Genomic DNA, 46,578 nt, shown 5'->3' with positions numbered 1-46,578 from the left:
GTTTTTGCGGAAGCGCAGCGTTGCCGCCGCTCCAACGGTCGCTGAGATGCAAAAACCGTGCCAGTTCCGGGGCCTGTGAGTACCGTGCGCCGGGTTTTGGCGGGGTTTTTCAAAGGTCTCGCGCACCGCAGCCGCCGAGGTGATCGTCCATGCGTCGAAGCCTGACAATCCTCTTTCTGCTGCTGACCGTCGCCGTGGCGACGGCCGTCAACTGGTACTCCCTCTACCTGAACGGTGAGAAGATCGGCTACTCCTACTCCAACAGCGTGCCGATCACCACGGGGGAGAACGCCGGCGGAGTATGGATCGAGAGTTACTCGACGATGCAGTTGATGCGCGACGGGCGCTCGATGCTGACCAGTTCCCGCCGCCGCGAGCTCTACAATGCAGCGGGCGAGTTGTTGAAGGCTTCGGACCACCAGCTGTCGGGTACGGAGACCACGATCATCACCGCCGCGCTGGAGGGCGGTGTGCTGGCGGTGAGCAGCACCCGGGGGGTCATCCAGGGCAAGGACTACCTCGAGGGCGGTCTGCCCGGCTCCCTGGGGACCCACTTCGTCACCGGCGGTGCGGGCCCCGGCGAGAGCGTCGACTATCGCTGTTACGCCAGCGACTACTCACGGATCATCGAGGGCACTCTGAGTCGGGGCGTGTTGGAGATCCTCGAGATCGACGGGGACAGCTTTACAGGCTACCACAACATCAACCTCCTCGACGGCGTACCCCGGGACATCTATCTGACGGCGGCGGGGGAGCTGGTGCTGATCGAGCTGCCCGGCGGGATGCGCATCCGCCCGGCGGCCGACGAGACCGCGGCGAAGGCCGACGTCGGTTGGGTCGACCCGACGGCCAGCGCAGCGATCTTCCCGACGGGCGTCATCGAGGATCCCCGCCGAACCCGGCGGCTGGTGCTCGAGGTCGAGGGCGGTCGGCGCCCGCCTGAGGGGCCTTTCCAGGTCGTGGCGGATCTCGATGACGGCCGCTGGCGGGTGACGGTGACCAACTACGCCCTCGAGGCGCCGCCGCCGGCGATCGAACCCGAGCGGCCGGAGTTCGACCGCGCCCTGGACAACCTGGCCGCCTCGCTGACCTCGGACGATCCCTACGACACCCTGGCCGATATCGCCGACTGGGTCGGCGACAACCTGGCCGAGCTGCCCGTCGGTGTCGAGCTGACGGCGCCGGAGATCTACGCCCGCCGCCGGGGCGACTGCTCGGAGCACGCCGCCCTGGTGACGGACCTGGCCCGGCGCGCCGGTTTGCACTGCCGCACCGTCGTCGGCCTGCTGTACCTGGAGGGCGCCTTCTACTACCACGCCTGGAACGAGGCCTGGGCCGACGGTCAATGGCGCAGCCTGGACGCCTATCTGAACCAACTGCCCGCCGACGCCGCCCGGCTCGGTCTGGCCTACGATCCCCGAGCCGACGAGCGCCGGTCCTTCTTCGCCGCCGTCGACGGCCTGGTCGTACGGGAGGCGGAGTGAGCCCCCGGCTGCGGGCCCTGCTCGCCTGCGCGGGGATCGCCGCGGCGGCCCTGGTTTCCGGACCCTGGCCCGTGGGCGGGTTGACCCTGGCCGCCCTGGTTCTGCTCGTCGGAAGCTCCGGCTGGCGCGCCGTGCCCCGGGCGCTGGGACTCGGGCTGTGGCTGGTGCTGCTGACCGGCGGGCTGCGCCTGGTCGCGGCGGCCCTGGCCGGCCCCTTGACGGCGACGGACTACCTGGAGGCGGGATTGTCGGCGGCTCGTCTGCTGGCCGTCTTCCTCTGCGCCGGGGTGCTGGCCGCGGCCGGCCCGGACGGGATCGCCGGCCTGGTGCCCGGACGTCCGGGACGGCTCCTGCGGCGTCGACTGGCCGAGACTTTCGCCGGTTACCAGGCGACGCTGGAGCGCGGCCGCGCACTGCTGCACGACGGCTGGCGGGTCCACGCCCGCCGGGGTCGACTGACGGCCTTCGCCCGCCGCCTGCTGGCCGCCGGTGACGAAGCGGCCCGCCGCCGGGCCGAGCTGCGAGCCGCCGCCGGGGAGCCGGGGCGATGAGCCGTCGCGTCGCCGTTCTGGCCTACCACGGCGCGGGCTTCGCCGGTTTCCAGCGCCAACCCGCCGGACGTACGGTACAGGGAGTCTTCGAGGAAGCCCTGGGACGCTTCTACGCCGAGCCGGTCGACCTCGTCGCCGCCGGACGTACCGACGCCGGCGTCCACGCCCTGGGTCAGGTCGCGGCTTGGGATCCGCCGCGCGAGTACCCCGACGAGGTGCTGGAGCGCGCCTTGGCGACCCTGCTGCCCGACGACCTGCGCCTGGTGAGCTGCCGCGTCGTTCCCGCCGGCTTCCATCCCCGCTACGACGCCCTGCGGCGCGAGTACCGCTACCTGCTGCGCGAGGGCGACGCCCTGCTGTGGCGCGACCGGGCTCTGATCCTCGACGAGACCCCGGACTGGGAGTTGATGGAGCGGGCGGCCACCCGCTTCGTCGGCACCCGGGACTTCGGCTCCTTCGGCGGCCCCGTCGGCGGTCGCGGCGGCACGGTTCGCACCGTCGACGAGTGCGGCCTCGTCCATCGTCCGCCGCTGCACTGGCTGCGCATCGGCGCCGAAGCCTTCCTCTACCGCATGGTCCGCCGGATCGTCGGCACCCTGCTGCGCCTCGGGCGGCGCCGCTGGGACGGCGAGCTGCTGGCGCGCCTGCTGGCCGGAGAAGACCCCGACCGCGCCCCCGCCGCCCCGGCCCACGGCCTCTACCTCTACCGCGTCTCCTACCCGGAGTTCGCCTACCGACCCGACCCCGGCCCGCTTGCGCAGCCCGGACCGTTGACGTAGAATCGGCGCGTCGAGACCTTACCGGGAGCAACCCATCAGGCAGCGATGCAGCCAGGCCGCCGTGGCGTTGACCTGCGCCCTCCTCGCCGGTTCCTGCGGGGCGGACGAGGAGGCCGTCGTCCCGGAACCGGACACCGAAGCCGCGCTCTTCACCACGGGGCTGGACGCCCTCCTCGCCGCCGATTGCGCCACGCTGGCCGGTCGACGGATCGGCCTGGTCGTCAACAACGCCGCCCGCAACGCCGCCGGCGAACCGGCCTGGGGGTTGCTGGCCGCCGCGGAGAACGTCGAGCTGGTGCGCCTGTATTCACCGGAACACGGCCTGGGCGCCGACCGCTCCGGCGCTGTCGGCGACACCGTCGAGCCCGCCACCGGCCTCGAGATCGTCAGCCTCTACGGCGAGCGCCGCGCACCGGACCCCGCCGGACTGGCCGATCTCGACGCCCTGGTTTACGACCTGCCCGACGTCGGCGTCCGCTTCTACACCTACACCAGTACGCTCTACCTCTGCCTGGAGGCCTGCCGGGAGGCCGGTATCCCCCTGGTGGTCCTCGACCGACCCAATCCCCTGGGCAACACCGTCAGCGGTCCCCTGCCCCCCGGCGTCGCCGACAGCTTCGTCGGCAAGCTGCCGCTGCCGGTGCGCTACGGGCTGACGCCCGGAGAGACGGCGCGCTGGATCGCCGGCGAGCTGCTGCCCGGGGCCGAGGTCGAAGTCGCACCCCTGACCGGCTACGATCCCGCGACCTATCTCGACGCACAAACCCCCGCCCCGCCCTGGCGCCCGACCTCACCCAACCTGCCCCGCCTCGCGGGCGTCGTCTGCTACCCGGGAACGGGCCTGTTCGAGCCGACCAATCTCAGCGTCGGTCGGGGGACGGAGCGGCCCTTCGAAGTCCTCGGCGCCCCCTGGCTCGACGCCGTCGGCCTGCGCGACGTCTGGACGGAGAACTGCCCCGGCGCCGACTACCGCGTCGTCGCATTCACCCCGCGGGCCCCCAGCGACGGCAAGCACACCGCGGCGACCTGTCGCGGCGTCGAGATCAGCCTCAACGATCGGGACGCCTTCGATCCTCTGCGGCTGGCCGCCTACGGCTACGCCTACCTCGGCCGCCGCCACCCCGACCGGACCCGCCCGCAAACCACCTTCCTGCGGGCCATGCTGGGCGACGACGCCTTGGGGCGTGTCTTCGCCGGCGAGCTCGAGCCGGCAGTCCTGCTGGACACCTGGGCCGCCGACGCCGCCGCCTTCGCCGAGCAGCGCCGACCCTACCTGCTCTACACCGAGACGCCATGAGCCTCGATCAGACCCTGCTGGAAAGCAACGTCCGCCGCGTCCTCGCCCACATCGAGGCCGCCCGCGGACGCTCCGCCAACGCCGCCGACCACGTCCGCCTCGTCGCCGTCACCAAGTACGTCGGCCCCGAGGTGCTGCCCCAACTGGCCGCCGCCGGCGTCGAGACCATCGGCGAGAACCGCCTGCAGCCCGCCGCCGAGAAACACGCCGCCCTCGACGGCCCCGCCGGGCTCGACTGGCACTTCATCGGCACCATCCAGTCCAACAAGGTCAACGACATCCTGGCGATCTTCTCCACCATCCACTCCATCGATTCGCTCAAGCACGCCCGCGACGTCGACAAGCGCGTCGCCGGGCAGCGACGGGTTCCCGTGATGTTCGAGGTCAACGTCGCCGGCGAGGCTTCCAAACACGGCTTCACGCCGCAGCAGCTCAAGAACGACTTTCCCGCCCTGCTGCGCCTGGAACAACTCAGACCCCGGGGCCTGATGACCATGGCCCCCCTCCTCGAGGACGTCGAGCTGACCCGGCCCGTCTTCGCCGCCCTGCGCGAGCTGCGCGACGAGCTGGCCGTCGAGCACGCCCTCGACGACTTCACCGAGCTGTCGATGGGCATGACCAACGACTACGAAATCGCCGTCGAAGAGGGCGCCACCCTGGTCCGCGTCGGCTCGGCCCTCTACGAGGGACTGCTCTAGAACTCCCGGCCCCGTAGACGGCGGGAACACTCCGCAACAGCGCCGGAACACCGCCGCCGTCAGCCCCGGAACCGGCACGGTTTTTGCGGAGGCGCACCGCCGACGGCCGCCTCGAGGGTCGCCGAGATGCAAAAACCGTGCCGGTTCCGGGGCGGGAAAGCCCGCGTCGGCTGAGCGCCGTCTCCGGGGCCGGGCGGGTCTCGGCGCTCGGAGCGAGCGACGGCGATTGCGATCATTAGTTGAGAATATCTACCACTGACAAGCAAGCCACAGGCTAGAGGGGGTAAGGCCGTGACATTCCCGTTCGCCGAGGTTTTCAGCCACATGTTCGGCGCCGCGGAAACGGCGACGCTGACCTGGGAACACTACATCATCGCCGTGATCTACTGCCTGGCGATCCTGGTTTTGGGCTTCATCGTCGCTCGGATCGTCCGCGCGGTGCTGCATCGAGTATCCCGCCACCTGGAGGCGCGTACCCGGACCAACCTGGACGAGTACGTCCTGGACTCGCTCAACAAACCGGTCTACCGGGGGCTGCTACTGGGCACCCTCTACACCGCCTGGGCCCTCTACCCCTATAGCCACTTCGGCATCGACGGTGTCGTCTATGGCGTACTCTTCGTCCTGGCGGCCCTGGTGGGTATCCGCATGGTGCTCAATCCCTTGCTGGCGATCATCCGCTGGTACGGCGAGGAGGCCGAGACCCGCTCCGGGATGCCGATCTCGACGGACTTCATCCCCCTGATCCGCAAACTGCTGACGGTCGCCGTCTACACCATCGGGGCGATCATCGTCCTCGAGCACTTCGGCGTCGACATCGTCGCCCTGGTGACCACCCTGGGTGTGGCCTCCCTGGCCGTGGCCATGGCGGCCCAGGAGACGCTGTCCAACATGATCTCGGGCTTCGTGCTGATGACTGACCGCCCCTTCCGCAAGGGCGACCGGGTCAAGATCGGCGACATCTACGGCGACGTCACCCGCATCGGTATGCGCTCCACCGACGTCAAGACCCTGGGCAACACCGTCATCGTGCTGCCCAACTCCAAGGTGGCCGCCGAGTACATCGAGAACTATTCCTACCCCGACACCACCTACCGCATCAAACTCGATCTGGGTCTGGCTTACGGCACCGATCCCAACAAGGCCCTCGAAGTGATGGTCCAGACGGCCCGAGCGACCAAGGGCGTCCTGAACAACCCCGAGCCGGCGGCCTTCTTCCTCGAATTCGGCGACTCCTCGCTGAACTTCGTCCTGCTGGCCTGGTGCGAGACCTACAGCGTCAGCTGGGTCGTTCAGAACGACCTGATGCTCAACCTCCACGCGGCCTTCGCCGAGCACGGCATGGAAATCCCCTTCCCGACGCAGACCCTGCACATCGCCCGCGACAACGGGGCCTAGGCCTCCACGGCGAAGGACGCTGGAACGACTTCCCTTTACCCTTGCCAGCGCTTGATTTATCAAGCATACTTGTAGTAGTTTGGTGGATAATTCACCATTCCCTCGTAGACCGATCCAGGCTGGAGCCGTGTGCCGCTGATTCGCGGCGTCGTCCGCAAATAAACAAGCGATGAGTCGAACGCCGGCCAACGACAACCCCTCCAAACAGGGCGAGGAGCAGATCCCCCTGCGGCTGCGCGCCGAGCTGCTGCGCTACCGCAATCTGCTCCACGACCGCCTGACCGGTTTGCCGACGCTGCCGATGGCCCTCGATGAGCTGCGGGGTATGCTCGAGGATGAAACCAGCACCGTCGGGGTGATCTGCATCGACCTGTCACGAACCCTCGGTCTGGAGAACTCCTTCGGCTGGCAGTCCACCGACGAACTGATCAAGAACCTCTCCCGGGTGTTGGAGCTGTTCAACAGCCAGGTGATGAACAGCCGGCTGTCTCTCTACGAAGAGGCCATCCGCACCGGCAGCTTCTTCTTCTTCTACCGGCGCGACGAGCTGACCGCCGAACGCCTGAAAGAAATCTCCGGCCTCGTCGAGGAGTTCATCTCCCTCTCCTCGGTCGGCCGGGAGCTGGCCGACGCCGGACTGGAGGTCAAGATCGGCTACTCGCTGATCGTCAACGACCCCCTGATCCGCTTCGAGCGTCTGGTCTACCAGGCCGTGCGCGAGGCCAAGGAGATGGCCACCGACGCCGAAAAACGCGAGGAGATGCTCCAGGACCGCGAGCTGGCCCACATCATCGCCGGAGAGCGCATCCGTACCCGCTTCCAGCCCATCCACTTCATCAGCGACCTCTCCGTACTCGGCTACGAGGCCCTCAGCGTCGGTCCCCCGGACACCGTCTTCGACGACGCCGAACGCCTGTTCAGCTTCGCCGCCCGCTCCGGCTTCTCCCACACCCTGGACCGCATCTGCCTGCGCCACGCCGTGCTGACCGCCGACAAGCAAATCGACAACGGCGCCCTGCTGTTCCTCAACACACTGCCCCACAACTTCGCCGATCCAAGCTTCCGCAGCAGCTTCGAATCCGGACTGGGCGTCGATAAGGACCACATCGTCCTCGAACTGACCGAACGCTCGGCCATCGGCGACCTGGACCGCTTCTGCAAGAACCTCGAAGTCTTCAAGCGCGAGGGCTTCAAGATCGCTATCGACGACGCCGGCGCCGGATACTCCTCCCTGAACACCATCGTCCAGCTCCAGCCCGACTTTCTCAAGTTCGACCGGGTGATGGTCACCGGCATCCAGGACAACAAAATCAAGCAGGAACTCCTGGAAACCCTGCTCGAGCTCGCCGTGCGCACCGGCAGCCGGGTCATCGCCGAGGGCATCGAAACCGCCGAGGAGCTGGAGGTCCTACGCCGCATGGGCGTAGAGTTGGGCCAGGGATACCACCTCTCCAAACCCTCCCAGCCCTACTAGAGCAGCAATCCATGAAGCGAGCCGAACCAGCCGCAGCCACCGACGACAAACTGATCCTCGTCGCCGACGACGAACCCGACATCGTCAACATCGTCGAGCTGATCCTGCGCACCCAAGGCTACCAGGTACTCAAGGCCACCGGCGGCTTCGAGGCCCTCGAACTCGCCGAGCAGCACCAGCCCGATCTGATCCTCCTCGACATCATGATGCCCGAGATGGACGGCTGGGAGGTCCTGCGACTGCTGCAAGTCGATTCCCGCACCGCCGGGATCCCCGTGGCGATGATCTCCGCCAAGGAAGACAGCCGGGCCAAGATCATCTCCATGCAGGAAGGCGCGGTCGATTACCTGACCAAACCCTTCGACAGCCGGGAGCTGCTGGAAAAGGTCGCCGCCATCCTGCGGGGCGACGAAACCGAATCGACGTAGCCGCGGCGCCCGGCGCCCCCCAAAACACCAACCTCGACGGCTACAACTAACACGCCCCGGAGTTGGCACGGTTTTTGCGAAACCGACCCGGCCCGGACGACGGCGATCGCAGGGGTTGCAAAAACCGTGCCAACTCCGGGGCGTGCCGGCGGGTGTGTCGGTCTCCGGGGCGACGGGCGCCGCCGGTTTGGAACAGTTGTATAACGCGAGGAGCAGTCGCTTTGCCTACCACCGACAGCAAGCGCAGCCGCTTTCTGGCCCGTCTGGGTCGTTTCGCCGCCCGGCGCCGCTGGTGGATCATCGGCGGGGCGGTGTTGCTGACCGTCGGCGCCGGCTACCTGGCGGATAAGCTGACCTTCCAGACCCACATGTCGGACGTGCTGCCGGCGGACAATCCCAAGGTCGAGGCCTTCGAGCGCATCATCGAGGAATACGATTCGGCCAACTTCATCACCGTCGTCGTCGAGGGCGAAGACAAGGAGTTGATGAAGGCTTTCGCCGAGGACCTGGCCCCGCGGCTGGAGTCGATGGAGGAGTACGTCCGCTGGGTCAACTACCGCACCGACGACGAGTTCATCGCCAACCACGGCTTGATGATGCTCGGGGAATCCGACCTGGTGCGCCTGGAGGGTTTTTTCGACGATCCGGACCTCGTGACCCATCTGACGGCGCTCAACGATTCGCTGGAGTCGAGTTATATCGGCGAGGGGGTGGCCGATCGTGAGCGGGAGAGCGAGGCCCTGCTGCGCATCGATGGGATGTACAACTTCGCCTGGCTGACGGCGGACTACCTCCTGGGAGAGGAAGACGACCCGGCCGGGGAGGTCGCCGCGGAGGCCGTGCGCGACATGTTCCTCGGCGAGCCCTACATCTTCAGTCCGGATTACCAGTTCCTGCTGCTGTGGATCCAGCCGACCTTCAACGTCGGCGACGTCGACTATCTCTACCGGGCCGTCAATGATATCGAAGCCGCCGTCAAGGCGGCGGCGGACACCGAGCCCTACGCGGGGAAGCTCGAGGTCGGCCTGGCCGGCTCTCTGGCCCTGCAGCGCGACGAGATGGACGCCGGGATCGGCGACATGAAGATCTCCAGCATCGTCGCCCTGGCCCTGGTGCTGCTGACGCTGATGTTCTTCTTCCGCATGCTGACGGCGCCGCTGATGGCCGCCGTGCCTTTGGTCTTCGCCATCAGTTGGACGGCGGGCGCGGTCTTTCTCTACTCCGGCAACCTGAACATGATGTCGATGTTCTTCTCCCTGTTCATCATCGGTCTGGGCATCGATTACGCCATCCACATCATCGCCGGGGTCAACGAGGCCCGCTCCGAGGGATTGGACGTCGGCGAGGCCCTGGCCGAGGGTCTGCAGCGTTCGGGAACCGGGATCATCACCGGGGCGCTGACCACGGCGGCGGCCTTCTTCGCCCTGTTGGTCGGCGACATGCAGGGCGTCCAGGACATGGGTTTCGTCAGCGGCGTGGCGATAATCTTCGCCCTGCTGGCCATGCTGCTGCTGCTGCCGGCGCTACTGGCCGTCCGGGAGAGAATCCGGGAGAAACGGGGCAAGAAGCCCAAGCTGGGCGGCTCCGCCGTGGAGTTCCGTGTGCTGGGGCGCCTGGGCCGGGCGATCAACCGGCGTTCCTGGATCTTCGTCGCCGTGGGCGGGGCCCTGTGCGGCTTCCTGCTGTTCGCGGCCCTGAGCTGGAGCGAGTTCGACTGGAACTTCTACAACCTGGAGCCCAAAGGCCTCAAGTCCATCGAGCTGGCGCACATGATCGAAGAGAAATTCGACCTGTCGCCCGACTATTCCCTGGTGGTGACCGACACCGTCGATGAATCGCGCCGGGTTTACGACCAGCTCAAGGACAAGGGTTACGTCGGTGATGTTGACTGCATCGCCCGCTTCATCCCCACCAGCGCCGAGTACGAACGCCGCTCCGCCGTGCTGCGCGACTACAATGAACGCATCCGGAGCTGGGAGACGCCGCCGTCCCTGCCGCCGGATTCGCCGGCGCCCGCCCGGCTGGCCGCCGAGCTGGAGCGCCTGCACCTCAACCTGCTGGAGATGCGGACCCTGGCCGAACTGGGCGGCCAATCCAAGCTGCAGACCCGCTGCGCCGACTACACCGACTACGGCGCCGCGGATGGAGGGCCCTTGGAGCTGCTGGCCGCCGAGCTGCGCGACGCATCACCCGCGGTAATCGAGCGCTACAACGAACTCAGCGAGCCCTACTACCGGGAGCAGCGGGCCTGGATGCTGGGCTCCGGTCCCGAGGCCGGCTTCGCCAACCCGGGCCCGGTGGCCCTGGACGACCTGACTCCGGACATGCTGGCCCGTTACCAGGGACACAGCCGCAAGGAATTCCTGGTCACCATCTTCCCCCGCTTCGACCTCTGGAAGTCCCAGGAGAACCTCAACACCTTCGTCGAGGGCGTGGAGCAGATCGAGCCCGGCGCCGTCGGCGTCGGCCCCCTGTTCCACACCATGATGGACCAGTTCACCGAGGACGGCGTTCAGGTTTCCCTCTACGCCCTGGGGGCCATTTTCCTGCTGCTGCTCATCGACTTCCGTAAGTTGCACACCGTCATCCTGGCCCTGCTGCCCCTGGCCCTGGGTGGGGTGATCCTCTTCGGCACGATGGCCCTGTTCGGTATCAAGATCAACTTCATGAACTACTTCGCCCTGCCGTTGATCCTGGGCATCGGCATCGACGACGGGGTGCACATCATCCACCGCTACCGACGGGAGCGCGATCTGGCCGCCGCCGGCCGGGCCGTCGGCGAGGGCTCACCGATGGAGCGCACCCTGTCGCGCACCGGCCGGGCGGTGATGCTGACCAGCATCACTACGGGGATCGGTTTCGCCTCGATGCTCTTCGCCCGGATGCAGGGCTTCGCCAGCATGGGACTGTCGCTGACCATCGGCGTCGTCGCCTGCTTCCTGACCAGCACTCTGCTGCTGCCGGCGCTGATCAAGGTCCTCGAGCGCCTGGGCCTGAAGGTCTAGCCGGTTGCCGCGTTGCGCCGCCATCGACGATCCCGCCGGGGGTGAGGCGATCTTGCTTCTCGGCGGCCCCACGGCAGCGGGCAAGGGCGCCGTGTCCCGGGCTTTGGCCGATCTCGTCGACGCCGAGCTGGTGCTGTGTGATTCGGCCAAGGTCTACCGCGACCTGGGGGTGGGGGCGAACAAACCCACGCCGGAGCAGCGCCGGCGCCATCGGTACCACCTGCTCGACGTCTGCGGGCCCGAGGAGCGCTTCAGCGCCGGGGAGTACGCCCGCCTCGCCGGCCGCGCCCTGGCGGAAATCCGCCGTCGCGGTCGACTGCCCGTCGTCGTCGGCGGTACCCTGCTGTTCGCCGCCGCCCTCTTCGACGGTCTCTGCCCGGCGCCGCCGACGGATCCTACCGTGGCGAAGGAACTGGAGCGGCTGAGCGAGGCCGAACTGCGCGGCGAGTTGCAGCGGGTCGACCCCGCCGCGGCGGCCCGGATCACCCCCCACGACCGTCAACGCCTGGTGCGGGCGCTGGCGGTCTGGCGGCAGAGCGGCCGCAGCCTGAGCGACTGGCGCGCCGCCACTCCGGTTCCCGACCACGGGACCCCCGTGGCGCGCTTCGCCCTGTTGCGACCGCGAGCCGAGCTGTACGAACGCATCAACGAGCGCACCCGGCGGATGTTCGCCGGCGGCCTGCTCGAGGAAACGGCGGCGTTGCTGGAACGGGGCTTGACGCCGGACAGCCCCGCCCTGGGCGTCATCGGCTACGCTCAGGCCGCGACCCACCTGCTGGGCCGCCTGGATTACGAGGAAGCCGTCGAACTGACGGCCCGGGCCACACGGCGGCTGGCCAAGCGCCAGCTCAGCTGGCTGCGCTCCGACGATCGGTTCCACCGCCTGACCGCCGCCACCGGGGAAACACCGGCGGCGCTCGCCCGGCGATTGCTGGCCGGGCTATCTTCTTGACGATCAAGGGCTAGCTCTGATAAACTTCGTCCCTAACCTTGCCCCGTATTGAACGAGCCCGCGTTGAGGTTTTTCGAGTTGAAAGGGGATACGATGCGCCTGAGTCGCCCTTTAGCGCTGCTCGCCGTGCTGAGCCTGTTGATCGCCGGTTGCGGTCTCGACAGCACCGAGCTCAAGATCCGAATCGTCACCGCCGACAACATGCGAACCTTGGCCCAGGCGATCGACGAAGTCGTCGCCGCGGGCGGGGACGGTGTCAGCGTATTGACCGACCTCCTCGATTATGACGCTGTCGAGGATCTTTACCTCGACAACGTTTCGGGCGCCGAGGAACTCGATGACGAGGAGCTGTTGGCCGAGGTCAACCGCATCCGGATCGCCGCGGTGCGCGGCCTGGCCGAAATCGGCTCCGCTTCCGCCGCCAGCCCGCTCCACGAGAGCGCCTACGGCGAAGGCGGCGCCGGACCGAGCGATGAAGACGGCCCCATCGCCGAGCAGAACGCCCGCTTCCGCGAGGAGGTCATCGCCGCCCTGGGCAATCTCAACGTGGTCGAGGACGAGGACCGGATCGAAGTCCTCACGATGCTCGAACACGGCGTGGTCGATCCCGATCCCGGCGTGCGCAGCGCGGCGGCCGGCGCCATCGCCAATCTGCACCTGTTCAAGGCCAACCTGTCGCTGAACCAGCTCAGTCGTGACGAGGTCCCGGCGGTCCGCGCCGCGGCCGTCCAGGCCATCACCACCATCGCCGGCTACTACCAGGACGCCCACTTCGAAGCCCTGCGGCTGAAGGACGAGGAGGCCGCGGAACTGGCCCTCGGTAAGTACGAGACCCTGACCGAATCGACCCAGAGCATCCTCCTCAAGGCCCTCGACGACCACGAACCCGCGGTACGCATCGCCGCGGCCCGCGGCTTGCGACGCTTCGACGACCTCGCCGTCATCGAGCCCCTGGTGGAGCGCCTCGACGACGCCAACGAACGCTTCCGCATCGCCGCCCTCGAGACCCTGACCCAGTTCACCGCTCCCGAGTTCGTCAACGAGACCGTCGCCCAGTGCGGCGAAGAGCTCACCGATCGCGGTCCGGCCAACGCCCAGAAGCGGATGATGGCCGCCCTCGTCCTGGGACGCCTGTCCCGTGGCGTCGAGCAACTCGTCAAGGCCCTGGAGTACGAGGACGAGTTCTGGTTCGTCAAGCTGCAGCTGATCAACGCCCTGGGCAACATCGGCGAAGAGGGCCACCTCGACGTTATCCGCGAGTACCTGGACGACCCAGACCTCGATGTCGCCAAGGCCGCCGTAATGGCCGTCGGTCAGTTGGGAGCTCAGGCCGACATCGCCGAACTGATCGAGCTGTCCCGGGATAATCCGGCACTCGGCCCGTCGATCATTCAGTCACTGGCCGAACTAGCCGCCGACGAGGACCTACTCATCTACCTGGAGGATGACGAGACAGAGCAGGTGCGCCTGCTGGTCCTCGCCTCCCTAGGCCTGCGCGCCACCCCCGACCGCGAAGCCCCCGACGAAGTCGTAGCCATCCTCGCCGACAGCGCCAGTCTGGAGCTGGTGAGCAAGGCCGTGGAAACCCTGGCCGGATACGATTACACCGGCGACACCGACGGACTCGTCTTGCTGTTCAACCGTGAGCCCGATTCCTTCGACGACTACGCCGCCGCCAACGACGACGCCGAAGCCCTGACCCCCGTCCTCGACAGCCTCTACTCCCTGCGGATCCAGGCCACCCGGATGCTGCTGCAGCTCGACGACAACCGCACCGGCCTCAGCTACTTCATCGACCAGCTCGAATCCGACAGCGAGGGACGCCGGATCCTGGCCATCGAAGCCCTGGGCCGTATCGGCCATTCCCGGGGCGTGATGCCCGTCGTCGACATCCTCAACGATCCGACCTCCAACGTGCGCTGGGCCGCGGCGAACGTCCTGGCCGACTTCGCCGATCAACGCACGATCAGCTTTCTGACCCGCAACCTCGGCGAGGGCGACGTCTGGACCAACGTGGCCCTGATCGACGCCCTGCTGTCCATCGGCGACAAGAACACCCTGGCCGTCGCCGTCGATCTGCTGTCCCGCGAAGGCACCGCAGCCGAGACCAAGCTGGCCGTGCTCAACTTCGTCCGCCGGCTGCGCGACCGGGGCTTCAACGACGACCTCGCCGAGCTCCTCGGCGAGGACCAGCACCCGATGGTCAGTTTCAACGCCGCCCAGCTGCTGGCCGGCTTCGGCGACGAACGCGGTATCAACTTCCTCGCCGAGGCCCTCGATTCGGACGAACCCGTCGAGCGCTTGCCCCACCGTCCCGCCGAAACGCCCTACGAGTTCGGCCTGCGTCTGCTGGCCCGGGAACTGACCGGAGCCGGCAGCGAGATCCAGCCCGAGGTGCCCGACCTGCCGACGGTCCCGGCCTGGACCCTGGCCATCGACCGTCTGACCGAAATCGAGAGCAACAAGCTCTACTCCCTGCTGGCCGAAAAACTCACCGAAGACGACAGGCTCCGCGGGCGCTTCCTCGATGTCTACAACGGCGAGATCGCCACCCTGACACCGTACTACGACTCTACGGCCTTCGAGTCCTTCGCCCCGCTGCTCCTCGAGCCCGACACCGAGCTGCGCCGCATCGGCATCCAGGTGTTGAGCTGGATCGGCGACGCCACTTCGCTCAATCGTCTGGTGGCCCATCTCGACGAGGAACCCGCCGACGCTCCCGCCGTCATCGACGCCCTGGCCGCCAACAACGCCAACACCCGCCTGCGCGAGCTCTTCCGTACCGCGGAAGAGCCCGTACGCGTCCTGGTGGCCCGCTACATGGCCGGTCGCGAGGACAAGCGCATGGTCCTGCTCTGGGGCCAGATAGCCACGGCCACCCCCGAACAGGAACCCAGCCTGGCCGTCCGCTGGGAGGTCCTCGATTCCCTGGCCGCCGACACCACCGGCGTGGGCGACGCCTACCTGCAGGTCCTGGTCGATAACACCGCCGAACTCTATCCGCCCGAACTCTCCGCCGCCGCCGCCGCCGCCCTGGCCGGCGAGCCCCTCCCACCGGTTCCAACCGCCGAGGAACCCGCCCTGGCGACGGCGGAAGAGACCGCGGAAGCGGGTGAAGCCGAAGCGGGAGAAGCCGAGGACACCGCGGTCGAAGAAGCAGCCTGACGCGCCGGCTCCTCAGCAACAGCGCAAACTCCTGCAAAACCGCAGCTATCCCGACTACCAGACCGCCCCTAGGGGCGGTCTGGTTTAGGCGACCGCTCCAGCGATCCCCCCGCCAGGCCGGGAGTAGACCGACGACACCCCGGCGCCCGGCGTACCTGTTGATTAAGCCGGCAAAGGATGATATAATACAATGGTACTTTTATTCGTCGACCCTTTCACTAAATCCTCCGGATCTTAGAAAACAATATGTCCCCGAAGAAAAAGGGCGTCCTCTTCCTGGTCGGCACTCCGATCGGCAACCTGGACGACATCACCGCCCGGGCCGTGGAAACCCTGCGCCGAGTGGATGTCATCGCTTGCGAGGATACCCGTCGCACGCGCAAGCTGCTCTCCCACTACAAGATCAACAAGAAACGCCTGTTGCGCTGCGATCAGCATATCACCTACGCCGTCGGGCGCGAGCTCGTCGAGCTGTTCAACCAGGGCATCAACATCGCCTACGTCTCCGACGCCGGCATGCCCGCCATCAGCGACCCCGGCACCGCCCTGGTCCGGCTGTGCACCGACAACGGTATCGACGTCGTACCCGTCCCCGGACCCAACGCCGCCGTCACCGCCCTGGCCATCTCCGGCTTCTCCAGCTCCAGCTTCATCTTCGAGGGCTACCTGCCGCGCAAGCCCCAGGAACGCCTGGCCCGCATCCAGCGCCTCAAAAGCATGGAGATGCCGATCGTCGTCTACGCCTCGCCCCACCGCATCAAGCGCATCCTGGCCGAAATCGCCGCCGAAACCCCCGACCGCGAGGTCGTCATCTGCCGCGAGATGACCAAGATCAACGAGGACATCCTGCGCGGAACCTCCGAGGAGGTCAATCTCGAACTGGACGAGGACCGCACCCGCGGTGAGTTCGTCCTCGTCGTCGACCGCGCTCCGGAGAGCGAAGAAAACCGCTTCAAGATGGACAACATCCCCAACGACCGCATCGAGCGGGCGCTGCGGGTCTGCATCCAAAACTTCGAGATGAGCTCCAACGAGGCCGCCAAGGTCGTCTCCGCCCTGCTGGGCATCCCCAAGCAGGAGATCTACCACCTGGCTTCGATGATCCCCAAGCAACGCCCGCCACGCTAGGGGCCGACTCTCCAACGAACCTCCCCAAGCAAGAGATACCCCACCCGGCCTCGCTACTCATCAAGCAACGCCCGCCACGCTAGGGGGCAGCCGCCGCTTTCATGAAAACAAACGGGCCCACGGGCCCGTTTGTTTTCACCAGCGACAACCCGACCCGGGGCGGTTGAGCCCCCGGCCGCAGTACAACCTAGAAACGACAACCGGCCCGACCCGGACGGCGACATACCGCAACAACCAATCGTCCGGGCCCCGTTTCTCCCGCCCGCGCCCGCCTCAACCCCCCGGCGCGGCCATGAAGCCGGGTAGCAGATAATGGACCAGCAGCCCGACAGCGATCGCCGGTACCGTGGTCACCAGGGTGGCCAGCAGGGCACTCTTCTTGTGCAGGCTGATCAGCGGGAACAGGGCGTCGCCGTCCTGGGAGAGGACGTTGGCCAGCAGGGCGGCGAAGGGTACGGCGCCGCTGATGAACAGGCTGGTGATGACGATCTGCGGCCCGCAGCCCGGAATCAAACCGATCAGCGCCGCACCGACGACGGCCCAGGCCCCGGCGCCCCGGACCAGCTCGGTAACGTCGACGCCGCTCCAGGCCTCGAAGGCGTAGAAGACGAAATAGGCCACGGTGACCCAGACGACGACGAAGGCCGTGTCCTCGGCGTTATGGATCAGCATCTCCCGGCCGCTCTGGGCCTTCTCCTCATCCTCTTCGTGCGTGTCGTCGCGGAGGAACTTGCGGGCGAAGATCATCCACAACAAACTGACCGCCGCGCCGACGACGCCCAGAGTCTCGAAGAGGGGAAAACCGCCGAACCAGCCGTCGATGGTCGCCGGATCGAAGCGGAACAGCTGACTGAGCACGGTGAAGACGAAGCCCACCAGGAACAGCCCCCAGATCAGCCAGTGCAGGTTGTGGGTGATGCGGTAGAACAGGCTTTTGGGACGGATGTGCGAGCGCTTGTGCAGCGCGGCGACCAGCTCCGGCGGCTCGCTGTGCTCGAAGCCGGACAGCAGGCAGACCCCGGCGCCGTCCAGGGCGGCGGCGTGTTCGCCGACGGCGGCCAAAGCCTGCTTTTCGCGCCCCTTGAGCAGTCCGTGGCCGATCCCCAGGGCGTCGACCAGATAACCCGCCGCCACCCCCACAGCGAAGCTGATCCCGTGAATCACCAGGGCGTGACCGGGCAACTGGCTGAATATGACCCAGGAGCTGTCGCCCATCGTGGCCAGCAGGGTGGCCACCACCGTGCTGAAACTGACCGTGCCGTTGATGTAGAGCGGCATCATGAAGATGGCCCCGCCACAACCCGGGATGACGCCGAACAGCGCGCCGAAGAGAGGCTGCCAGGCGCGATGACGCCTCATCGCCCGCACGATGCCCCCCGAGGTGCGCACCTCGAGCCAGCCGAAGACGAGCAGCATCACCGCCACCCAGGTGCCGACGCTCATGAAGCTGTCAACGGCGGCGGTCTTCAACACCTGCAACAATTCGCCGAAAAAACCATCCATCGCTCGAGTCCACCCCGAAAAAGGCCTCGCACTGCATGACCACAGTATTGAAAGCAAACGGCCGCTGCGTCAAGCGGCCCGTTGAAAAACGACGTTCCAGCCGTACCGCACACTCACGCGGCTGCGCCGCCGGAACTGGCACGGTTTTTGCATCTCGGCGACCGTTACGGCGGAGGGTAACGGTCCGCCTCCGAAAAAACCGTGCCAGTTCCGGCTCGGGGGCCGGCGGGTTGCGGCGGTGCCGGAGGCGTCGTTTTTCAACGGTCGGCCGGACCGCAGGGAGTTAGTCGAGCAGCCGCAGTTCGACGCGCACCACCCCGGCCTCGATCATCCCCAGCTCCCGGGCGGCGGCGTAGGCGAGGTCGATGATCCGGCCCTCGACCCAGGGGCCGCGGTCGTTGATGCGCACGACCACGCTGCGGCCGTTCTCGAGATTGGTCACCCGGACCCGGGTGCCGAAGGGCAGGTTGCGGTGGGCGGCGGTGTGGGCGTACATGTCGAAGGGTTCGCCCGAGGCCGTCGGTCGACCCTGGAAGGCGTCGCCGTACCAGGAGGCCCGTCCGACCTGGTCGACGCCGCCGTTTTCGGGACGTCTGCGGTAGCAGCCGGCGGTGAGTGTTAAGCTGGTAAGTAGCGCGACCACGATAACGACGGTGGGTATCCGGTTTCGCATTCCGCTGTCTCCTAGGGTGAATCGAGCAGTTGGAGGGCGGCGGCGGCGATGGTCTCCGGCGGCAGTCGTTTCAGGCAGTTGTGATGGTCCAGGGGGCAGCGCCGGGGCGGCCGCAAACGGCAGGGCCGACATTCCAACCCCTCGAGTCGGACATGGTGATGGGGATGGGCGGCCGGGGCGCGGAAACCGAAACGGGGGTCGGTCGGTCCGTAGACTGCGACGACGGGGGTCGACAGGCAGACGGCCAGGTGCAGGGGGGCGGAGTCGTTGCAGATGACGAGATCGGCGGCGGCGATGAGGGCCTTGAGCCGTCCGAGATTGAGGTCGACGGCGGCCCGGCAGCCCGGCACCTCGCTACGCAACGTCTCGACCTGCTCCCGTTCGGCCGCCGAGCCGGCGGCGAGCAGGCCGCAGTGCCGTTCATGGACCAGCATCCAGCCCACCTCGGACCAGCTCTGGGCGGGGTAGCGCTTGCTGGGCCAGACGCTGCCCGGAAAACAGATCACCAACGGACGCGGCAGTCGTTCCAACTCGGCTGCGGCCCAGCGGCGGTCGGCGGGATTGACGCCCAGCCGTCCGTTGAGGTCTGGCGGGACTTCGATGCCCAGGCCCCGGGCCAGGTCCGCCATCCGCAGCCCCTCCCAGCGGCCGAGCAGGTAGTCCACCCGTCGATTAAAGCACAGCCGAGCCAAACTGGTGAAGTGGGGGCGCAGGCGGCGGTCGGCGAAACCCGGCGGCCAGGGCGGCCGCGGCGGACGGTAGCCGACGCGCAGCGGTGTGCGGCTGTGGAAGGCCAACAGGGCGCTGCGGGCGCTGCGGTGGGGCACCAGCACGGCGTCGTAACGGCCGCGCAGGGTCCGGGCGCGGCGCTTGAGTCCGGCCAGGCTGCGGTCGCGGCGCTTGTCGTAGGTCAGCACCTGGTCGATATCCGGTGAATCCTCCAGCAACTCGGCGGTCTGCGGGATCACCAGGGCGTCCACCGTCCAGCCGTTTTCGGCCAGCAGGCGCGGCAGCGGCGTCGTCAAGGCGACGTCGCCCAGGAAGGCGGTGTTGATCACCAGAGCGCGGCTGTTCTCTTCGGCGACCATGGGATGATTATAGCACGCCGCGCGCCGGCGGACTATGCGCGCCCCGGTCGGAGCCGCCCAGATTCAATCAGGGATAAGGGCACGCTTCCGGAGCGGCGGCTGCGGTCAGCTCAATTGGAGCAGGCGTGTTTTCGGGCCGTTTTCCGGTCGGGGAACCGCTTGGGCCGCGGCAGTCGAGGAGTGCACGAGCGGGCACGTTATCCAGCAGCGCCCCCGGCTCTCGCGGGGACAACGGAAAAACCTTGTCACCCGGGTTTTCTTATACTAGTGTAATAATCTGTGGATAAGCCTCTTTCGAATTTTACAGTTTTCGCGCTTTTCCTGGAGGTCAAAATGAAGAAACTGTCCATTCTCATCCTTCTTGTCTGCCTGGCGACGGCCGGCGCCCAGGAGAGACAGATCATCGCCGTCGACACCGAGGATGTCGTCGGCTTGTGGACCTCCCTGACCCTCGACGACCTGGGATATCCACACATCGCCTATCAGAAGACCAACCCGGATTGCGAATTGCGCTATGCGTACTGGGACGGCGCCCAGTGGGTCATCGAGATCGTCGACGACGAGGGCTTTCCCGGCAAGTACACCTCGCTGGCCCTCGACTCCCAGGGTCGCCCGCACATCTCCTACTTCGCCGAGGACCCGGTGGATATGCGCTACGCCCATTGGAACGGCGCCGAGTGGGTCATCGAGACCCTCGAGGCCGACAACTCCGCCGGCAGCCACTCCGACCTGGCCCTGGACTCCAACGACTACCCCCACCTCATCTACTACGACATCGGTCTGGGAGCGGTCAAGTACGCCCACTGGGACGGCGTCGACTGGACGATCGAAACCGTCGTCGACGGCGGCTACATCGGCCTCGACGGCCACATCGCCCTCGACTCCAACGACCTGCCCCACCTCGTCTTCCAGAGCTACGGCATGGGCGCCGACTACTATCACTGGGACGGCGCCGCCTGGCAAACCGCCACCCCGGCCTACGGAACGATGCTGACCAACTACGACATCGCCGTCGACTTCAACGACAACCCTCACTTCGTCTACAACGACGGCGATGAAAACGCGCTCTGCTACGCCTATTACGACGGCGCCGCCTGGCAGACCGAACAGGTCACCACGGAGCTGCAGATGGGCCTCTACAGCTCCCTGGTCCTCGACGAGAACGATTACCCCCACGTCGCCCATTACGACAACGAGAACGACGATCTGGTCTACACCTGGTGGGACGGCGCCGCCTGGACCAGCGAGATCCTCGACGAGGAGGACGTCGTCGGTAAACACACATCCCTGGCTCTCGACGAGAACGACAACCCCGTCGTCAGCTACTTCGACGCCGGCGGACTGGACCTCAACTTCCTCTGGACCAACAACCCGCCGCCGCCCTTCAGCCTCCTCGGCCCCGAGGACGGCTCGATCTTCGAAACCTGGCCCGAGGTCAGCTGGGAGGAGGTCGTCGACTTCCCCGCGGTCGGCTACGCCCTGCTCTACTCGACGGACCCCGACTTCAGCACTTACAACGAGATCACCGACCTCGACACGACCAACTACACCTTCTCCGGCGACGAACTGGTCATCGGCCCCCTCTACTACTGGAAGGTCCGGGCCACCGACGGCTTCGCCGAGACCATCTCCAACGAAACCTGGAGCTTCCAGGTCTCGCCGACCTTCCACCTCCTCTCCCCACCCGACGGCCAACAGGTCCCCGACTGGCCCCGGGTCGACTGGGAGGACCTGCCGCTGGCCGTTAGTCCGACCTACGATCTGTGGTTCTCGACCGAGCCCGACTTCGCCCCCCACCAGACCATCACCGGCCTGATCAACTCCGAATACCAGTTCGGGCCCCTCGAACTGCGGCGCGGGCTGACCTACTACTGGAAGGTCCAGGCCTGGCAAAGCAGCAGCAGCTTCTGGTCCGCCGAGACCTGGAGCTTCACCGTGCCGCCCGATCTGAGCACCCTCGAGGCCGAACTGACCTCCACTCTTGCCGACGACGGCGTCCTGTTGAGCTGGACCGTCGAGGGCGGCAGTCCCGCCGCCGTGCGCCTGCTGCGCAACGATGGCTCCGGAGAACCCGCCTACGTCGGTCCGTCCTTCGACGGCCGCGTCACCCGCTACCTCGACCGCCGCGCCGACGCCGGACACAGCTACAGCTACTGGCTCGAGCTGACCATGCCCAACGGCAACACCCGGCGCTTCGGCCCCACCGAAGAGCTTCTCGTTCCCGAACCGGAGCTGATCTTCAGCCTCGAAGAGCCCTGGCCCTGCCCCGCCGTCGAGAGCGTCAGCCTGGCCTTCACCCTGCCCGAGGCCCGTCACGTCAGCCTGGCCGTTTACGACCTGTCCGGCCGCCGGGTGGCCCAGCTGACCCGGGGCGAACTCGGCCCCGGACGCCACCAGTTGACCTGGGATTGCTCCGGCGAGTCCGCCGGGCTCTATCTGCTGCGCCTGGAGAGCGAAAACCGCGCCCTCAGCCGCCGGGTGGTCGTCGGTCGCTAAGGTGCCGTTGCCATTACCCACCCAGGGCGGGGGCCATGGCCCCCACCCTGGGTTTTTAGACGCAATCAACGGCTGGGATGCATACCCTCTCCCCCGGGAGGAGGGCATCGCCGACTGGTCAGTGGGAGGAGAAAACGGCAACCCACGTAGGCGGCGGAGCTTGAGCCCCCCGCCGTAAACCGATAACCCCGTAAGATGGGGACTCTGTCACCACCGCGGCGACACGCCGGGGATTCAGCCCACGGGACATCCAATGTGATGCTGGATTATTGCTACACCAGCGAGATACCCTAGGAGCGGCTGTCCCCAACCACACGCATTACATAGCGCCAAACGGGATAACACCGCCCACAACCCCGGGCCGGCGCATTTCTTGCCCGAGGTCGTCGACCGACGACCTCGGGAATGCAAGAAATGCGCCGGCCCGGGGTTCGCAGCGATGGAGTTGCGCCTTGCGACGAAAACCCCCGCCACGGGGGTCCGCGGGCGAGATCAACACCCCGCCCCGGCCTTCATTATCCCGGTCGGGGTATTCAAGGCCTAGACCGGCAGGATGTGGTGATACAGCTACGGCGGAGTCGCTGGACCCCGCCGCTCGCACTGAAGCCCGCAAAGGGAGCGCTACTAGCCCCCGTCGCCGTCGTCCTTGACGTAGGTCGGATACTCGAGAACCTCTTCTTCGCCGCGCAGGGCGCGCAGGGCAGCCGCGGCCAGGGCCCCCATCTCATCCTGTCCGGGGTAGATCTTCAGCGGCGCGATCCAACCGGTCCAGTCGCGGATCCACTCCATCATGATGTCGCCGTAAGCCAGGCCGCCGGTCAGGGCGATAGCGTCGACCTCGCCCTTGAGTGCCACGGCGACGGCGCCGATGTAGTAGCTGATCTGGTAGGCCATGCCCTTGAAGTACAGCTCGGCCTTCTTGTCGCCGGCCAGGACCATGTCCTCGACGTCCTTGGCGGAGTTGGTGCCCATGTAGGCCACCAGGCCCCCGCCGCCGGTGAGCGTCTTCTTCAGCTTGCCCAGCGGGGTGCCGTTGCGCGCCTCGCGATAGACCCAGTCCATCAACGGGAAGGTGGGCAGGGTTCCGGCGCGCTCCGGGGTGTAGGGACCGTCGTGGAGTGCGTTGTGGGCCTCGATGGCCCGGCCGCCCTCGAGGGCCACGATCGAGATGCCGCCGCCGAGGTGACCGATGATCAGGTTGAGCTCCTCGAGGGGCTTGCCGAGGTCGGCGGCCGTCCGGCGCGCCGTGGCCTTGACGTTGAGGCAGTGGAACAGGCTGACCCGGGGGATGATGGTGTGGCCGGAGAGCCGGGACAGGGGCGGGAACTCGTCGACGGAGGGTGGATCGCAGATGTAGCTGGGGATACCCAGGTCCCAGGCGATGCCGTAGGCCAGGGCGCAGCCCAGGTTGCTGGCGTGCTCGCCCAGCACCCCCCGGCGGCCGTCGTTGATCATCTGCTGGTTGACGGCGTAGGTGCCGCTGATGACGGGCTGGAAAAGTCCGCCGCGTCCGACGACGGCCGAGAGCGTCGCCGGGTCGAAGCCGAGCTCCTCGAGGAACTCGAGGATGATCTGCTTGCGGAAACCGTACTGGTCCCAGACCCGCTCGAACTCCTCGAGCTCCAGCTTGGAATGGCGCAAGGTCTGCTCGTGGAGCAGCTCCTCATCGCCGTAGACGGCGACCTTGGTCGAGGTCGAGCCGGGATTGATGACCAGGATGTGGTGTTCGGGCATCGTCTTCTCCGCTTTCGCCGGGGTGGGCAAAGGGTGACCAGACAACGCGCCAAGGATACCACAGCGGCCCGCCGAGCCGCCAGACCCCTGGTCGCGCCGGATCGTTCCTGCTATTCTATTACTGCAAGCTTGACGGGAGAGTAAAGATGAAACTGGTGCCGCTGATCCTCTTACTGGTCGTGCCACCCGTGCCAGCCGGCAGCATCCACGTTTGCGATTCCAAGTACGACGCCGACGTGTTGGTCTACGTCGTCGATTCGAAGTACAACGCCGACCTGCTGGTCTACGTCGTCGACTCCAAGTACGACGCCGATGACGACGACGGCTTGTGGTACTTCGTCGAGTCGAAGTACGACGCCGACGTCCAGGTTTACTACGTCGATTCGAAGTACAACGCCGAGCTGCTGATCTACTTCGTCGATTCGAAGTACAACGCCGGCTGGGAGGGCGGTCACGCCTGGCAGGGCCGGTTGCATTGAGGTTGTGACTCGCCCCGGCGGCCCGGAGTTTTGTCGTATGACGAAACTCCAATGCTGCGCAGTAGTACCAGAACAAGGTTATTGCATTGATGTAAACAACCCGGCCGGTCTGCGGCCAACCGGACTCGGGCACGTCGTTGCCCTCCTCGCGGATCAGGTAGCGCGCCAGGGCCTGGGGGCCGAACTCGGCCTGGGCCGCCCGCTGGAAGGTCCAGCCCAGGGCCGAGGCGCCGACGCCCATTTGCCCGGCGTAGGCCCGGAGAGCCGGCACGACGACCTTCTTGCGCCGGTCCGGGATGTGGATGTCCAGCTCCGTCCCCGACGCGAGGTCCAGGTGGTCCACGCCGAAGCGGTCCTGGTTCTGATAGTAGACCAGGTCGGCAAGATAGGGGCCGCCGCCGTGTCCGCCGCTGTTGTTTTACCGAAGAGCAGTGGGCGGTGCTGCAGGAGATCTACGTCTTCGAGGAAGACGTGGTCGAGGCGTTGAGCTACTGGATAAAACCGCAGGATCACACACGATCATGGACCAATCAGGCTGCTGTTGGGGTAGTCTAGCCTGCCGGGATCGTTTCGTTGGTTGAATCGGAACTCCATCTCCCTGATGAAGAGCCTGAACTTGTGCTTGAAGCAGCCATGGTCGGATATTAGCCGGCGTTTGGCGTAGCCCCGGAAGTGCTCGAGGCCGTTGCTTGCCGCCAACCAGGGTCTTATCGTGGTTGATGCGCCTGTGATGGAAGCTGTTGAATGAGACAGCTTGTAATAGGCCTTCCAGCCGTCGGAGTAGACGCTCGAGTCCAGCTCGGCCTCTCGATCCGCGGCGATACGCTCGCCAATGATACGATAATTCTTGGCGACCGTATTGGGATGGACGCCGACCCTCTTGGCCGCTCGGGCCGCGGTTGCTTCAAGCCACAACAGCGCGGCAATCAATTCACGCTCTTTTTCTGAAAGCCCACGGCGAGCCCGTTTATAGGTGAAGCGCTTGCGACAGCGCTTACACATCCGCCGCCCGTCGCCAAACCTCTACTGATAGCGAAAGTTACACTTCGCACACTTGACGTGCCTGTCAGGATTACTCTTTGATCCGGCGGCCACAGCGCCTCCTTTACTTGTGGCTTGAAAGCATCCTGGTAACTCTCGTGACTACAAGACAATCACAATATATGATGATCCATAAGCGTTAAGGTATCCCTTGCTTAATCTCGGGACGCCAGACGAGTACGCGGACGCGCTCGAAGCCTCCCAGGCGATCTTCACAACGTTTTCCGAAACGAGTGGCACGATCGGCGACAAGCTGTCGACGATGACCCCGAAGCCCGAAGAGCGCAACGAAGTGGAAACGTTTCTTTGGGATCGCTTTGTCCAGGTCTCCTGCTTTGTGGGAGTTAGCCTGCAAATCTTTAGCTGGTAGCGCCGCTGCGCCGGGCGAAGGGCGGAGGGAACACTCAACAGACCGCGCGACGATGAACAAGCCCTGGTCGTCCTCACACCAACGCGCGCCGACCCACCGTAAAACCCCGCCCCGCAGCGCAGCAGGGCGGGTTTACGATCGTCACACATCCTTTTCGCGAACCTCATCCCGCAGGAGCGCCTGACAGCGGTGGGGCGATCAGCCCTTGGCGGGCGGCTTGAGTCTTTCTCGACCAATACGGACACGGGCGGGGCACTTGGTGCCCCGCCCGACGCTTCTGTGACGGCTTGACCAGCAGATTCCGGCCGGCAGCCCGTCCCTCTCGAACCGCGAGGGGGCCCTACCCGCCCCGGACCTTGAGCCTACCCCAACTGGAGGTTTGGACCCCGGGTCCGGATTCGTGGTATTCGATGACCAGCTCGGGTCGCCAGTCGGCCTGGGGATGGTCCGAGGAGGCCACGCCGGGCCACTCGCCGTAGATCTGGAAGTCGTTGGTCACCAACAGTCCATAGTTGGGTGATGCGCCGGCGACCCACTCGGCGATCAGGTCGCGGACATCGAAGATTACCGGACCAGCCTCGCCGAGCATATAGGCTTTGGCGTAGATAGCGGGATCGTAAGTCGGTAGCGTGTTATAGGTTACGGCGTCCTCCTGCCAGTCCTCGGTCAGGCGCTGGATTGTCCAGCCCGTGCCGGGCTGATAGACGGCATAGTGGTAGAGGGTCAGGACGGCTGCATCGACGACGATGTCATCGGGGAGGTCGGCCAGATCAAACCTGATCAGCCCGTAGCTCCAGGGGTTTCACCCGACGGGCCAGTCGGTCAGCAGAAATTCCGCGTCGCCGTTGTTGTCGTCGGGGTTGTCGGTGTTGACCTCGGCGTCGACGCCCTCGGAGCCGGGCTGCAGCACGAGGGTCTCCGCCGTCGCCGTGACGACGAGGAGCAGGATGATATAAACGAGGGTTCTTCTCATATACAATCTCACCGGTTTTTGCTGCGGTTGCCCCCGTAGTATATATTAGTCATCACTTATATTCCAGCCGGGCCTCGGCCTCCAGCTCCTCGAGCAGGGCGAGATAGCTGGCGTAACGCTGAGGATAGACCCGTCCGGTCTCGACGGCGTCACGCACGGCGCAGCCCGGCTCGCGCCGGTGCAGGCAGTCGGCGAAGCGGCAGCCGTCCACCAGTCCGGCGAACTCGGGGAACAGCTCGGCCAGCTCGGCGGCTCGGACGTCCCATAGACCGAAGACCCGCACCCCCGGGGTATCGGCGACGTAACCGCCGGCCACGGGCAGCAGCTCCGGGCTGGTGGTGGTGTGCCGGCCCTTGCTGGAATAATCGGAGACGCTGCCGACCCGGCGCTCGAAGGTGGGGTCGCAGGCGTTGAGCAGGCTGGACTTGCCGGTGCCGCTCTTGCCGGCCAGCAGGCTCAGGCCGACGGCCAGCAAGCCGCGCAGCTCGTCGATCCCCCGACCGTCGACGACGCTGGCGCCCAGGGTCGGGTAGCCGGCGGCTCGGTAGGGGGCGGTCAGTTCATCGTAAACAACCGGTTCGGCCAGGTCCAGCTTGTTGACTACCAGGACGCACTCCAGCCCGGCGTGCTCCCCGGCGCAGAGCAGCCGGTCGACGAAGCGGGGGTTGAGCCGCGGTTGATCGCAGGCGGCGACGACCAACAGGCGGTCCGGGTTGGCGACCAGGACATCCTCGAAGGGGTGCCGCCGGTCGCTGCGCCGACGCGAGAGGCTGCTGCGTCGGGGTTCGACCTCGACGATCCGCCAATCCTCGCCGGCGGGCTCCAGTATGACCCGGTCGCCGACGGCCAGGGCCGTGGCGCCGCGTTGTCGGGCCTCACGGCGCAGTGTCTTGGGCAAGAAACAGCTCAACCGCCGCCCCTCGTCCGTCTGGACGAGGCTGTCGTTGCCCTCGAGACGCATCACGATACCGGCGAGGCTGGACTCGGCTTTGTTTTTGTTATCCGTTGAGTTCCTCCAGCTTGGCGAGGACCTCGTCGACATGGCCCTTGACCTTGACCTTGGGCCAGGCCGCCTCGACGAGGCCGTCGGGACCGACGATAAAGGTCATCCGGCGGGCGCTCTTGCCGCCCTTGCCCGCACCGAAGGCGTTGATCACCTGCTGTTCCTCGTCGCTGAGCAAGGTGAAGGGCAGCTCGTACTTGGCCTGGAAGTTCCGGTGGCGCTTGATCGAATCCGTCGAGACGCCGAAGACGGGAACGCCGAGAGCCTCGACGCGAGCGAAACTGTCGCGGAAGTCGCAGGCTTCGCGGGTGCAGCCCGGGGTGTTGTCCCGGGGGTAGAAGTAGATCACATAGCGCTTGCCGTCGAGTTCGGCGGCGGAGCGTTCCGCACCGTCGGCGGCGGGCAGCTTCCAGTCCGGTGCCGCGGCGCCGGGGGCGAGGGGTTCCATGGAGCCTCCTTGGTGGGCGTCAGTGTAGCAGATCGGCGTCGCCGTGTCTCGGGTCAGACGCTGTCACGCAAACCCATTATAGCCTAGTTGAGAGATAATGTCATTAGCAACCCGCCCAGCCGGAGGCCGCGACCGTTGAAAACGTTCCGGCACCGTCGGCATCCTCGACGACCCAGCGGGCCGGAACCGGCACGGTTTTTGCAGCTCGGCGACCGTTACGAACTGAGGATAACGGTCGGCCTCCGCAAAAACCGTGCCGGTTCCGGCCGGGTTCGTCCCGAGCGGCGCCGTTCGGGCTGCATCGTTTTCAACGGTCGCGGTCGGCGAGCCGCGCCTTGGATTAACGACGCGCCTGGGCTATAATCAGAGCTCCGCAATCAGCCGCAACGAGGTAAGATGAGCTACCAGGTCATCGCCCGCAAGTGGCGGCCCCAGCTTTTCGGCGAGGTCGTCGGCCAGTCCCACATCACCACCACCCTGCGTCACGCCGTCGAGCGCGACCGTGTCGGGCACGCCTATCTGTTCGCCGGGCCGCGCGGTGTGGGCAAGACGACCACGGCGCGGCTGCTGGCCAAGGCGCTCAACTGCGTCGAGGGTCCGACACCGGACCCCTGCAATTCTTGCGAGCACTGCCGGGCGATCGCCGCCGGCGCCGACGTCGACGTCATCGAGATCGACGCCGCGTCGAATCGGGGCATCGACGAGATCCGCTCCCTGCGCGAGAACGTCAAGTTCGCACCTGCCGCTTCCCGCTACAAGGTCTACATCATCGACGAGGTCCACATGCTGACCCGGGAGGCCTTCAACGCGCTGTTGAAGACGCTGGAGGAGCCGCCGGCGCACGCCCTGTTCATCCTGGCGACTACGGATCCGGACCGCCTGCCGCCGACGATCCTCTCCCGCTGCCAGTTGTTGACCTTCCGCCGCATCCCGACGCCGGAGATCGCCGAGCTGCTGCGGCGTATCGCCGCCGAGGAGGGCTATGAGCTGGAGGAGGAGGCGGCGCTCCTCGTCGCCCGTTCCGCCGGCGGGGCCATCCGCGACGCTGAGAGCGCCCTCGAGCAGCTCTTCGCCTACGCCGAGGGCGGCATCACCGCCGACGACGCCCGTTCGGTGCTGGGCAAGGTCAACCTGGACGAGCTGGCCGCCCTGACCGGGGAGGTCCAGGCCGGCGAGGCCGCCGCCGTGGTCGCCCGCTGTGGGGCGATCGTCGATTCCGGCGTCGATCCCCGGGTGTTGGCCGAGGAGCTGCTGGCCTACTGGCGCGACTGCTTCCTGCTCAGTCTGGGCGGCGAGAGTGCAAAAACGGCCGAGTTGGCCGACGCCGAGGTCGCCGCCGGCCTGGAGACCGAGGCCTGGCTGGCCCTGTTGTCCTCGCTGCGCCGAACCCTGGTCGAGCTCAAGGCCTCGCGCCAGCCCCGGTTGGTCCTCGAGCTGGCCCTGGTCGAGCTGTCCCAGTTGCCCAGGCTGATCCCCGTGGCCGAGCTGGCCCGCCGGTTGGCCGCGAGCGCCCCGGCGCCGCAGCCCGCCGACGTAAAAAAAAAGCCCCTAGACGCTGAGGAAGCGGCCCCGCCGGAGCCCCGCCCGGCGGCCGGCGAGCCCCCCGTCGCGCTGGAGCCCTTCGACGGCCGGGAGTTCCTGCGGCGGATCAAGCGCCGCAACGCCACCCTGGGGGCGCTGTGCGCCGGCGCCGCCGAACTCGAGCTACTGGACGACGACGTCGTCCGCCTGCGTTTCGCCCCGCGCAACGCCTTTCATCAGCGTGGCCTGCGCAAGCTGGAGAACGTCCGTCTCTTCGAAGACGTCACCGCCGAGCTCTACGGCCGACGGCTGATCCCCGAGTCCGTCCTCGACGACGCCCTCGGCGGGGACGACGACGCTCCCGAGCCGTCCGCGGGCCGCGGCGACGCCGACATCGCCGGCCTTCCCGCCGCCGAGCGGCGAGCCGTCGAGACCGTACGGGATTACTTCGACGCCCGATTGATCCGTATCGACAAGAAAGGATGACGATGGCCGGTGGATTCGGCAACCTGATGGGCCGGGCCCAGCAGCTCCAGGCCAAGCTGGCCGAGGCCCAGGCTGAATTGAAGAATAAAACCGTCGAGGGCCTCTCCGGCGGCGGCATGGTCAAGGTCACCATGAACGGCCACCACGAGGTGACCTCGATCGACCTGGACGAAGAGGCCGTCGACCCCGACGACATCGAACTGCTCGAGGATCTGATCGTCGCCGGTGTGGCCGACGCCCGCGTCAAGGCCGACGAGATGGCCCGCGAGGAGATGGGCCGCGTGGCCCAGGAGCTCGGGCTGCCCCCCGCCCTGGCCGACCAGCTCCTCGGCGGCGGTCTCGGCGGCTGAAGCGCCGAAAACACTTTGGGACTAATCCCCCGGTGACGCTATACTTATCTACGCAACCCCCCGGTACCAGCCCATGCAAGCCGACAGCGAAATCCCCGTCTCCCTGGCCGGCATCGCCCTCGACCCCAAGAGCCGCTCCCCGGTTATCATCCTGCGCGACGAGGAGCAGCAGCGCATTCTGCCCATCTGGGTCGGGCACTTCGAGGCCAACGCCATCATCGCCGAGCGCGAGAACATCAAGCGCCCCCGGCCGATGACCCACGACCTGTTCAAGCGCGTCGTCCTCTCCCTGGGTGGCGCCGTCGAGCGCCTCGTCGTCACCGATATCCGCGAGAATACCTTCTACGCCGAGCTGCACCTGATGCTGGGCGAAGAAGAACTCGCCGTCGACTGCCGACCCTCCGATGGTATCGCCCTGGCCCTGCGCTTTCAGGCCCCCATCTTCGTCACCGAGAAGGTCCTGGCCCACGAGGAGACCAAGCAGCAGGCCACCATGCTCGAGCCGGAGAAGCTCTCCGACTTTATCGACAAGATCAGCCCCGACGACTTCGAGGACGCCTGAAGGCGCCTGAGAACCCGGGGGGCCGGTTAACGCAAACACCACCGACCGCCAAGCCCTGGGGGTGGGGCCGCTGACTCCGCTACGGCGGCCCGCGGGAGCCTCATCCCCCCGGCCCGCCCAGGGTGACGCCGGCTGCTTCGACCCCGCCCGGGCGTTCTCCGGGCGGGATAAAAACCGGGCGGGATAAAAACCGGGCGGGATGAAAACCCACCCCCCCAGGGGCGCGTATTACAGCGCCAAGATAACCGTACGGGCGACTGTCCCCAGTCGCCCGTTTTGTATATCGTCAGCAGTTCGGAACAGCGATAGGGATCACACACGATCATGGACCAATCAGGCTGCATTTTAGGTAGTCTAGCCTGCCGGGATCGTTTCTTTGGTTGAATCTGAACTCCATCTGCCTGATAGAGAGGCTGACGTTGCGCTTGAAACCGTCGTGCGTGGTGGGCCTTTCGCCGGCGTTTGGCATAGCCCCGGAAGCTCTCGAGGCCGTTGCTATGCACTTTATCATTGACCCGAGTCTTGTCATGATTGATGCGCCTGGGATGGAAGCCGTTGAGTGACAGCTTGTTATCGGTCTGTCAGCCGTCGGAGTAGACGCTCGAGCCCAGCTCGGCCTCCCGAGCGGCGGCGATGCGCTAGTACTTGCCGAATGTGTTGGGATGGACGCCGACCTTTTTGGCCGCTCGGGCCGCGGTTGCTTCAAGCCGAAGCAGCACGGCGATCAACCGGCGCTGTTCCAAGGCGCTCGCACTTCCGCCGCCCGTCGCCTAACCTGTAGTGATAGCGATAGTTACACTTCGCGCACTTGACGCGCCTGTCGGGATTACCCTTTGAGCCGGCGGCCACAGCGCCTCCATTGCTCGTGACGTGACGGCATCCCCTCAACTCTCGTGAAGACAAGACAATCACAACAGATGACGACCCATGAGCGTTAAGCTATCCCCAACGATAAACCCAACCCGACACCAACACACAGCGGCCCGCGGGGCTTTCATCCCACCGGCCCGTCTTACGTGTTCGGCCGGAATGAACGTCGAGGACGGGCTCCCTCTCCCCTGGGGGCGAGGGTTGGGGTGAGGGGCCTTTACACGATACGCCGAAGCCTCAACCTAACGCACGATATGTAGGCCCGGCGCACGATATTGCCGCGCCGGACCCGGCCGGGTCCGGCGCGAATGCAATATCTGTGACGGGCCGGGGCGCGGGCGGCGGCGCTCACTACCCCCGCAGGGGGATGCGGGTGCCCGTCGGATTAGCCGCCCACCAGGCCCGGGCCCGCTCGATGTCGGCGGCGATCTGCTCGCGCAACTCGTCCAGCTCGTCGAAGCGCTCCTCGTCACGCAGGCGGTGATGCAGGTCGACGGCCAGGGCGGCGCCGTAGGCCTCGCGCTCCAGGCCGAAAAGGTGCACCTCGAGCAGGGGCCGTTCCCGCTCGGTCTCCTCGACCGACGGCCGGCGGCCGATGTTGGCCACGCCGGCGAAAGTGTGGCCGATCATCCGCCCCCGGACGACGTAGACCCCGGGCCGCGGCGGCATCTCGTAGTAGTCGGGGATGTTGGCCGTCGGGAAGCCCAGCTCACGGCCCAACCCCAGCCCCCGGGCGATCCGGCCCAGCAGGCGGTGGGGCTTGCCCAGCAGACAGGCCGCCCTGGCCACCTCGCCGGCGGCCAGCAGCTCGCGCACGGTCTGGCTCTTGGCGATCAGGTTGCAGGCCCGCACCGGTTCGAGGACGCGGTCCCGCAGATTCAGCTCATTGCAGAACCGCCCCAGCTCGTCCGGTCCGGCGCGGTCCGAGCCGAAGTGATGGTCGAAGCCCCGCACCAGGGCCGCGATCCCCAACTCGTCGCGCAGCCGCAACAGCAGCTCCCGCGCCGTCAAGGCGCCGAAGTCGGTGTCGAACTCCTCCAGGATTACGGCGTCGGCTCCGGCCAGGGCCAGCAGCTCCAGACGGCGCTCGACGCTGGTCAGCGGTTGGGGGGCCCGCTCGGGGTGGAAGACGGCCAGGGGGTGGCGGCGGAAGGTCAGCACGGCGGCGGGCCCCTCGCCGGCCTCTTCTTCGAGCAGCTCCAGCAGGCGCTGATGGCCCCGGTGGACGCCGTCGAAGGTGCCGACGGCCAAGGCCCCGCCGGGTTCCAGGCGGTGTCGGGCGGCGGCGAGACCGGGGTAGACGTTCATCAACGACCCCTGGAGAGGGTGATCCTGGGCTGGACGGCGGCCCCACCGGGGCCGGGCTCGACCCGGCCCACGCCGATGAAGCCCTCGGGGCCGAAGACGCGCAGCAGCGTCCCCACGGGACGCTTGACCGCCAGAGTGACCGCCATGCCGTTGAGGTACTTGGGCACGTCGCCCTCGAGCAGGTCAGCCGAGGGCAGGTAGGCCAGGGCCTGCTCCGGTGGGACCAGGCGCTCCAGGGCCGCCGGGGCCAGCTCTTCCGCCGGCCGGTCGACGTTCAGGGCGTCCTCGACACCGAAGATACCGTTGCGGCTGCGCACCAGACCGACGAGGTGGGCTCCGCAGCCCAGGTCCTGGCCTAGATCGTGGGCCAGACCGCGGACGTAGGTTCCCTTGCCGCAGACCACGCGCAGCTCCGCCTCGTCGCCCTCGACACCGGTCAACTCCAGCTCGCGGACCTCGACCTCCCGGGGTGGGGCCTCGACCAACTCGCCTTGACGAGCCAGCTTGTACAACGGCACGCCGTTCTTCTTGGCGGCGGAGTAGGGCGGCGGACTCTGCATGATCCTGCCGCGGTAGTTGGGCAGCAGCTCCTCGACGGCGGCCCGCAGATTCGGCGGCGGCTCTCCCGTCAGGGTCACCCGGCCCTCGCTGTCGTAGGTCTGCGTGGCCGCGCCGAAGCGCACCCGGGCCCGGTACTCCTTCTCGGCGGCCATCAGTAGTTCGACGATGCGCGTCGTTCGGCCGACGCAGATCACCAGCACCCCGGTGGCGATGGGGTCCAGGGAGCCGGTGTGGCCCATGCGCTTGACCCCCAAGGCCCGGCGCAGCTTGCGGATGACGTCGAAGCTCGACCAGCCGGCCGGCTTGTCGCAGTTGAGCACTCCGTTGAGCTTCGTCTCGCGGGCGGCGGTCAAACTATCTCCCCCGTCGTCAGTCGATCCCGGTCCAGCATCTTTTCCGTCAACAGCCGTCGCCGACGGCCCGCTCCAGGGCGCGGCCGACGGTCTCGATGATCCACTCCCGCGCCGTGAGCAGGTCGCCGGCGAAGGAGGCCCCGGCGGCGCAGGGATGCCCCCCGCCGCCGATGCCGCGCGCCAGCTCGTCGACGCGGACCGCCCCCTTGCTGCGCAGGGAGAGTTTGACGCTCCCGTCGGGCTCCTCGCGCAGGAAGGCGCCGACCTCGACCCCGGCCAGACCGCGGGCGTAATCGACGATCTCGTCGGTGTCCTCGACGGCGGCCCCGGTCTCGGCCAGCATGGACCGGCTGACGCTCAGCAGGGCCAGCCGCCCGTCGAGGCGCAGCTCGAGGGTCTGCAGGGCCCGGCCCAGCAGACGGATGCGTTCGGGCCGGTGGGATTCGTAGAGCGCCTGGGCCACCTTCTGCGGCTCCAGGCCGATCTCGAGCAGCTCGGCGACCACGCGCAGGCAGCGCGGGGTGGTGTTGGGATAATGGAAGGAGCCGGTATCGGTCTCGATGGCCGCGTAGAGGGCCTCGGCGGCGGGAATATCCGGCTTCCAGCCCAGGGTGCGCAGCAGCTCGTAGACCAGCACGCCGCTGGCCGCGGCGCCGGGATCGATCAGGTTCAGCGTACCGAAGGCGCGGCCGCCGGAGTGGTGGTCGAGCTGGATGACGGGACGCCCGCCGGCGAGGAGCTCGGCGGCCCGCTCGCCGATCCGGTCGGCCTCGCTGCAATCGATGACCACCAGGAGGGTGCAGCCGTCGAGGACGCCGACGTCGGTGCTGAACAGCTCGGAACCGGCGATGAAGCGCTGGTTGGCCGGTACCGGGTCCTGACAGTAGCAGGCGACCCGCTTGCCCCGCCGTCGGGCGAGTCGGGCCGGGGCGGCGACGCTGCCGACGGCGTCGGCATCGGGGTTGAGGTGGGCGATGAAGCCGAGCGCCTCGTGGCGTTCGATCAGCTCCGCCGCCGCGGCGTAATCCACGCGGGCCATCGGGCAACCGTCCGTGCTCAGTCGTCGTCGTCGGCGATCTCGTCCAGCAGCTCCCGCACGCGCTCGCCGCGACGCAGGTCCTTGTCGAAGTGGAAGGTCAGCTCCGGGGTGTTGCGCAGGTTGAGCTCTCGGGCCAGTCTCCGACGCAGGTGGGGGACGGCGTGCTCCAACCCGGCCTGGGTCTGGGCCAGCTCGTCCCCGGGCTCGTTGGAATCGTAGTAGACCTTGGCGTAGAGTAGATCAACGGACAGCTCGACCTCGGTTAGGACCAGCTCGCCGATGCGGGGATCGCGCAGCTCGTCGATCAATTCGGTCAGGGCCGTCTTGAGCTGTCGTCCGACCTGGATGGTGCGCTTGCTCATGCTTCTTTCCGGTTCGGGTCTCGGGTGGTGCGGCAAGGCAGTATAGCACGGTCCGGCGGGTCCTTCAAGGCGGCGGACCTCCCCGCTCTGGACAACCGGGGCCGTTCTGGGCTATTATCCCCTCGAACCGCCGCCCCCTGCCGCGATGCCCCCTTATCCCGCCCCCACCAACCGCCACCGGGCCGCCCGCCGCTGCTGCTGTACCCCGGCGGGGGGTCGGGGCTAGGGTACCCTCCCGCAAGCCGCCGCCGCCCGCCGTCCCCGCGCTTTTCTTCTCTATTGCGACAGCCGATCCCCCAGGACGCTGCGGCGTTTCCGCGACGAGGTGAGCCATGACCGCGCCGAAACCTCTCCAGCTTTTCGACACCTTGACCAAGGGCCGACGGGAGTTCCCCCCGGCGGATTCCCCCGCCCGGCGCAACCCCGAAGAACCGATCACCTACTACACCTGCGGACCGACGGTCTACGACCACGCCCACATCGGCAACTTCCGCGCCTACATCTTCGAGGATCAGGTCGTGCGGGCGCTGGAGTACCTGGGCTGGCGGGTCAAGCAGGTGATGAACCTGACCGACGTCGACGACAAGACCATCAAGGGCGCCAACCCCGAGAGGGCCGACCTGCCCGCCGCCGAGCTGCGCAAACGCCTCGACGCCCATACCAAGACCTACCGCGACGCCTTCTTCGCCGATATCGACAAGCTCAACATCAAGCCCGCCGCCGTCTACCCCCGGGCCACCGAGACCATCGGACCGATGGTCGGACTGGTCCAGCGCTTGATAGAAAACGGCTGCGCCTACGAGGGCGAGGACGGCCACTGGTATTTCCCCATCCGCCGGTTCGAGAACTACGGCGCCCTGTCCGGACTGGACCTGGACGACATCCGCGTCGGCGCCCGGGTCGATTCCGACGAGTACGACAAGCAGGACGCCCGGGACTTCGCCCTCTGGAAGGCCCACCGGCCCGGTGAACCGGCCTGGGACCCCCGGGACTACGTCGCCGACAGCCCCCTGCCCGTCGGCCGCCCCGGCTGGCACCTCGAGTGCTCGGCGATGTCCACCGAGCACCTGGGCCGGACCATCGATCTGCACTCCGGCGGCCACGACAACATCTTCCCCCACCACGAGAACGAGATCGCCCAGTCCGAGGCCGCCAACGGGGTCCGGTTCGTTCGCCACTGGCTGCACTGCGGTTACCTGCTGGTAGAAAACCAGAAGATGAGCAAATCCCTGGGCAACTTCTTCACCCTGCGGAACCTGGAGGAAAAGGGCTACGAGCCCCTGGCCGTCCGGCTGCTGCTCTTGGGCACGCACTACCGCAAACCGCTGAACTTCACCTTCGCCGGTCTGGACGCCGCCGCGGCCAACCTCAAGCGGTTGCGGGAGTTCGTCCGCCGCCTGGATCGGGAAAGGGACGCGGCTCCGAAAGAGCCCGCCGAGGAGCTGGGGCTTGGCGGAACGGGGGTCTCCGCCGTCCTTACGGCCGCCGACAGCGACTTCCGGGCCGCCGTGGCCGACAATCTCAACATCTCCGTCGCCCTGGCCGCCGTTTACGGGATGCTCGGCAAGGTAAACCGAATGCTCGATGACGGCATCATCCAGCGGACGGAAATCGAGGCCGCCAAGAAGGCCGTTCTGGACTTCGACCGGGTCCTCGGCCTGGGGCTGGAGGCGGTCGACGACGGCGGAGGGATCGACGCCGCCTGGGTCGAGGAACGGCTGGCGGCGCGGAAACGGGCCCGCGCGGAGCGCGACTTCGCCGCCGCCGACGCCATCCGCGACGAGCTGGCCGCCGCCGGTGTCGTCGTCGAGGACACCCCCCGGGGCACGACCTGGCACGTCGAGTAGCCCGCCCGCCGGCTCAAGCCACGGCGGCTATCTCCGGGACCGCCCGGCAGACGGAACCCGCGCCGCCGCTGCGTTCCTTCCCGCTGTGCCCTCCCGCTGTCCCGACCCCTCGTTAATGTTATAATCCCGGTCTATGGACGAACGGGACGACAGCGTCAACGGGGCGCCCGAACCCGGCGCCGTCCCCCCGGGGGACCTGAGCGGCGTCTCCGCGGCGGCGGTCGGCGTCGAGCGCGAGCGGGAGCGCGGTCGGCTGATCCGCTCCGCCGGGACCGTCGGCGGGATGACCGTGGTCAGCCGTGTGCTGGGCCTGGCCCGGGAGATGCTCTACGCCTCGATCTTCGGCGCCGGGGCCGTCAACGACGCCTTTCGCATCGCCTACGCCATCCCCTACTTTTTCCGCCGGGTGCTGGGCGAGAACGCGATGGCCTCCTACTTCCTGCCCCTGTTCATCGACTACAAGGAGAACAAGGGACCGCGGGAGGCCTGGCGGCTGGCCGACAACGTCTTCAACGCCCTGTTGGTGGTGACGGCGGTGCTGGCCGGCCTGTTCGCCCTGTTCGCCCCGCAGATCCTGCGGGTGATCGCCCCGGGCTTCACCGAGACGGGCAACCTGCGCCTGGCCATCGGCCTGACCCGGGAGATGGTGCCCTTCATGGTCACCATGAGCCTGGCGGCGGTGCTGATGTCCCTGCTCAACGCCCACCGGCGTTTCGCTCTGCCCTCGAGCGGCCCGATCATCCTCAACCTGGTCTTCATCGCCGGGCTCTACACCCTGGTGCCCCTGTTCGGCGAGAGCAAACCGGAGATGATCCACGGCGTGGCCGTGGCCGTCGTGGTCGGCGGGGTGCTGCAGGTCGTCGTCCTCGGCGCGGGGACGCGCGGGCTGGGCTGGCGCTGGAAACCGCGCCTGGACTTCCGCCACCCCGGCCTGCGCAAGGTGATGAAGCTGATGGTCCCGGCGCTGTTCGGCCTGGCCGTCACCCGGATCAACCTGCTGGTCGACAACGCCCTGGCCAGCCTGCTCGGCGAGGGCACCATCAGCGCCCTCAACTACTCCGAGCGTCTGCTGCAATTTCCCCTGGGCGTCTTCGGCATCGCGATGGCCACCGCCGTCCTGCCCGCGCTGTCCAGCTACGCCGCCAAGCGCGACTGGGGACCCCTGCGTGACACCTTCAACGACGCCGTCCGCCTGGCCCTGTTCGTCGCCGTGCCGGCGACCGTCGGCCTGGTGGTGCTGCGCGAGCCGCTGATCGCCCTGTTCTTCCAGCGCGGGGCCTTCACCGCCGCCGCCACGGCTGAGGCCGCCTGGGCCCTGCTGTTCTACGCCCTGGGCCTGACGGCCTACATCGGCGTCCACGTCACCGTGCCCGTCTTCTACGCCCAGAAGGACACCAAGACGCCGGTGATCGCCGCCGCCGTCGCCGTGGTCGTCAATGTCGGCGGCGACCTGGCGCTGATGTGGTCGATGGAGCAGGGCGGCCTGGCCCTGGCCAGCGCCGCCGCCGCCTTCGTCAACTGGGGCATCCTGCTGGTGATCCTGCGCCGCCGGATGGGACCCCTGGGCCTGCGCAGCATCCTCAACAGCGGCCTGCGCATCCTCGGCGCCGCCGTGGCGATGGGCGCCGGACTGTTCTTCTACCTGCGCTGGATCGCCTTCGATCCCGCCACGGCCCTGCTGGGCGAAAAGCTCCTCGGCGGCGCCGTCGGGGTCCTGCTGGGCGCCGGGATCTATTTCGGCGCGGCCAAACTCCTCGGCGTTCGCGAGCTCGGCGAGATCACCCGCCTGATCCCCCGCCGGGGAACCCGCCGCCGCTGAGCCGCGTTTCCTCTGCTGAACCCCCCGACGGCGACCCCGGCAAGGCGGCGGCCGACCTCGACCGGCTCAGTCACCCCCAGGCCGGCCGGAACCGGCACGGTTTTTGCGGAGGCGGACCGTTACCGGCCGGGCTTAACGGGCGCCGAGATGCAAAAACCGTGCCGGTTCCGGCCGGCGGGAGCCTCGAGCCGTAACAACGGTCTTGCCGAGGTCGCCGCCGCAGCCGATATCCCCCTTCGGAAGCTGGGATCCCCATGGACGAAGATTACCGCTTGCTGAAACAGATCGATTTCCCGGCGGACCTGCGCCGGTTGAACATGTTCGAGCTCGCGGAGCTGGCCGGCGAGTTGCGGCGCTTCATCATCGAAACGGTCTCGCAGACCGGGGGCCACCTGGCCCCCAGCCTGGGCGCCCTGGAACTGACCATCGCCCTGCACTACGCCCTGACGACGCCGCGGGACAAGCTGGTCTGGGACGTCGGTCACCAGGCTTACGCCCACAAGGTACTGACCGGTAGGCGCGACAAGCTGCGGACCATCCGCCAGTACGGTGGCATCTCCGGTTTCCCCAAGCCCGCGGAGTCGCCCTACGACACCTACGCCGTGGGCCACGCCTCGACGGCCATCTCGGCGGCCCTGGGAATGGCTTTGGCCCGGGAGCGCGAGGACGAGTACCGGGTCTGCGCCGTGGTCGGTGACGGCTCGCTGACCGGCGGGATGTCCTTCGAGGCGCTCAACCACGCCGGGCAGCAGAAGTTCCCCTTCCTGGTGGTGCTCAACGACAACAAGATGTCGATCTCCAAGAGCGTCGGCGCGCTGAGCAACTACCTCAACCGGATGATGACCACGCGCAGTTATCTGTCGCTGCGCAAGCAGGTTCGGGAGGTCGTCAAGAAAATCCCTGGGGTGGGGATGGGAATCTTCACTCTGGCGCGCAAGCTGGAAGAGGGCCTGAAGAACATGGTCACCCCGGGGATGATCTTCGAGGAGATGGGCTTCCTCTACTTCGGCCCCATCGACGGCCACGACCTGCCCAAGCTGGTGGGGACGCTCAAACAGGTGCGCGACGTCGAGCGCCCCGTGCTGCTCCACGTCCATACCCAGAAGGGCAAGGGTTACAAGCCGGCCGAGCGCGACGCGACCAAGTTCCACGGGCTGGGCCGCTTCGACGTGGCGACGGGTCGCTGTCCGACGTCCGGGGAGGTACCGACCTACACCGAGGTCTTCGGCTGCACGCTGACCGAAGTCGCCGCCGCCGACGGCGACGTCGTCGGCATCACCGCCGCCATGCCCGACGGCACCGGCACGGTCATCCTGGCCGAGGCCCTGCCGGAGCAGTTCATCGACGTCGGCATCGCCGAGCAGCACGCCGTCAGCCTGGCGGGCGGGTTGGCGATCGCGGGCAAGAAGCCCGTGCTGGCGATCTACTCCACCTTCCTCCAGCGGGCCTACGACCAGGTGCTGATCGACGTCTGCCTGATGAACCTGCCGGTGGTCTTCGCTTTGGACCGCGGCGGCCTGGTCGGCGCCGACGGCCCGACGCACCACGGCGTCTTCGACCTCTCCTACCTGCGCTCGATGCCCAACATGACGGTCTGCGCCCCGGCCGATGAGGACGAGCTGCGCCACCTGCTCTACACGGGTTGCCGTCACGACGGTCCCTTCGCCCTGCGCTACCCCCGGGGCAAGGGTCGCGGCGTCGACCGCTCCGGTCCGCTGCGCGAGCTGCCCCTCGGCCGGGGCGAACTGCTGCGCGAAGGCAACGACGCCGTCGTCGCCGCCCTCGGCTCGACGGTCGCACCGGCCCTCGAGGCCGCCGAGGAGCTGGAGCGGGACGGTCTTTCTGTAGCGGTGATTAACGCCCGTTGGCTCAAACCCCTCGACGGCGAGTTGATCGCCGAGTGGACCGAGCGGACCGGACGGCTGCTGACCGTCGAGGAGAACGTCCTCGCCGGGGGCTTCGGTGCGGCCGTGCTGGAGCACTTCAACGAGCGGCGCCCCGAACTCCCCGCCCGGATCGAGTTCCGGCGTCTGGGCATCCCCGACCGCTTCGTCACCCAGGGCACCCAGGCCGAACTGCGCGCCGAGCTGGGCCTGGACGCCGCCGGCATCGCCGGCGCCCTGCGCGAATTGCTCGGCTGACGCCCCAACCGGTAATATGACCCCGGTCCGGCTATACTGGATTAACCTCATCCCGAGCCGAGGCCCCATGAAACACTCCATAAGCGTACTGCTGATCGTCCTCGTTCTCGGCGCGGTCCCCGCGGCGGGAGCGTTGGACTTCCTCCACAGCGTCTACAGCGAGCCCGTCCGCGGCATCCCGCTCTTCGGCGTCGATGTCGACACCCTGATCTTCTCCCTGCAACTCGAGGGCTGGGAGATTATCGAGGGTCGCGAGGAGTACATCCAGGCCCGTCGCGAGGTTGGCGAACGGACGGAGGAGCTGGCGTACCACCTGGTCTCCCGGCCGGCCCTCGACGGCTCCGGAGCGCTGACCGCGGACATCGTCGGGATGCGCTTCGTGCGCAGCTCACCCCTGCTCAGCGAGCTGCGCTGGCTGGCCGTGGCCTCGCGCTACAAGCGCCTGGTCGGCGACTGCCGGGAGCTGCTGGGCGACGGTAATCAGGTGGTCGGTGACAGCGGGCTCCTCTACCACTGGGGACCGCGGGAGGAACCGGACTCCCTCGTCTATCTGGGCAACACCGTCGAGGGTGAGACGGTGCTGCGCTGCGAGCTGAGCTTCCTCGCCCTGGATTAGTTTTCCGCCCCTCGATCACGCCGGAGGCGCCGCATGAAAACCAAGGTGTATCTTATGCTGTCGATGCTGCTGCTGGTCGGTACCGCCGCCGCGATGACCTGGGTCAGCGATCCCTTCCTCGTCGATTCCCCCCTGGGCAAGCTCAGCCCAGTCGGAGTGCTGCGGGGCTTCGAGGACAACGGCTTCGTACTGCTCGCCGAGAGCGAGGGGCTGATCATCGGACGCCGCGGCGAGGAGGAGCTGCGCTACCACTTCGTCGGCGACGAAACTGTGCTGATCGAGTACCGGCGGCCCCTGGAACCCGACGAGGACGCGGAGGCCGTCGTCGCCGACTGGGCGGCGCGCATCCGTGAGCTCTACTACACGGATGGTTACACCGGCGACGGCGAGTATCACTGGACGACGTCTTACGCTGACCTGCACCTGGCCTTCAGCACGGTGGACGGCCGCCGCTGCGTCGAGCTGACCATCGACTGGCCCGAAGCGAATGAGTAAACCATGCGCCCTCTGCTATCCCTGATCATGTGCCTCCCCATCGTCGCGACCGCGGCTCAGCCGGTGACCGAGCCGCTCTTCGAGCTGCCCGTCGAGGGTTTCGACGTCGTCGCCCTGGCCGATAAGCTCGTCGACGCCGGCTGGACGACCTTCCAGGACGCCCCCGACGAGTTCGGCGCCTACCACGGAGACGGCGTCGGCACGGAACTGGTCGTCTACAGCTTCGCCGACGGCCGACTGCGGGAAATGTTCTACAGCTACGACCTCCACGTTCGCGGCCACAGCGAGGCCCACCGGCTCAAAGAGCGCGCCCAGCGGATCTTCGACCACCTGAGCGAACTCTGGGGACCGGGCGAGGACTGGGAGGACGCCGAGCACAACTACTATCGCGCCTGGCCCGAGCACTCGCCTGACTCCGGCGTCGCCGTCTACCAGGAGACGGCGGAGCGGGGTCAGCGGCTGGAGGTCGAGCTGTACTTCGGCGACTGATCCGGCGCCGTCACGCTTCTTGCACACCGCGGCCGCCCCGGCGCAAAACCGGGGCGGCCGCGGGCAACAAGCGCGCCGGCGCCTGCGTTATCGCGCCGCCGCACCCGTCGGGTCGCTCAATCCTCCCGGCGCAGCAGGTAGGTCAGGTTGCTGGGCAGGTGTTGGAAGCCCAGGCGCAGGTTGATCCGCAGGACGCCCTCGTTGCCGACGGCGTTGCCGGTGATCAGCTCGGCGACGCCGCGTTGCGCGGCGCCATCCATATCCCTGTACTTCAGCGCCGTGGCGATGCCTCGGCGGCGGTAGGCGGGTCTGACTCCGGTGATGATGACGAAGCCGGGCAGGGCCCGTCCGCCGGGGTAGATCAGCCCGGTGACGCCGACGAAGTCGTCGCCGTCGCGGGCCACCAGCATGCCGTCGAGGTCGTAGACGGGGTTGTCGACCATCCGCTTCCAGTGCTCGTAGGGCATCCGCTCGTACTCCATCCCGTGGGGCACGTCGGCCTCGCAGGAGCTCCAGATGTCCCAGAGTTTGCGGCGTTTGGTCCGCTCGTCGAGGTCGTCGATCCCGCCGATGTAGACCAGCTCGATCCCCTGGTCGGCGACGCGGGCCAGGCGTTCGTCGTAATCCGCCGGGCGCTGATAGTCGGCCAGCCGCAGGCGGAAGAAGCGGTCCTCGTGGACGCAGGCGAAGCCCAGGCGCTCCAGCCAGTCCCGGGCGGCCCGCTGGTCGGCGGCGACGGAGGCGGTCAGCCGGTGCCAGTCGAGCAGTTTCAGGCGTCGCCGGGCCAGCTCCCACAGCTCGCGCCCGCAGCCCCGCCCCCGGTGGGCGGGATCGACGACGATGGAGATGTTGAAGGTGCCGGGCTCGCCGGCCAGCTCGTTATGCACCAGTTGCAGGCGGGCGGCGGGAGCGCCGTCGACCTCGCCGATGAAGTCCTCGTGGTAGCGGTCGACGCGGTAGCGGCGGCGTTCGTGCTCCCGGGTGACCAGCTCGACGTTGCGCGGGCTGAAGGGGTAGATCAGGTTGCCCAGCCCGACGGCGAAGGGTATATCGGTTTTCTCGAAGCGACGGATGCGCACGGCCCCCCTTTGCTCTGTATATCTGTTAGATACATTGTAGCAGCATGACGACCGACCGGCAAGTCCCTCGTGATGAAAAACGCTTCCCACAGTTGACTATCCCGCCCCGGGGGGCTAAAGTTAATAAACGTAACGACCCGGAAGGCTCGCCATGCAGACGGTTCTCTTCCTCGCCGCCGGCGCGGCCGCCGTCGCCGCCGTGGCCACGGCGGGGCTCGAAAGCCGCGCCCACACCTGGGTCAAGACCGGCGCCACCCTGCTGATCGCGCTCCTGGTGGGGCTGTCCCTCGCCGACAGCCCCCTGCCCGACTTCACCCTCTGGCTGACCGTCGGCCTGCTGCTGGCCGCCGTCGGCGACCACCTGCTGGCCCGCTACTACTACGCCGACGAGGACGACCCCCGCCGCAAGGGGTTGTTCATGGCCGGTCTGGCCGCCTTCCTGCTCTGCCATGTCGCCTACCTGCTGGCCGTGCTGCTCGAGTTCGGCGCCTTCCCCTGGTGGCTGTTCGGCGCGGCCCTGGCCCCGGGAGTCCTGCTCTACCTCCTGCTCTGGCGCGGGATGACCGGCTACCGGATCCCCGTCGCCGTTTACGTCCTGGCTCTGAGCGCCATGGTCGCCGCCATGCTCGGGCTGTGGTTCGGTTCCTGCGAGTCTCTCGGCGTCCTGCTGCCGGTGACCGTCGGCGCCGCCGCCTTCTGGCTCTCCGACGCCCTGCTGGCCGTCGGCGTCTTCGAGCGCGACAAGCTGCCCCGCCACGAGGGCCGCCTGCCCGAGGTCCTGGTGCTGATCCTCTACTACCTGGCCCAACTCAGCTTCGGCTTCGTCGTCTTCGCCTGCTAAAAGGAGCCCCGATGCGCCGTACCGCCGTTCTGCTCCTCCTGATCGTCTCCCTGGCTACGGCCGCGGGCGCTCCCGCCCTCGAGCTCGAAGACCCCGTCCTGCCCGGGATGAACCTGACCGACTCCCGCGCCGAGTACCGCGAGTACCTCGAGAACGACGGCTGGAAGCTTACCGGGGACGAGTGGTGCCTGTGGGGCGAGAAGGACGATATCGAGGACGTCGCCTACTGCTTCGACGACAAGGGCGAGCTGCTGTCCGTCGAATACAACCGCCGCTGCCCCGGCGACTCCTGGAGCGCGGTGCTGATCGAGCTCTCCGAGAAGCTGACCGAACTCATGGGGCCCAAGTCCGCCACCGGCGGTCCCCGGTTCGACTGCTGGTCCGGCGGCGGCTGGAACGCCGAACTCTCGGCCAAGTACCTCGACGAGGCCGACGGCCTGGACCCCGTGGTGCATCTCGAGATCTACAGGTAGGGGAGAGTAGCGCGGGGGCTCCGCTAGGGGAGAGTAGCGCGGGGGCTCCGCCCCCCGCAGCGGCGGACCGCAGAGGGTCCGCCCTACGTGGAATGCCGTTATCATCATCACCTTGCGGATCAAACACTATCGGCAGATTGTACCGACAAACGTAGCGCGGGGGCTCCGCCCCACGCCGTGCATGACTGTAATGAAGTGGTGTTGATTGCGCTTTCTCGATGGCCTGTAGCGCGGGGTCTCCGACCCCGCCATTCTTACCCACAAAGAAGTAAAGATGGTTTTTATGCTTACCTTGACTCTTAGACTATCAATATATAATCAAACTTAAGTATAGGTGATTCTAGATGAACGAAGCATCCATTTTCGCTGGCATTTCATCACTTGCGGCTGTGCTAGCGCTTCTTTATTCTATCAAGAAATACCAAAACGAAAACAACCAGCAATTTAAAAATTTAATAATAAACGATTTATCTAATATTTACAAAGAATCTCAACTTCATTATTCTCAATTACTCCGCTATAGAACATTAATAGTAGACAACAAAGAAAATGACATGATCGCTACAAATACTATAATAACCTTAATAAGCAGCATTGATCAATATGTATTTAGCTTACGTGGGTGTATACTCTTTGATTCTAGCTTTCCTATTTCATCATGGAGAGTACATATCGAATGGGGAAAAGCCTTAAAGGAAAGAGAGAAGTATGTTAATATAATAAGAAATAAAGAATATGCAACAACTAAACAAATATATCCGATTATTAACGTGATGGAATGGGTGCTTGTATCTGCAATGGGCATCCTACAAAACATATCTAATAGAACTCCTTTGGTTCTAAGAAAATGGTCGGATACTGAAAAGCGAGAATACTACAAGCTTAATAATAAGCATAAAATAATAGAAGAGCCCCCGATAAATGAGCTGCTCAAGTCCCATATTGCAATAAGTGAGACGTATACAAAAGCTAAATACTGTATTTCGGATAATTTAGCTCATAAAACAGCGCTGATAATTGACTCATATTTCCCAAATGGAAAAAACTACTATATGAATTTTATACATAACAAGAAACCAACAACCTCTATTACAATCGGACACAGGGGCCTAGATGATCTTTATGATAAGCTAAAGGCTGTTCAAGAACACCAGTCTAAAGAAAGCAGATAATTCACTCATGACCGAATGGTGGCAAGC

The 46,578-nt window shown here is 66.6% G+C and carries 40 protein-coding genes; 26 read left to right on the top strand and 14 right to left on the bottom strand.

Going from position 1 to position 46,578, the window contains the following annotated elements; all coding sequences use genetic code 11:
* The first annotated feature begins 149 nt into the window (after positions 1-149).
* From GF399_07480 to rsmI, 12 genes are all read left to right on the top strand, one after another.
* On the top strand, positions 150-1,484 hold the full coding sequence (locus GF399_07480; protein ID MBD3400157.1) for a hypothetical protein: 1,335 nt from the start codon (positions 150-152) through the stop codon (positions 1,482-1,484).
* On the top strand, positions 1,481-2,035 hold the full coding sequence (locus tag GF399_07475) for a hypothetical protein (GenBank protein ID MBD3400156.1): 555 nt from the start codon (positions 1,481-1,483) through the stop codon (positions 2,033-2,035). Before GF399_07480 ends, GF399_07475 begins: the two co-directional genes overlap by 4 nt.
* A complete protein-coding gene (gene truA / locus GF399_07470) occupies positions 2,032-2,814 on the top strand; it encodes a tRNA pseudouridine(38-40) synthase TruA (GenBank protein ID MBD3400155.1) in 783 nt (260 codons plus the stop codon). Before GF399_07475 ends, truA begins: the two co-directional genes overlap by 4 nt.
* A 1-nt stretch (position 2,815) precedes the next feature.
* Positions 2,816-4,111, top strand: a complete 1,296-nt coding sequence (locus GF399_07465) for a DUF1343 domain-containing protein (protein MBD3400154.1) — start codon at positions 2,816-2,818, stop codon at positions 4,109-4,111.
* Positions 4,108-4,809: a YggS family pyridoxal phosphate-dependent enzyme gene (locus GF399_07460; protein MBD3400153.1), complete on the top strand. Its 702-nt coding sequence runs from the start codon at positions 4,108-4,110 to the stop codon at positions 4,807-4,809. The genes GF399_07465 and GF399_07460 overlap by 4 nt, the downstream gene beginning before the upstream one ends.
* 291 nt (positions 4,810-5,100) lie before the next feature.
* On the top strand, positions 5,101-6,207 hold the full coding sequence (locus GF399_07455) for a mechanosensitive ion channel (protein ID MBD3400152.1): 1,107 nt from the start codon (positions 5,101-5,103) through the stop codon (positions 6,205-6,207).
* Positions 6,208-6,376: 169 nt separating this feature from the next.
* Entirely contained in the window at positions 6,377-7,681 is a 1,305-nt protein-coding gene (locus tag GF399_07450) for an EAL domain-containing protein (protein ID MBD3400151.1), read from the top strand.
* A gap of 11 nt (positions 7,682-7,692) precedes the next feature.
* The gene (locus GF399_07445) at positions 7,693-8,109 is read left to right on the top strand and encodes a response regulator (GenBank protein MBD3400150.1); all 417 of its coding nucleotides are present in this window, start codon (positions 7,693-7,695) and stop codon (positions 8,107-8,109) included.
* Positions 8,110-8,330: 221 nt separating this feature from the next.
* The gene (locus tag GF399_07440; protein MBD3400149.1) at positions 8,331-11,114 is read left to right on the top strand and encodes an MMPL family transporter; all 2,784 of its coding nucleotides are present in this window, start codon (positions 8,331-8,333) and stop codon (positions 11,112-11,114) included.
* A gap of 4 nt (positions 11,115-11,118) precedes the next feature.
* On the top strand, positions 11,119-12,066 hold the full coding sequence (gene miaA, locus GF399_07435; GenBank protein ID MBD3400148.1) for a tRNA (adenosine(37)-N6)-dimethylallyltransferase MiaA: 948 nt from the start codon (positions 11,119-11,121) through the stop codon (positions 12,064-12,066).
* A 93-nt stretch (positions 12,067-12,159) separates the two neighbouring features.
* On the top strand, positions 12,160-15,231 hold the full coding sequence (locus GF399_07430) for a hypothetical protein (protein ID MBD3400147.1): 3,072 nt from the start codon (positions 12,160-12,162) through the stop codon (positions 15,229-15,231).
* 246 nt (positions 15,232-15,477) lie between these two features.
* Entirely contained in the window at positions 15,478-16,359 is an 882-nt protein-coding gene (gene rsmI / locus GF399_07425; protein MBD3400146.1) for a 16S rRNA (cytidine(1402)-2'-O)-methyltransferase, read from the top strand.
* 273 nt (positions 16,360-16,632) lie between these two features.
* Here the strand turns inward: rsmI and GF399_07420 are convergent, their stop codons facing one another.
* The 3 genes from GF399_07420 to GF399_07410 form a co-directional block, all read right to left on the bottom strand.
* Positions 16,633-17,862 (bottom strand): hypothetical protein, encoded by a 1,230-nt coding sequence (locus tag GF399_07420; GenBank protein MBD3400145.1) that lies wholly within the window; start codon positions 17,860-17,862, stop codon positions 16,633-16,635.
* 283 nt (positions 17,863-18,145) lie between these two features.
* Positions 18,146-18,535, bottom strand: coding sequence for a septal ring lytic transglycosylase RlpA family protein (locus GF399_07415; GenBank protein ID MBD3400144.1), 390 nt, complete (start codon positions 18,533-18,535; stop codon positions 18,146-18,148).
* 11 nt (positions 18,536-18,546) lie between these two features.
* A complete protein-coding gene (locus GF399_07410; GenBank protein ID MBD3400143.1) occupies positions 18,547-19,623 on the bottom strand; it encodes a hypothetical protein in 1,077 nt (358 codons plus the stop codon).
* Positions 19,624-19,956: 333 nt separating this feature from the next.
* Here GF399_07410 and GF399_07405 point away from each other — a divergent pair, with 333 nt between their 5' ends.
* Complete coding sequence (locus tag GF399_07405) at positions 19,957-22,119, top strand: T9SS type A sorting domain-containing protein (GenBank protein ID MBD3400142.1); 2,163 nt, start codon at positions 19,957-19,959, stop codon at positions 22,117-22,119.
* Positions 22,120-22,743: 624 nt separating this feature from the next.
* Here the strand turns inward: GF399_07405 and buk are convergent.
* The gene (buk, locus tag GF399_07400) at positions 22,744-23,853 is read right to left on the bottom strand and encodes a butyrate kinase (GenBank protein ID MBD3400141.1); all 1,110 of its coding nucleotides are present in this window, start codon (positions 23,851-23,853) and stop codon (positions 22,744-22,746) included.
* A 146-nt stretch (positions 23,854-23,999) separates the two neighbouring features.
* On the opposite strand from buk, the gene GF399_07395 reads away from it, so the two are divergent.
* Positions 24,000-24,332: a hypothetical protein gene (locus GF399_07395; protein ID MBD3400140.1), complete on the top strand. Its 333-nt coding sequence runs from the start codon at positions 24,000-24,002 to the stop codon at positions 24,330-24,332.
* Between the two features lie 519 nt (positions 24,333-24,851).
* Here the strand turns inward: GF399_07395 and GF399_07390 are convergent.
* The 5 genes from GF399_07390 to GF399_07370 all read right to left on the bottom strand — a co-directional run bounded on the left by GF399_07390 (position 24,852) and on the right by GF399_07370 (position 28,167).
* A complete protein-coding gene (locus GF399_07390) occupies positions 24,852-25,334 on the bottom strand; it encodes a hypothetical protein (protein MBD3400139.1) in 483 nt (160 codons plus the stop codon).
* A gap of 749 nt (positions 25,335-26,083) precedes the next feature.
* Positions 26,084-26,527: a DNRLRE domain-containing protein gene (locus tag GF399_07385; GenBank protein ID MBD3400138.1), complete on the bottom strand. Its 444-nt coding sequence runs from the start codon at positions 26,525-26,527 to the stop codon at positions 26,084-26,086.
* A gap of 18 nt (positions 26,528-26,545) precedes the next feature.
* On the bottom strand, positions 26,546-26,716 hold the full coding sequence (locus GF399_07380; GenBank protein MBD3400137.1) for a hypothetical protein: 171 nt from the start codon (positions 26,714-26,716) through the stop codon (positions 26,546-26,548).
* Positions 26,717-26,768: 52 nt separating this feature from the next.
* Entirely contained in the window at positions 26,769-27,758 is a 990-nt protein-coding gene (gene rsgA / locus GF399_07375) for a ribosome small subunit-dependent GTPase A (GenBank protein MBD3400136.1), read from the bottom strand.
* Positions 27,715-28,167: a redoxin domain-containing protein gene (locus tag GF399_07370; protein MBD3400135.1), complete on the bottom strand. Its 453-nt coding sequence runs from the start codon at positions 28,165-28,167 to the stop codon at positions 27,715-27,717. The genes rsgA and GF399_07370 overlap by 44 nt, the downstream gene beginning before the upstream one ends.
* Positions 28,168-28,563: 396 nt before the next feature.
* Between GF399_07370 and dnaX the strand changes: the two genes are divergently transcribed.
* The 3 genes from dnaX to GF399_07355 all read left to right on the top strand — a co-directional run bounded on the left by dnaX (position 28,564) and on the right by GF399_07355 (position 31,086).
* Positions 28,564-30,174 carry a DNA polymerase III subunit gamma/tau gene (gene dnaX, locus GF399_07365; GenBank protein ID MBD3400134.1) on the top strand — a complete coding sequence of 537 codons (1,611 nt, stop codon included), beginning with the start codon at positions 28,564-28,566 and terminating at the stop codon, positions 30,172-30,174.
* Between the two features lie 2 nt (positions 30,175-30,176).
* Entirely contained in the window at positions 30,177-30,524 is a 348-nt protein-coding gene (locus tag GF399_07360; GenBank protein ID MBD3400133.1) for a YbaB/EbfC family nucleoid-associated protein, read from the top strand.
* 73 nt (positions 30,525-30,597) lie between these two features.
* Positions 30,598-31,086: a bifunctional nuclease family protein gene (locus GF399_07355; GenBank protein MBD3400132.1), complete on the top strand. Its 489-nt coding sequence runs from the start codon at positions 30,598-30,600 to the stop codon at positions 31,084-31,086.
* A 1,221-nt stretch (positions 31,087-32,307) separates the two neighbouring features.
* On the opposite strand, the gene ribF is transcribed toward GF399_07355, so the two are convergent.
* Genes ribF through rbfA form a run of 4 tightly spaced genes read right to left on the bottom strand, consistent with a single transcriptional unit; the run spans position 32,308 to position 35,579 of the window.
* On the bottom strand, positions 32,308-33,264 hold the full coding sequence (gene ribF, locus GF399_07350; GenBank protein ID MBD3400131.1) for a riboflavin biosynthesis protein RibF: 957 nt from the start codon (positions 33,262-33,264) through the stop codon (positions 32,308-32,310).
* Positions 33,264-34,334, bottom strand: a complete 1,071-nt coding sequence (truB, locus tag GF399_07345) for a tRNA pseudouridine(55) synthase TruB (GenBank protein MBD3400130.1) — start codon at positions 34,332-34,334, stop codon at positions 33,264-33,266. Before truB ends, ribF begins: the two co-directional genes overlap by 1 nt.
* The gene (locus tag GF399_07340; GenBank protein MBD3400129.1) at positions 34,225-35,217 is read right to left on the bottom strand and encodes a bifunctional oligoribonuclease/PAP phosphatase NrnA; all 993 of its coding nucleotides are present in this window, start codon (positions 35,215-35,217) and stop codon (positions 34,225-34,227) included. Before GF399_07340 ends, truB begins: the two co-directional genes overlap by 110 nt.
* A gap of 17 nt (positions 35,218-35,234) precedes the next feature.
* Positions 35,235-35,579, bottom strand: coding sequence for a 30S ribosome-binding factor RbfA (gene rbfA / locus GF399_07335; GenBank protein ID MBD3400128.1), 345 nt, complete (start codon positions 35,577-35,579; stop codon positions 35,235-35,237).
* Between the two features lie 332 nt (positions 35,580-35,911).
* Here rbfA and GF399_07330 point away from each other — a divergent pair, with 332 nt between their 5' ends.
* The 6 genes from GF399_07330 (at position 35,912) to GF399_07305 (ending at position 42,986) form a co-directional block, all read left to right on the top strand.
* Complete coding sequence (locus tag GF399_07330) at positions 35,912-37,426, top strand: cysteine--tRNA ligase (protein MBD3400127.1); 1,515 nt, start codon at positions 35,912-35,914, stop codon at positions 37,424-37,426.
* 133 nt (positions 37,427-37,559) lie between these two features.
* Positions 37,560-39,245: a murein biosynthesis integral membrane protein MurJ gene (gene murJ / locus GF399_07325; protein ID MBD3400126.1), complete on the top strand. Its 1,686-nt coding sequence runs from the start codon at positions 37,560-37,562 to the stop codon at positions 39,243-39,245.
* A 254-nt stretch (positions 39,246-39,499) separates the two neighbouring features.
* The gene (dxs, locus tag GF399_07320; protein ID MBD3400125.1) at positions 39,500-41,386 is read left to right on the top strand and encodes a 1-deoxy-D-xylulose-5-phosphate synthase; all 1,887 of its coding nucleotides are present in this window, start codon (positions 39,500-39,502) and stop codon (positions 41,384-41,386) included.
* 67 nt (positions 41,387-41,453) lie between these two features.
* A complete protein-coding gene (locus tag GF399_07315) occupies positions 41,454-42,002 on the top strand; it encodes a hypothetical protein (GenBank protein MBD3400124.1) in 549 nt (182 codons plus the stop codon).
* A 33-nt stretch (positions 42,003-42,035) separates the two neighbouring features.
* Entirely contained in the window at positions 42,036-42,497 is a 462-nt protein-coding gene (locus GF399_07310; GenBank protein MBD3400123.1) for a hypothetical protein, read from the top strand.
* Between the two features lie 3 nt (positions 42,498-42,500).
* Positions 42,501-42,986 carry a hypothetical protein gene (locus tag GF399_07305; protein MBD3400122.1) on the top strand — a complete coding sequence of 162 codons (486 nt, stop codon included), beginning with the start codon at positions 42,501-42,503 and terminating at the stop codon, positions 42,984-42,986.
* A 116-nt stretch (positions 42,987-43,102) separates the two neighbouring features.
* Here GF399_07305 and GF399_07300 read toward each other — a convergent pair whose 3' ends face one another.
* Complete coding sequence (locus tag GF399_07300) at positions 43,103-44,155, bottom strand: GNAT family N-acetyltransferase (GenBank protein ID MBD3400121.1); 1,053 nt, start codon at positions 44,153-44,155, stop codon at positions 43,103-43,105.
* Between the two features lie 61 nt (positions 44,156-44,216).
* Between GF399_07300 and GF399_07295 the strand changes: the two genes are divergently transcribed.
* The 3 genes from GF399_07295 (at position 44,217) to GF399_07285 (ending at position 46,551) form a co-directional block, all read left to right on the top strand.
* Positions 44,217-44,906 carry a hypothetical protein gene (locus tag GF399_07295; protein ID MBD3400120.1) on the top strand — a complete coding sequence of 230 codons (690 nt, stop codon included), beginning with the start codon at positions 44,217-44,219 and terminating at the stop codon, positions 44,904-44,906.
* An 11-nt stretch (positions 44,907-44,917) separates the two neighbouring features.
* Positions 44,918-45,379: a hypothetical protein gene (locus GF399_07290; GenBank protein ID MBD3400119.1), complete on the top strand. Its 462-nt coding sequence runs from the start codon at positions 44,918-44,920 to the stop codon at positions 45,377-45,379.
* Positions 45,380-45,723: 344 nt separating this feature from the next.
* Complete coding sequence (locus tag GF399_07285) at positions 45,724-46,551, top strand: hypothetical protein (protein MBD3400118.1); 828 nt, start codon at positions 45,724-45,726, stop codon at positions 46,549-46,551.
* The last annotated feature ends 27 nt before the right edge of the window (positions 46,552-46,578 follow it).

The sequence above is a fragment of the Candidatus Coatesbacteria bacterium genome, assembly GCA_014728225.1.
GTDB lineage: Bacteria > RBG-13-66-14 > RBG-13-66-14 > RBG-13-66-14 > RBG-13-66-14 > WJLX01.
This window is presented reverse-complemented; position numbering and strand designations above follow the sequence as displayed.

What these genes read in the sequence shown, in the direction of transcription:
- GF399_07305 (MBD3400122.1), top strand. Translation starts at nt 42,501, where the DNA reads ATGCGCCCTCTGCTATCCCTGATCATGTGCCTCCCCATCGTCGCGACC.
- rsgA (MBD3400136.1), bottom strand. Translation starts at nt 27,758, where the DNA reads ATGTCGACGAGGTCCTCGCCAAGCTGGAGGAACTCAACGGATAACAAA.
- GF399_07390 (MBD3400139.1), bottom strand. Translation starts at nt 25,334, where the DNA reads ATGTGTAAGCGCTGTCGCAAGCGCTTCACCTATAAACGGGCTCGCCGT.
- GF399_07405 (MBD3400142.1), top strand. Translation starts at nt 19,957, where the DNA reads ATGAAGAAACTGTCCATTCTCATCCTTCTTGTCTGCCTGGCGACGGCC.
- GF399_07480 (MBD3400157.1), top strand. Translation starts at nt 150, where the DNA reads ATGCGTCGAAGCCTGACAATCCTCTTTCTGCTGCTGACCGTCGCCGTG.
- GF399_07360 (MBD3400133.1), top strand. Translation starts at nt 30,177, where the DNA reads ATGGCCGGTGGATTCGGCAACCTGATGGGCCGGGCCCAGCAGCTCCAG.
- rsmI (MBD3400146.1), top strand. Translation starts at nt 15,478, where the DNA reads ATGTCCCCGAAGAAAAAGGGCGTCCTCTTCCTGGTCGGCACTCCGATC.
- GF399_07380 (MBD3400137.1), bottom strand. Translation starts at nt 26,716, where the DNA reads ATGAGAAGAACCCTCGTTTATATCATCCTGCTCCTCGTCGTCACGGCG.
- GF399_07395 (MBD3400140.1), top strand. Translation starts at nt 24,000, where the DNA reads ATGAAACTGGTGCCGCTGATCCTCTTACTGGTCGTGCCACCCGTGCCA.
- GF399_07410 (MBD3400143.1), bottom strand. Translation starts at nt 19,623, where the DNA reads ATGGTCGCCGAAGAGAACAGCCGCGCTCTGGTGATCAACACCGCCTTC.
- GF399_07450 (MBD3400151.1), top strand. Translation starts at nt 6,377, where the DNA reads ATGAGTCGAACGCCGGCCAACGACAACCCCTCCAAACAGGGCGAGGAG.
- buk (MBD3400141.1), bottom strand. Translation starts at nt 23,853, where the DNA reads ATGCCCGAACACCACATCCTGGTCATCAATCCCGGCTCGACCTCGACC.
- truA (MBD3400155.1), top strand. Translation starts at nt 2,032, where the DNA reads ATGAGCCGTCGCGTCGCCGTTCTGGCCTACCACGGCGCGGGCTTCGCC.
- GF399_07420 (MBD3400145.1), bottom strand. Translation starts at nt 17,862, where the DNA reads ATGGATGGTTTTTTCGGCGAATTGTTGCAGGTGTTGAAGACCGCCGCC.
- dnaX (MBD3400134.1), top strand. Translation starts at nt 28,564, where the DNA reads ATGAGCTACCAGGTCATCGCCCGCAAGTGGCGGCCCCAGCTTTTCGGC.
- GF399_07315 (MBD3400124.1), top strand. Translation starts at nt 41,454, where the DNA reads ATGAAACACTCCATAAGCGTACTGCTGATCGTCCTCGTTCTCGGCGCG.
- GF399_07415 (MBD3400144.1), bottom strand. Translation starts at nt 18,535, where the DNA reads ATGCGAAACCGGATACCCACCGTCGTTATCGTGGTCGCGCTACTTACC.
- GF399_07445 (MBD3400150.1), top strand. Translation starts at nt 7,693, where the DNA reads ATGAAGCGAGCCGAACCAGCCGCAGCCACCGACGACAAACTGATCCTC.
- murJ (MBD3400126.1), top strand. Translation starts at nt 37,560, where the DNA reads ATGGACGAACGGGACGACAGCGTCAACGGGGCGCCCGAACCCGGCGCC.
- rbfA (MBD3400128.1), bottom strand. Translation starts at nt 35,579, where the DNA reads ATGAGCAAGCGCACCATCCAGGTCGGACGACAGCTCAAGACGGCCCTG.
- GF399_07370 (MBD3400135.1), bottom strand. Translation starts at nt 28,167, where the DNA reads ATGGAACCCCTCGCCCCCGGCGCCGCGGCACCGGACTGGAAGCTGCCC.
- GF399_07290 (MBD3400119.1), top strand. Translation starts at nt 44,918, where the DNA reads ATGCGCCGTACCGCCGTTCTGCTCCTCCTGATCGTCTCCCTGGCTACG.
- dxs (MBD3400125.1), top strand. Translation starts at nt 39,500, where the DNA reads ATGGACGAAGATTACCGCTTGCTGAAACAGATCGATTTCCCGGCGGAC.
- GF399_07330 (MBD3400127.1), top strand. Translation starts at nt 35,912, where the DNA reads ATGACCGCGCCGAAACCTCTCCAGCTTTTCGACACCTTGACCAAGGGC.
- GF399_07295 (MBD3400120.1), top strand. Translation starts at nt 44,217, where the DNA reads ATGCAGACGGTTCTCTTCCTCGCCGCCGGCGCGGCCGCCGTCGCCGCC.
- ribF (MBD3400131.1), bottom strand. Translation starts at nt 33,264, where the DNA reads ATGAACGTCTACCCCGGTCTCGCCGCCGCCCGACACCGCCTGGAACCC.
- GF399_07340 (MBD3400129.1), bottom strand. Translation starts at nt 35,217, where the DNA reads ATGGCCCGCGTGGATTACGCCGCGGCGGCGGAGCTGATCGAACGCCAC.
- GF399_07430 (MBD3400147.1), top strand. Translation starts at nt 12,160, where the DNA reads ATGCGCCTGAGTCGCCCTTTAGCGCTGCTCGCCGTGCTGAGCCTGTTG.
- GF399_07285 (MBD3400118.1), top strand. Translation starts at nt 45,724, where the DNA reads ATGAACGAAGCATCCATTTTCGCTGGCATTTCATCACTTGCGGCTGTG.
- GF399_07310 (MBD3400123.1), top strand. Translation starts at nt 42,036, where the DNA reads ATGAAAACCAAGGTGTATCTTATGCTGTCGATGCTGCTGCTGGTCGGT.
- GF399_07460 (MBD3400153.1), top strand. Translation starts at nt 4,108, where the DNA reads ATGAGCCTCGATCAGACCCTGCTGGAAAGCAACGTCCGCCGCGTCCTC.
- GF399_07355 (MBD3400132.1), top strand. Translation starts at nt 30,598, where the DNA reads ATGCAAGCCGACAGCGAAATCCCCGTCTCCCTGGCCGGCATCGCCCTC.